A 57,671-nucleotide genomic window follows, 5' to 3' on the forward strand; every position below is an offset into this window, starting at 1 on the left:
CGGTGCTCGACGGCACCGACGCCGTCATGCTGTCCGGCGAGACCTCCGTCGGCAAGTTCGTCATGGAGACGGTGCGCACGATGGCACGCATCGTGGAGACCGTCGAGATGGAGGGCGACGCGGTTCCAGCGCTCACCCATACTCCGCGCACCAAGCGCGGCGTCATCTCCTACGCGGCTCGCGACATCGGAGAGCGGCTCGACGCACGCGCTCTCGTCGCCTTCACGCAGTCCGGTGACACCGTGCGGCGCATGGCGCGTCTGCATTCGCGGCTGCCGCTGCTGGCCTTCACGTCCATCCCCGAGGTGCGCAGTCAGCTCGCTCTGACCTGGGGCACCGAGACGTTCCTGGTGCCGTTCGTCGACACCACCGACGGCATGGTGCGTGAGGTCGACAAGTCGTTGCTCGAGCTCGACCGTTATCACCGCGGCGACCAGGTCGTGATCGTCGCCGGTGCGCCTCCCGGCACTGTAGGCTCCACCAACTTGATCCACGTGCACCGAATCGGAGAAGAGGACCGGTAAGTGACCGAACTGGGGGGAACGGTCGACAGACCGGAATCGGCGCGTCGGGGGGACGCGCCGATCGCCACGGCGGGGCGCTCACGCGATCTCGACGTGTTGCTGGACATCCTCGACCTCACGGAGGTCGACGAGAACACCTACGTCGGCCGGCACCCGGCAGAGGTCGGGAGCAGAACGTTCGGCGGACAGCTGGTCGCCCAGGCGCTGGTCGCGGCCGGCCGCACCGTCAGCGGGGCGAGGCCGATCCACGCCATCAACGCACACTTCATTCGCGGCGGAGATGTCAAGCGAGACATCACTTTCCGCGTGGAGCGTCATCGCGACGGCCGCGCCTTCGCCAACCGTCAGGTGACGGCTTACCAGGGTGACGAGGAGCTGTTCGTCATGCTCGCCGCCTACCAGGACTCGCGCGGCGGCCTCGAGCACAGCGTCGAGTGGCCCGAGGTGGAGTACCCGGAATCGCTGCCGCCGCTGGGCAACCACTTCGACGGGTACGAGGACCGTCTGAAGATGTTCGTGGACGCGCTGAAGCCGATCGACATGCGGTACGCCAATGATCCGGCCTGGATCATGAAGGGCACCGGAGAACGGTCGAACCACAACAGGGTATGGATGAAGTCCGACGGACCGTTGCCCGACGATCCCGCTCTGCACGTCGCCACGATGGGATACGCGTCGGACACGACGGTGCTCGACTCGATCATCACCACACACGGTCTGTCCTGGGGTTTCGACCGCATCGTGGCCGCGACAGTGAACCATTCCATCTGGTTCCACCGTCCGTTCCGCTTCGACGAGTGGATGCTCTACGCCACCGAGTCGCCGGTCGCCGCGGGGTCCCGCGGACTGGCCACCGGCCGATTCTTCTCGCGCGGAGGAGAATTGGTGGCGACCGTGGTGCAGGAAGGGCTCATCCGCCATTTCCCGGCACGATGACGCGGTCGTCGGTCACCACGAAGACGTCGTCGAAGCGGTCGGTCCCGAACTCCGAGAGCAGGCCGGCGATGAATTTCGTTCCGGGCGCGCACTTCCCGCTGAGAATGCGGGAGACCGTGGCCGGGTCGACCCCGATGCGTTCGGCCAGTTGCCCGTCGGTCGTGATGTGAGCGAAGCGCCGTAGTCGTTCCAGCCCGTCGCGGTCCAGCTCGAGATTCGCCATCGATTCCCCCCGATGATCGATCGTGTCGCGCTCGTTGCGCGCACGAGACGAAAGGTACACATGCACTGGCGGGCGGGCAATCGACACACTGCGCGTGAACTTGCGTCCGTGTCAGTAGTGTTCGCGCCATGGATCAGACGTCCGGGGTGGGGGAGACGTGGTGGGAGTATCTGAACCGCGTCACAGACAGAGCATCACAAGTGGAGATCGCGCGGGCTGCAGGGGTGGACCCCGCGTCGGTCTCGAGATGGAAACTGGGGAAGAACACGCCGAGTGCGGATCGCGTGATCGCGGTCGCACGGCACTTCGGTCGGAATCCGGTGGAGGCGCTCGTCGTCGCGCGCTACCTCGAGCCTCGAGAAGTCGACGCGTCGATCGAGTTGGCCGCCAGCGCCGCCGCGCTGACGGACGACGAGTTGATCACGGCCGTCCGACGTCGACTCGAGCTGGCGCGGGGCATGGTCGCATCGGGGTCACCGGTGAGCCACGACTGACCGGGGTGTTCAGGGCGTGCGCTCGTCGATGACGAAGATCGCGAGCGTCGCCGCCAACACTGCGGCCGGTATCCACGCGGCGCGGACGCCGACGGACCCGGTCGCGGCGGCGCCGGCCAGTGCGCCGAGGACGAACACGGCGATCACGGCGCTGTAGACACCGAACGCCCGTCGGCCGGCGGAGTCGCGGTCGACGATCGCAGCGAAGCCGGCCTCGGTCACGCGCATCAGATTTCCGGTCATCGCGATCGCGATGTAGTTGAGATCGCCGATGTTCCGGAACAGGGCGATCTGCAGCGCGGCGATGAACGAGATCGGCACGGTGACCAGCGCATTCGGCACCGTGGCGGGTACGAAGCCCACCACGGCGAGGATGGCTGCCTGCGCCGCGATGGACCACCGGATCGGCCGGTGCACTCGGCGTTCGGCGCGTCCCGTCTTGATGACGTTGGCGATCGAGACACCGACCACGAACGCGAGGATCGGCCAGAGGTGTTGGGCCGCGTCCCGCCAGTGCGTCCGCGACACCTCGATCGCCAGGAAGATGACGTTGCCCGTCTGCGCGTTGGCGAAGACGCCGCCTCGGCTGACGTAGGTGTAGGCATCGAGGAACCCGCTCGCAGCGGTGACGAGGAGCGCGAAGCGCAGACTCGAGGCCGTCGCGGTCACCGGTCGTCCCTCGCGACGATGCGCCAGGCGTCGACCTTCGCCGCCGTGCTCAGGGCGGCATGGGCAGGGCTGGTGGACGGCAGACGGAACGTCTCGACGGGCCGGGACAGCGCCACGTGGCGAGCGAACAGCCGCGCCGCCGCGGCGCCGTTGAACACGATGCGGTCCAGGGTGGGGTGGGCCGTGAGCAGCGCGTCGATGTCGTTCGGCACCACCGTGTCGCTCTCGATGGCCGAGTCGAGACTGCCCTCGCGAGTGCACAGTTCGAGAACGTCCCACACCGCGACGCCCGCGGCCGTGAGTGCGCGCACGCGCTCCGCGTAACCGGCATCCCCGGGTAGGTGGAAGAGGTGAGTCATGATGGGCCAGAACGCATTCCGCGGATGGGCGTAGTACTGCTCGGCCGTCAGCGACGCGACCCCCGGCATGGAACCGAGCACCAGCGTGTGCGGCGAGTCGCCGACGAGCGGGGCGAAGCCGTGCACCACCGTCATGCTGCGACACCGGCGACGACGAACAGCACCGACGCACCCAGTCCTGCGACCACGCGGACGTGGTTCCACCGGGTCCACCGAGTGAGGTACTCGGGCCACACGTCCTCCGCGGCAGCGAGCCGATCGTTGAGCGGCACGTTGACGGCGACGGTCACGCCGAGGCAGCCCGCGACGTAGAGCGCCGCCGCCGCTGCGACGAGAACGGCGGGTGTGCCAGGCTCGAGGAACGCGGTGACGGCGGCGAGGACCGATGCCGCCGCGGTACCGAACAGCAGGACCATGAAGACGGGAGCGACGATGACCACGTTCACGCGCGTCATCACCGCCGTGGCGGCGGACGCGGGCTGTACGCCCAGCGCCGGCATCACGGCGATGGAGAAGGCCAGCAGGACGCCGGCCACCGCAGCGGAACCGACACCCGCCGCGACGACGGCGGCGGAGAGCAGAACGGACACGACGGAGCCTTTCGATGATGCGGCGGTTCTGTCGTCCCATCAGATCACGGTGCCCACCGCCGGGGTCGTCCGATGATCGTCACGAGTGCCTTCTTCGCCGACTACGCGCGCCAGTCGGACCAGAAGCTCGACGTGCTCGGCGGCATCTGGGACTGGTGTGTGGTCCCGTCCCTCGCGCAGCCCGTCGAGGCCTACCTGGTGGTCCTGCTGCAGCGTGGCCCCGACGACGTGTCGGGTGAGCGGGTACGGGTGGAGATCACGGACGGCGAGGACGAGCCTCTGCACGTGTTCGAACTGCCCGTCGCCGGTCACCTCGAGGGGGAGCAGCAGGCTGTGGCGTTCCCGATCTCCTTCGCATGCCGACGGGTGGGGCGCCACGTGCTGCGCCTGACGACGGGGGCGGCCGATCCGGGATTCGCGCTCTCGCTGGACGTTCGATCGATGGCCTGAGCGGCTGCGGGGGAGATGTACTGGTGCCCTCGGTGAGACTCGAACTCACACTGCACGGGTTTTGAATCCGTTTCCTCTGCCAATTGGGATACGAGGGCGAACCGCTCGCGGGGCGAGCTGGTGCGGTCACCGAGTGTAGAAGATCGGTGCCGGATGCGGTGCACCGGTACCCTGACGACGGCCCGGGCGCAGCGTCGAGAACGGCGCCGCCGCGGGGGAGCAGTGCATCGAGGGAGGGCGAGTCAGCGTGAACACACCGGCACCGTCGCAGCCACGTCGTGTGGTGGTCGCGGAGGACGAGTCACTCATTCGGCTGGACCTCGTGGAGATGTTGCGCGAGGAGGGGTACGACGTCGTCGGCGAGGCCGCGGACGGTCAGGAAGCGGTGGACCTCGTCCGCGCCCTGGTTCCGGATCTGGTGATCATGGACGTGAAGATGCCGCGTCGAGACGGTATCGACGCGGCCTCCGAGATCGCCGCGGCTCGGTTGGCTCCGGTCGTGATCCTGACGGCCTTCAGTCAGCGCGAGCTCGTCGAGAGGGCCCGCGACGCCGGCGCCATGGCGTATCTGGTGAAGCCCTTCACGAAGGCGGACCTCGTGCCCGCCGTGGAATTGGCCGCCAGCCGGTTCACCGAGATCTCCGCGCTGGAGACCGAGATCGCGGATCTCCACGACCGCCTCGACACGCGCAAACTCATCGAGCGCGCCAAGGGTCTGCTGATGACGTCCCAGTCGCTCTCCGAGCCGGAGGCCTTCACGTGGATCCAGCGGGCCGCGATGGACCGCCGCACCACCATGAAAGCGGTCGCCTCCGTCGTCATCGAGACGCTCGGAGACGCCCCCGTCGCGTGACACCGAGTGCCGTGATCCGGCCTCGAAGACTGTGCCAGGCTACGGCCGCGTTAAAACTGGCTGCGTAGACGTCACAGTAAGGTCACAGGGCTTGTTCCACGGGTCGCGAACCGTCGGGGAGCGATAGGTTCTCCTTCACGAGCGTCACGGTATCGGGTGCGTGACGCACATATTTCTAGGAGACGACAGATGGCAAGACGAACCATCGTTCGGACGGCTGCGGTGGTGAGCGTCGCTTCGCTCGCCCTGTTCGGCTGTTCCTCGAGCGACGATTCGAGTTCCGGCAGCGAAACCAGCGCTGCCGGCGGCTCTTCCGCAGCTGCGGAGGCCACCGTGGACACCGACTGCACACCCGAGCAGGCAACTGCCGGCGCGACGCCGGTGACCACTCCGCTCAAGCTCGGCACACTGCTTCCCGAGACCGGTAGCCTCGCCTTCCTCGGCCCGCCCGAGGTCGCCGGCGTGCAGCTCGCCGTCAACGACGTCAACGGCGCCGGTGGCGTTCTCGACCAGCCGATGGAGCTCATCCCCGGCGACTCGGGCGACACCACCACGGACACCGCGAACAGCACCGTCGACCGCGAGCTCGCGGCCGGCGTCAGTGTCATCCTGGGTGCGGCGTCGTCCTCGGTGTCGCTCAAGGTCATCGACAAGATCGCCAGCGCCGGCGTCGTGCAGATCTCGCCGGCCAACACCTCCGACCAGTTCGTCTGCTACGCGGACAAGGGCCAGTACTTCCGCACGGCACCGACCGATGTGCTTCAGGCACAGGCGCTCTCGCAGCTCATCGCCGAGGACGGCGGCCAGCGCGTCTCCATCCTCGCGCTCAACGACCCGTACGGTACGGGCCTGGCGAGCAACACTGTCACCAACCTCGAGGACGCCGGCATCGCGTCCGACCAGATCCAGAAGATCATCTACGACCCCAACGCGCAGTCGTTCAACGCCGAGGTGGACCAGGTGAAGAACTTCAACCCGGACGCCGTCGCCATCATCGGCTTCGAGGAGTCGGCGAAGATCATCACCCGTATGCACGAGATCGGCATCGGACCGTCGGACGGCACCGCCGTCTACGGCGTCGACGGCAACATGGGCAACGCCCTCGGCGAGTCGGTCGGACCCGGCCTGCTCGACACCATGCGTGGCACCACGCCGCTCACCGACGTGGGCGCCGGTTTCCAGGACCGTCTCAAGGCCGTCAACCCGGCTCTGGTCGACTTCAACTACGCCGGTGAGTCCTACGACGCCGTCGTGATCTCCGCCCTGGCCGCGGAGCAGGCGAAGTCCACCGCGGGTGTCGACATCGCGGCGAACATCAACTCCGTCACCAAGGACGGAACGAAGTGCACCACGTTCCAGGAGTGCCTGCCGCTGGTGAAGGCCGGAACCGACATCGACTACGACGGTGTCACCGGTGAGCTCGCGTTCACCGACGGCGGTGAGCCGTCCGTCGGCTCGTACGGCAAGCTGGTCTTCGGACCGGACAACAAGCTCACCACCGAGGACTACATCGTCGTCGGCGGCTGATCTGCAGTAGCCCGGAACGGGCCCGACTCCACTGGAGTCGGGCCCGTTCTGCTGTCGTGCTCGGGGCTCCCCGTCCGCGAGTACGTCGACAGTGTTGTGAATACGGCTCGTTGCACGGCACTTCGGACGTACTCGCCGAGGGTGAGGGGCCGCAGACAGCGAGAAGGGCGCCCCGAGCGAACTCGGAGCGCCCCTGTCGGTGTGCGCGGGTACTACTTCTTCTCTTTGCTCCCCGCCAACGTGCCGAGGTACAGCTCGATGACCTTGGGGTCGTTCATCAGGTTCGTGCCGGTGTCGGTGTACGCATTCTTGCCCTGATCCAGCACGTAGCCGCGGTCACAGATCTGGAGGCACCGGCGAGCATTCTGCTCCACCATGATGATGGAGACGCCCGCCGCGTTGATCTTCTTGCAGCGGATGAAGACCTCGTCCTGGAACATCGGAGACAGTCCGGCCGACGGCTCGTCGAGCAGCAGCACGGACGGTTCCATCATCAGCGCGCGGCCCATGGCGACCATCTGCCGCTCGCCACCGGACAGTGCGCCCGCCTTGATCTTGCGACGCTCCGACAGCAGCGGGAAAAGCTCGCTCACGAAGTCGAACCGTTCCTGGAACTTCCTCGGCCGCAGGTAGATCCCCATCTCGAGGTTCTCCTCGATGGTGAGCGAGGGAAACACGTTCTGGGTCTGCGGAACGTAGCCGACACCCTTGGTCACCAGCACGTGCGCCTCGGCGGACGTGATGGTGTCGCCGCGCAGCGTGACGGATCCGCTGCGGATCGGGATGAGACCGAAGAGTGCCTTGAGCAACGTCGACTTGCCGGCACCGTTGGGGCCGATGATGCCGACGATCTCGCCGTCGTTCAGATAGAAGTTGCAGTCCTTCAGGATGTTCACGCCGGGGATGTATCCGGCCACCAGGTCGTCGGCACGCACGAGCGCGTCGGTGGCCAGGCGGCGGTGTTCGTCCGGTGTCGCCGCGAATTCTGCTGCGGTGAGCCCGGTTCCCTCGGATGTGGTCGCTCCGGATTCGGTCATGTCGTGGTCCTCTTGTCCGTCCCGATCTCGGGTTCGGCCGCGGAGAGATCTCCGCCCGACTCGAGTGTCTCGACCTCGGCCTGCTCGAGCGCCTCGGCCAGTTCTGCCGTGGCGCCCACAGGATTTCCGTCGGCGTCGAACTCGAGCGCCTGATCGTGGTGGCTTCCCAGGTACGCGTCGACGACGGCCTCGTTGTCCGCCAACTGCGCGGGCGCGGACTCGGCGATGACGCTGCCCTGAGCCATGACCACGACCCAGTCACTGATGTCGCGGATCACGTCCATGTCGTGCTCGACGAAGACGACGGTCATGCCGTCGTCGCGCAGCGACTTGATGTGGCCCAGAAGGCTCTGCGTCAGTGCGGGATTGACGCCGGCCATGGGCTCGTCGAGCATGACGACGGCGGGATCGGTCATGAGCGCTCGCGCCATCTCGAGCAGCTTGCGCTGTCCGCCGGAGAGGGATCCCGCGAGGTCCTCGGACTTCGCGTCGAGTTTGAATCGCGCGAGCAGTTCCCGCGCACGCTCGGTCACCTCCCGCTCCTGCGCCTTCCACGTCCATGGCATGAGCGTGTTGAAGATCCGCTCACCCTTCTGTCCCGTGGCACCGAGCCGGACGTTGTCCAGCACGGTCAGCTTCGACAGTGCCTTCGTCAGCTGGAATGTCCGCACCACACCGTGGCGCGCCACCTGGTGCGGCGTCATCCTGCCCAGCGACTTGCCGTCCATCGACCAGGACCCGGTGTCCGGCTGGTCGAACCCGGTGAGCAGGTTGAACAAGGTCGTCTTGCCGGCGCCGTTCGGGCCGATCAGGCCGGTGATGCAGCCACGCTGGATCTCGAGGTGTGCCACGTCGACGGCCTTGAGGCCACCGAAGGTCCGGGACACGCCGTCGACCACCATGGTCGGGTCGGGCTTGGCGACGCCGGGGGTGTTCGCGACGTCGGCGAACAACGCCGCGCGCACCTCGGCGCTGAGCGGCTTGCGTGCCGCGATGGTGTTACTTGGCATCGAGCTGTACCTCCCGCTTGTTGCCCAGCAGTCCCTGCGGGCGGAAGATCATCAGCACCGCGATGAGGATACCGAGGAGGACGAATCGTGTGGCGCCGACCTGCTGTTCGGTCATCGGAATGAGCGGGTCGTCGCCGGCGGCGGCCTGACGCAGCAGCACGTCGGGGATCGACAGGAAGAACCAGAAGAGCATGGCTCCGACGACCGGACCGAAGACCGTGGCCGCACCGCCGAGGATCAGTGCGCCGAAGGCGAAGAAGGTCTGCGCCGTCGAGTAGAAGTCGGGGTTGATCGACTTGGTCTGCAGAGCGTTGAACACGCCGCCCATACCGCCGATGACGCCACCGAGGACGAGGGCCTGCATCTTGTAGACGAAGACGTTCTTGCCCAGCGAGCGGGCGGCGTCCTCGTCCTCGCGCACCGCCTTGAGGACGCGTCCCCAGGGGCTGTGCGTGAGCAGGTACACGAGTCCGCACAGGATCAGCACCAGTGACCATCCGACCACCATGGCCCACAGGTCGTCGCCGTAGAACTTCACGCCGACGAACGAGTACTGCTTGCCCGAGTCGAACGGGCTGAGGTTGGTGAACGGATCGGCGAAACCGAAGAGGCCGTTGGTCGATCCGGTGACACCGTTCGACGCGGTGGACCGGAAGACCAGTCGCAGGATCTCCGACGCCGCGATGGTGACGATGGCGAGATAGTCCGCCCGCAGTCGCAGGGTGGGGATACCGAGCACGAGCGCGAGGAGACCGGCTGCCGCGAGTCCGACGAGGATGCCGAGCCACAGCGGCTGTTCGTACGTGATGGTCATGATGCCGACGCCGTATCCGCCCAGCAGGGCGAAGCCGATCTGACCGAAGTTGAGCAGTCCTGCGTAGCCGAAGTGCAGGTTCAGTCCGATGGCGAGAAGTGCGTAGAAGATCGCGGAGGGCCCGACGAGCTGGGCCAGCGATACCTGGATTGCTCCGATGATGTCCATGGTCAGCCGATCCTTTGCCGCGAGCCCAGGATGCCTTGCGGCCGGACGATGAGGATGACGATCAAGACGAGCAATCCTCCGATGTATTTGAGGTCGGGGTTGATCACGAGCGTCGACCACTGCACCAGCAGACCGACGATGACACAGCCGAGCAGGGCGCCGTACGCCGTACCGAGGCCACCGAGGGTGATGCCGGCGAACATGAGCAGGAGGAGCTTGAAGCCCATCTCCCACTGGACGCGTCCGCCGAGCTCGGAGAGCCCGAACAGCACGCCGCCCAGAGCGGCGAGACCGCCGCCCATGCACCAGACGAAGGTCACGACGCGCTCGACGTTGATGCCGGACGACGCGGCGAGATCGCGGTTGTCGGCGACGGCGCGCATGGCCTTGCCGATACGGGTCTTCTGCAGCATGAGCGCGACGAGCACGAGCACCACGACGCTGATGACGATGCAGGCGAGGTTGACGTCGGTGATGGCGAACGGCCCCCACTCACGCTGCACCTGCGCCTGATAGTCCTTGTAGGGCTCGGCGCGGTCGGAGAAGAAGATGAGGATCAGGTACCGCAGGGCGATCGCGAGACCGATCGAGACGACGAGTTGGCCGATGAGGCCGGTCTTGCGTCTGCGCAGCGGTCTCCAGAGTCCGGCGTTGTTCGCCCAGCCGACCGCCACACCGACGATCACCGCCAGGACGGTCGCCGGGATCAGCTGGATCCCGAGCTTCTGGTTGAAGACCCATGCCGCGACGGCGCCGAGCGTGACCAACTCGCCGTGGGCGAAGTTGGTGAGCCCGGTGGTGCCGAAGATGAGGCTCAGACCGATCGCGGCGAGCGCGATGACCAGGCCGAAGCGCAGCCCGTCGATGGTGGTGCGCAGGAACTTCTCGTAGAACGGGACGACCGTGGCGCTGCGTTCCTCACCGAAACTGAAGATGACGGTGTTGGCGCGACCTGCCTCCACGGTGCGTTCGACGTCGCCCTGCACGGAGACACCGTCGGGCAGGGTCTCGGGGTCGACGCGGAACGTGTAACTGCCGGGTGAGACCGGAAGTGTCCATCGCCCACCGGTTTCCGACGTGGTGCGAGCCACCTCGGACTCTCCGGAGTCGAGGGCCACGACGTCGACGCCGACGAGGCGTTCACCGGCGTTGTTCAGGCTGCCGCTGACGTTCACCGCGTCGGCGGGTGGAGCGGAGTCGGACTCGGAGCCGCTCGCGGGTGGGGAGCTCGAGCTCGGAGTGGGGGACGGAGTGGGTTCCTGGGCCAGGGCCGTTCCACCGAAGGTGGCTGCGGCGATGAGGCCGAGGAGTACGACGACGAGCGCGCGGACGAGGGCGGCGGTGGCCGTCGTTCGTCCGGGCCGTCGAGGACTCGAGGGGGGCACGGGGGTCCTCTCGGACGGTCGACTAACGCCGAGGAATCTCGGCTCTGCTTGCAATTGTCGGACTCTATCGGGCTCCGGGTATCGAGAACGGCCGCTTCGATTTCTTCGATGTTTCAGTCTTGTTTCGAAGCGGTCGACCGCCGACCACGCCCGTGTCGGTACGCCTCCCTAGACTGACCTGCGTGAGTCCAGTAACCGAGTCCTCGCCCCTCCTGATGCTGATCGACGGTCACTCGGTGGCGTACCGCGCCTTCTACGCCCTGCCCGCCGAGAACTTCAAGACCACCAGCGGGCAGACCACCAACGCGGTGTACGGGTTCACCTCCATGCTCATCAATCTGCTGCGGGACGAGTCGCCCACGCACGTCGGCGCGGCCTTCGACGTCTCTCGCCAGACCTTCCGGGCGGACAAGTTCCCGGAGTACAAGGCCAATCGCATCAAGACCCCCGACGAGTTCGCGGGCCAGATCGACATCACCAAGGACGTCCTCGGAGCACTGGGCATCCCGGTGATGGCGGAGCCGGGCTTCGAGGCGGACGACATCATCGCCACCCTCACCACGCAGGCGGTCGCGGCGGGGTACCGGGTGCTGGTGGTCACCGGCGACCGGGACTCGCTGCAGTTGGTCAACGACCAGGTGACCGTCCTCTACCCGCGCAAGGGCGTCTCCGACCTGACGCGGTTCACGCCGGCGGAGGTCGAGAGCAAGTACGGACTCACCCCGGCCCAGTATCCGGACTTCGCGGCGCTGCGCGGAGACCCCAGCGACAATCTTCCCGGCATCCCGGGGGTGGGGGAGAAGACCGCCACCAAGTGGATCCGGGAGTACGGCAGCCTCGAGGACCTGGTCGACAAGGTCGACACCGTGCGCGGCAAGGTCGGCGACGCGCTGCGCGCCAATCTCTCCAGCGTCGTCCTCAATCGCCAGCTCACCGAGATGGTGCGCGACGTCCCTCTGCCGTACACACCGGATCAACTGCAGCTGGCGCCGTGGGACCGCGAGCGGGTGCACGCGCTGTTCGACGATCTCGAGTTCCGTGTGTTGCGCGATCGGCTTTTCGCCACCCTCTCGTCGACCGAGCCGGAGGCGGAGGAGGGCTTCGAGGTGCGGGGCCGCGCGCTCGAACCGGGCGAGCTCGCCGAGTGGCTCGAGGCGCACACGCAGGACGGTGTCCGCACCGGGCTCTCCGTCGTGGGGACGCGGTCCCCGTTCGATGGTGACGCGTCGGCCGTCGCGTTCGCGTCGGCGGACGGGGAGGGCGCCTACGTCGAGACCATCGGGCTCACCGCCGAGGACGAGCAGGCACTCGCGGCCTGGTTCGCGAACGAGTCGCGGCCCAAGGCTCTCCACGAGGCCAAGTGGGCGTTGCATGCGCTGCGCGGTCGCGGATGGCCCGTCGCGGGGCTGACCAGCGACACCGCACTCGCGGCCTACCTGGTCCGACCGGGGCAGCGGAGCTTCGCGCTCGACGACCTGTCGCTGCGGTACCTCAAGCGCGAGTTGCGCATCGAGGACGCCGGCGACGCCCAGCTGTCCCTGCTCGACAGCGAGGACGAGACGCAGGCAGCGGTGGCCGAGGGGGAGATCCTGCGAGCGCAGGCGGTGCTGGATCTCGCGGACGCGCTGGACCGTGAGCTCGACGAGATCGAGTCCGCGCCGCTGCTCTCGGACATGGAGCTGCCGCTGCTCGGCGTGCTCGCCACCGTCGAGAACACCGGTATCGCGATCGATCTCGATCATCTGCACGACCTGCAGAGCCAGTTCGCCGGGGAGGTGAGCGTCGCCGCCGAGGCGGCCTACGCGGTGATCGGCAAGCAGATCAACCTCGGGTCACCCAAGCAGTTGCAGGTGGTCCTGTTCGACGAGCTCGACATGCCCAAGACCAAGCGCACCAAGACCGGCTACACCACCGATGCCGAAGCGCTGCAGTCGATGTTCGAGAAGACCGAGCATCCCTTCCTCCGGCACCTACTCGATCACCGGGACGCCACGCGGCTCAAGGTGACGGTCGACGGTCTGCTCAAGTCGGTCAGCGACGACGGGCGCATCCACACCACGTTCAACCAGACCATCGCCGCGACGGGTCGGCTGTCCTCCACCGAGCCCAACCTGCAGAACATTCCGGTCAAGACGTCCGCGGGCCGTCGCATCAGGGAGGGCTTCGTCGTCGGCGAGGGTTACGACTCGCTGATGACGGCGGACTACAGCCAGATCGAGATGCGGATCATGGCGCACGTCTCCAAGGACGAGGGGCTCATCGAGGCATTCAACACCGGCGAGGATCTGCACAGCTTCGTCGGGTCGCGCGCTTTCGGGGTGCCCATCGACGAGGTGACGCCGGAGTTGCGCCGCCGGGTCAAGGCGATGTCGTACGGACTGGCGTACGGGCTCAGTGCCTACGGCCTCTCCCAGCAGCTCAAGATCTCCACCGAGGAGGCCAAGGAGCAGATGGAGGCGTACTTCTCCCGGTTCGGTGGGGTGCGCGACTATCTGCACGAGGTCGTGGAGGCGGCGCGCAAGGTCGGCTACACCTCGACTCTCTACGGACGTCGCCGCTACCTGCCGGATCTGACGAGCGACAATCGTCAGCGCCGCGAGGTCGCCGAGCGCGCGGCCCTCAACGCCCCCATCCAGGGCACCGCGGCCGACATCATCAAGGTCGCGATGATCGACGTCCAGCTCGGACTGGTCGAGGCCGGGCTCACCTCGCGGATGCTCCTCCAGGTGCACGACGAACTGGTGCTCGAGGTCGTCGAGTCCGAACGCGCCGAGGTCGAGGCGTTGGTCCGAGACAAGATGGCGCACGCCATCGAGCTGTCGGTGCCGCTCGACGTCTCCGTGGGAACGGGTCGCACCTGGGACGACGCCGCACACTGAGGCGACCACACGACGACGACGGCGGGCGACGGAATCTCTTCCGTCGCCCGCCGTCGTGGTGCGGGTGTCAGCCCGCGGTGGTCACTCGGCCGCGGCCTGCTGCTCCGCGATCTGCTTGCGGACGTCGTCCATGTCCAGGCCCTTGATCTGGCCGACCAGGTCCTCGAGCGCCGCCTGCGGAAGTGCGCCGGGCTGCGCGAAGACGAGGACGCCCTCGCGGAACGCCATGAGCGTGGGAATCGAGCGGATGTTCGCGGCGGCGGCGAGTCCCTGCTCCGCCTCGGTGTCGACCTTGCCGAACACGACGTCGGGGTGCTGCTCCGAGGACTTCTCGAACGTCGGGGCGAACTGCTTGCACGGTCCGCACCAGTCGGCCCAGAAGTCGACCAGAACGACGTCGTTACCGGTGACGGTCTCGTCGAAGTTCTGCTGGGTGAGGGTCTGCGTTGCCACGAGGATCCTTTCGTCGTGAGTGCCGACCCACCTCGTGTGGGCTCCGGCATGGTGTTCTGTCCACCGTCAACAGGCGGACCCGCGCCGTCATTCCCGAATTCGATCAGACCGAGACGGGCGCCGCCCGGAAGGTGCGCCGGTAGGACTGCGGTGTGGTGCGGCGCAGCCGCAGGAAGTGCTGGCGCAACACCGCCGCGGAACCGAATCCCACGGTGTCCGCGACGGCGTCCACCGACAGGTCACTTGACTCGAGGAGTCGCTGCGCCTCGAGAACGCGCTGATCGCTGATCCAGCGTGCCGGGGTCGTGCCCGTCTCCGCCTGGAATCGGCGAGCGAAGGTGCGGGGCGACATCGAGACGCGTGCTGCCAGGACGTCCACGGTGAGGTCCTCGCGCAGGTTCTCGGCGATCCAGTCGATGAGCGGGGCGAGGGTGTCCGAGTCGCAGGTGGGGACGGGCACCGCGACGTACTGGGCCTGGCCGCCGTCACGGTGCGGGGGCACCACCATGCGTCGTGCGATGCCGTTGGCCACCGCGGCGCCCTGTGTGGACCGCACGATGTGCAGGCACAGGTCGATCCCGGCAGCGGTTCCCGCGCTGGTGTAGACGTTGCCGTCCTGGACGTAGAGCACGTTCGAGTCGACCGTGGCGCCGGGAAAGCGCTCGGCCAGGCGCGCCGCATGGCGCCAGTGGGTCGTGCACCGACGTCCGTCCAGCAGTCCCGCCTCGCCGAGAACGAAGGCGCCGGTGCACAGGCTCGCGACGCGCGCGCCTCTCGCCACGGCAGCGCGCAACTTCTCGGCCAGCGGCTCGAGGTCGTGGCCGTCACCGGTGCCGCAGGCGAACGTGCCGTCCGGCGCCGTCGCGGTACCACCCGCGGACATGATGATCAGATCCGCGTCGTCGAGTCGATCGAGGTCGTACGGGACGTCGATGGAGTAGCCGAACCGAGTGCGGATCGGGTCGGGGACGGCCGCGATCAGCGAGAAGTCGTAGACCGGCAGTCCGTCATCCGACCGGTCGAATCCGAAGACCTCGCACGCGACACCCAGTTCGAACGCCTCGGTCAACGGCAGGAGCGGGACGACCACCTTCGTCAACATGTCGCCCAGTATGGCAGGAAAACGACGAAATATGTCATTACTGCCACTGTTGGTGGAATCCGCTGCGACGGAGTATTTCTCGCATGACCTTCTTCCTCGTTCTCGCGACAGTCCTGCTCCTCCTCACTGTCCTGGCCGCCCTCGCACTCGCGGATCGGACACCCGACACCCATGCCGAGGTGACCCGCCACGGCGACTACCGTTTCTGATCGTGCTCGTACTGCAGTTCCTGGCCACCGCAGCGGTGTGGGGCGCGAGCTTCCTGTTCATGAAGGTGGGCCTCGAGGGGCTGAGCTTCGTCCAGGTGGTGCTGGCGCGACTCGTCCTCGGTGCGGCCACACTGCTGATCCTGTTGCGTCCCATGCATGTTCGACTCCCGCGGCGAGGAGTCGTGTGGCTCCACTCGACGTTCCTCGCGGTGGTGCAGTGCATCCTCCCGTGGCTGCTGTTCGCGTGGGCGGAGCAGGAGATCGACTCGGCCACGGCATCCATCGTCAACGCGACGACGCCGCTCATGACGACGGTGCTGGCCTTCGCCGTTCTTCCCGCCGAACGGCCGACTCTGCTGCGCGCCGCGGGCCTCCTGATCGGCTTCGCCGGCATCGTCGTGGTGTTCGCGCCGTGGGAGAGCGGTCTGAGTGGCAGCCCGCGTGCGCAGCTGGCGTGCCTCGGCGCCACCGCGTCCTACGGTGTCGCGCTGGTGTACCTGCGTCGGTTCGTCATCCCGCTGGGTGTGCCGTCGTTGGCGGTGGCGACGATGCAGATCGGTCTCGCCGCGATGATGATGCTGGTCGCGGCACCCGTGGTGGCGAGCGACGCGGTGCGTCTCGACGTGCCCGTCGTCGCGTCGATGCTCGCGCTCGGCTGTGCCGGCACCGGGCTGGCCTTCCTGTGGAACACCAACGTCGTGACGGGATGGGGACCGTCCGCCGCGTCGACCGTGACGTACCTCAGTCCCGTCGTCGGCATCGCGCTCGGCGCCCTCGTGCTCGACGAGTCGGTCACCGCGAACGCGGTGCTCGGTACCGCGCTCATCATCGTCGGGGTGGTGGTCACGACGAGGCGCCGAGCCGCCTCGGTGGCCGCGCCGCCTGTCACCCGATGAGCCAGTCGGCTCTCGCGTCGCCGTCCCAGCGACGGACGGCCGACACCTCGGCGTCGACGTCCTGAATATCGGTCACGAGATGCGATGCCGCGGAACCGATGTCCTCGGGACGTGCGCGCATCGCCAGGGTCACGTGCGGAGTCCAGTGCCCGGGTTCGAGATGCGGGGGAATGCCGGGCGAGTCGGCGAGCGCCTCGTACACCCGCGCGTGCAGATCCAGGAGAGCCGCGGTCGGCACGACGGAGCGGGCCAGGACCGCCCGCGATCCGCCGAAGACCACCAACCCGCCGAGGCGTACCGACTCGGGGAACCGCCACGACCCGGCGTCTCGTCCGTCGGCGATCAGAGCGGCGAGCCGGCGCTCGGCGACATCGTCGATCCTCGACGCGACCGCGATGGTGACGTGCGGACGGTTGGACGCCCCCGCGTGGCGAGCCTGACTCGGCAGGCCCAGCTCGGCGAGGTAGTTCCACTCGCGCCGGATCGCATCGTCGCTGCGCTCGTCCAGGAGGAGTTCCACCGACTGCACCATGATGGGTAATGATGGCGGCCATGACGAGTGCAGCGCATCCCGGGGCCTCACAGTCCGACGACTCCGGTGCCGGTTCGCGCCGCGCACCGCACCGCATCGGTGTCCTGCACGGCGACGGCATCGGCACCGAGATCGTGCCCGGGACCGTACAGATCGTCGATGCGGCCGTGCAGGCCCTGGGTGCCACGCCCGTCGAGTGGGTGGAGCTGCCCTTCGGTCGTGCGGCACTCGACGAGTTCGGCGACGCGGTACCGCCGCGCACCCTGAGCGCGTTGGCAGAGTTGGACGCCTGGGTCCTCGGACCGCACGACAGCGCGTCCTACCCCGAGGAGACGCGGGGGCAGCTGACGCCGGGTGGTCGCATCCGCAAGGAGTTCGATCTGTACGCGAACATCCGGCCGGCACGCGCGTTGCCGGGCGTGCGGGCGACGAGTCCGGACATGGACCTGGTCGTCGTCCGGGAGAACACCGAGGGCTTCTACGCCGACCGCAACATGGCCGTCGGATCCGGGGAGTTCATGCCCACTCCCGACGTCGCCCTGGCCGTGGCGGTGTTCACCCGTCGAGCGTGCGAACGCATCGCCGAGCAGGCGTTCGCCCTCGCGGAGACTCGTCGGCGTCACGTGACCGTGGTGCACAAGACGAACGTGTTGCGATTGACGACGGGGCTGTTCAAGGACGTGTGCATGGAGGTGGCCGAGCGGCACCCGGACGTCGAGGTGGACCACGAGCACATCGACGCCCTCACGGCGAAGCTCGTGCGGTCGGGGGAGACCTTCGACGTCCTGGTGGCCGAGAACATGTTCGGAGACATTTTGTCCGACCTCACCGGCGAGTTGGCGGGGTCGCTCGGGACGGCACCGTCGATCAATGCCTCGGACACCAAGGTGATGGCTCAGGCCGCCCACGGCGCGGCCCCCGACATCGCGGGCCGCAACCGCGCCAACCCGACGGCGCTGCTGCTGTCGGTGGCCGCGATGCTCGAGCACCTCGCGGCGGGACCCGTGCCCGCCGATCACGCACGGGTGGGTGAGCGGATCCGCGCGGCGGTCGAGGCGACGATCGCCTCGGGAGTCGGTACCGCGGACATCGGGGGACTCGCGTCCACGAGCGAGTTCCTCGAGACGGTCGACGCCCACGTGGTGCGTGGTCTCTGACAGGTCAGGCGGTGCAGCAGAAGATCGCGGTGCCGGGGAAGAGCACTCCACGCAACGGCGACCACTGACCCCACTCGCGATCGAGCCACTCCGGCCAGTCGGGTTCGACGATGTCGACCAGAGTCAGCCCGGCGGCGACGATCTCGCGAACGCGGTCGCCCACCGTGCGATGGTGTTCGACGTAGGTGGCGGTGCCGTCAGGATCGAACTCGGCGTACGGCGTGCGGTCGAAGTAGGGGATGGTGGCGGTCAGCCCGGCCGGGCCCGGATCGTCCGGGAAGATCCACCGCATCGGGTGGTTGACCGAGAACACCCACCGTCCGCCGGGGCGCAACACGCGCCGGACCTCACGCATGACTCCGGCGGAGTCGGCGACGAACGGGATCGCGCCGAAGGCCGAGCACACCACGTCGAAGGACGCGTCGGCGAACGGCAGGTTCTCCGCGGAGGCCTGGATCAGTGCGGGTGACGCACTGCCGGGGGACGATGCCTCGCGGGCCGCGATCGCCGCAGCGCCGTGCGCCAGCATTCCGGCCGAGATGTCGAGGCCCGTCGCGCGGGCACCGTGACTGGCCAACCAGCGCGAGCAGGGTGCGGATCCGCATCCGATCTCGAGCACGTCGCGCCCCTCGACGTCACCGAGCAGGTGCACGTCACCCTCGTGCAGACCCTCGGGGCACCACACGAACTCGCCGGCCTCGCTCGTCACGCCGAGGAAGTCGCCGTGGGTGCGGTGGTACTCGTCGGAATCCTGGTCCCACCAGGACCGGGACGCCCGCTCGGAGGATCGGGAGTCGACGCGGCGGCGACCGGGCAGCGGCTCCGCGGGGGCCGCGTCGGCAGCGGGAGCGTGGCCGGGCGTGGACCCGGTCGGACGTGCCGGAACACCGAGATCGCCGGGGGTTTCTGTGGACACGCGCAACACGGTAACCGGGTTTGCTCGGTGCGCGGGGCACCGAGTAGTCTTCGATATGCGAATGTCTGTCTTCGCGTGCACGTGGTCGGACTCCCGCTCGTCGGCGAGGGTCCGTGGCGTGTCCGGGGGGACTGCGTCGTGTCTCGTCTCCCAGCGCTCAAGATACGGCAGCACGCGTGTCCTGTCCGCAGGAAGAACGAGTCTGTCCGACCGAACATCCATCCACCGACCCCAACCCGTCCGGAGCAACTCACCACATGGCCTCATCCACCGTCACCTCGCCGCAGGTAGCCGTCAACGACATCGGCTCCGCCGAGGATTTTCTCGCCGCGATCGACGCGACGATCAAGTACTTCAACGATGGCGACATCGTCGAGGGCACGATCGTCAAGGTCGACCGTGACGAGGTCCTGCTCGACATCGGTTACAAGACCGAAGGCGTCATCCCCTCTCGCGAGCTCTCCATCAAGCACGACGTCGACCCCAACGAGGTCGTCTCCGTGGGCGATGAGGTCGAAGCTCTCGTCCTCACCAAGGAGGACAAAGAGGGTCGTCTGATCCTGTCGAAGAAGCGCGCACAGTACGAGCGCGCCTGGGGCACCATCGAGGAGCTCAAGGAGAAGGACGAGGCCGTCAAGGGCACCGTCATCGAGGTCGTCAAGGGTGGACTCATCCTCGACATCGGTCTCCGTGGCTTCCTTCCCGCGTCGCTCGTCGAGATGCGTCGTGTCCGCGATCTCCAGCCGTACGTCGGCAAGGAGATCGAGGCCAAGATCATCGAGCTCGACAAGAACCGCAACAACGTCGTCCTCTCGCGCCGTGCATGGCTCGAGCAGACGCAGTCCGAGGTGCGCAGCGAGTTCCTGCACCAGCTCCAGAAGGGCCAGGTCCGCAAGGGCGTCGTGTCCTCCATCGTCAACTTCGGCGCGTTCGTCGATCTCGGCGGAGTCGACGGCCTGGTCCACGTGTCCGAGCTGTCCTGGAAGCACATCGACCACCCGTCCGAGGTCGTCGAGGTCGGCACCGAGGTCACGGTCGAGGTTCTCGACGTCGACCTGGACCGCGAACGTGTCTCCCTGTCGCTCAAGGCGACGCAGGAAGACCCGTGGCGTCAGTTCGCCCGTACCCACGCGATCGGTCAGATCGTCCCGGGCAAGGTCACCAAGCTGGTTCCCTTCGGTGCGTTCGTGCGCGTCGAAGAGGGCATCGAGGGCCTGGTCCACATCTCCGAGCTGGCCGAGCGCCACGTGGAGGTCCCGGACCAGGTCGTCACCGTGGGCGACGACGCGCTCGTCAAGGTCATCGACATCGACCTCGAGCGTCGCCGCATCTCGCTGTCGCTGAAGCAGGCCAACGAGGACTACAGCGCCGAGTTCGATCCGTCCAAGTACGGCATGGCCGACTCGTACGACGAGCAGGGCAACTACGTCTTCCCCGAGGGCTTCGATCCCGAGACCAACGAATGGCTCGAGGGCTTCGACAAGCAGCGCGAGGAGTGGGAAGGCCGCTACGCCGAGGCGGAGCGTCGCCACAAGATGCACACCGCGCAGATGGAGAAGACCGCAGCCGACGAGGCGCAGGAAGCTGCCAACGCAGCGGCCGGCTACTCCTCGGAGACCGGTACCCCGTCCGCACAGGGTGCACCGGCGGCAGCAGCTCCCGAGTCCACCGGCGGATCGCTCGCCAGTGACGCTCAGCTCGCCGCTCTGCGCGAGAAGCTGTCCGGCGGAGCCTGATTCGCCGACCCGGCGGAGCCTGATTCGCCGACCCGGCGGAGCATGATCCGCTGATCGACCGCTGAACGAGAGAAGCCCCGAACCGCACAGGTTCGGGGCTTCTCCCGTTCGTGGCACCGGCACCCGACCGGCTCCACACACGAGAGAAGGCCCGATCCGCGCAGGATCGGGCCTTCTCTCGTGTGGTCGGTGGTGCGGTGGGTCAGCTCGCTGCGGCTGCACTCCAGCCGGTGCCCATCTGCACGCCGCGCTTGCGCATGGACGCGAAGCTGTGGCGGGCAGGGCTGATGAGCGAGGTGAACCAGTTGCGGCGATGTTCCGCCAGCGCATCGGCGACCTGAGGGATCAGGATGCAGTGGACGCCGTCGGACATGCCCAGGCGGTGCCGTCCGGACTGCATCCGACCGACTCCCTCTCCCGCAATGGTGTTCATGCCCGTCCTTTACCTGTCGAGTACCGTCTCGCGGAGCCTTCCGGAGAAAATACGAAAGCCTGTTGTGCGCCTCGAAGATAACCGACAGGTTGGGAAACATGGTGCATTTGAGACTGGTGATTCGCGGCGTGTTGATGCGCTGCGCGCCGGACTCGGCCACACTGGGTGCGTGTTGAGAATCGGATTGACCGGTGGAATGGGCGCGGGGAAGTCGACGGTGTCACGCACCCTCGCCGACCTCGGCGCCGTGGTGGTGGACGCCGACAAGATCGCGCGCGAGGTCGTGGAGCCGGGCACGCCCGGGCTGGCCGCTCTCGTCGAGCGCTTCGGCGGGGACATCCTGGCTGACGACGGCAGCCTGAATCGACCGGCGTTGGCGGCCAAGGCCTTCGGGGACGAGGAATCCCGCCTCGCCCTGAACGGCATCCTGCACCCCTTGATCGGGCAGCGCACGACCGAGCTCGTGAACAGCGCTCCGCCGGACTGCGTCCTGGTGCACGACATCCCGTTGCTCGTCGAATCTCGCACCGCCGCAGCCTTTCACCTCGTCGTGGTCGTCCACGTCGAGGCGGAGGAGAGGGTGCGACGGCTGGTGGCGTCGCGTGGGCTGAACGAGGACGACGCCCGCGCCCGCATCGCAGCCCAGGCGACGGACGAGCAGCGCCGCGCCGCCGCCGACGTGTGGCTCGACAACTCCGGGACACCGGAAGCGTTGGAGGCCACCGTCCGTGAACTCTGGGCCGATCGTCTCGAGCTCTTCGCGGCCAACCTCCGCTCGGAGACCGTGGCCCGGACCGCCCCCCGCGTGGTGCCGGCCGACCCGATGTGGCCCGCCGAGGCACAGCGCGTGATGGATCGTGTGCGTCTCGCCTGCGGCGACCGAGCGCTACGGATCGACCACATCGGATCCACCGCGGTTCCCGACTTCCCGGCGAAGGACGTCCTCGACATCCAGGTGACGGTGGCGGATCTCGCCACCGCGGACGCACTGCGCGATCCGTTGACGGCGGCCACCTTTCCGCGCATCGAACACATCACGGCCGACGACCCGAAGCCGTCGGCGGTGCCGGGGGAAGCCGATCCTGCACTGTGGGAGAAGCGTCTGCACGGCGCAGCTGACCCGGGCAGACCGGTGAACATCCACCTCCGGGTCGACGGGTACCCCGGACAGGTCTTCGCGCTCATGTTCCGAGACCGGCTTCGCGCCGACCCCGCCGCTCGGGAGGCGTACCTCGACGTGAAGACCCGTGCTGCCGCGCGAGCCGCGGAACACGGCGAGTACGTGGACGCTATCGAGGCGTACGTGGGGGAGAAGGCGCCGTACTTCGACAGTGTGTATCCCGAGGTCGTGGAGTGGGCGGCTCGGACGGGGTGGAAAGCCGACTGATCGCTCCTCAGCGATCCGCCCAGTGGGTCGTCATGCCGAGAGCGGCGAGCCATCCGTCGACGTCGTGGTTCGCCGCCGCGATTCCGTCCACGGCGTCGGACGCCCGACGGATGGCGGCCTCCGTCGTCCGCGCGTCGAGCAACCCGGTGCTGTGCGCGACGAGCAATTCGTCGACGTCCAGGAGCTCGGCGTCGCGGCCGGTACGGACGACGATGTCGAGGTAGTGGTCGACCGAGTGCCACACGTCCCCGTCGCGGACGAACTCGCCGATGTCGACGTAGTGGTTCTGGTCGCGGACATGCGTGGGCAGGTAGTGGAAGATCGACGCGCGGATACCCAGGCTGGGGACGATCCACGACTCCAGGTAGTCGAAGGACGGATGGTCCGACGGACGGGCCATGTAGAGCCCCCAGTCGGTCGTCTCGTACACGTCGACCGGGCGGACGACACCTTTCGGATCGGTGTTGGTGCGTCCCGCGACGTCGAACACCTCGACCTTCGGTGGGTGCACGTGTGCCAGACCCGTCATGGTCCGCACCGTACCGCGCACCGTCACGGAGCGGGCGGCGCGAACATGCTGCGCACGCCGTCGAGCGTGTCGGCGTCCGCAGCCACCTTGTCGTCGCGGTAGCGGACCACGCGCGCGAATCGGAGTGCGATGCCGCCCGGATAGCGCGAGGAACGCTGCAGTCCGTCGACCGCGATCTCGACGACCTGCTCGGGCCGCACGTGCACCACGTGCGAGGTCCGTCCCGTCTCGAGAGCCAGGAACCGCTCCGTCTGCCAGGCGAGCATCTCGTCGGTCATGCCCTTGAAGGTCTTGCCCAGCATCACGAACCCGCCGGCAGGATCCACTGCGCCCAGGTGGATGTTGGACAGCAGACCGGACCGGCGACCGGATCCCCACTCGACTGCGAGCACCACCAGGTCGAGCGTGTGCACCGGCTTCACCTTGACCCAGGCGGCGCCGCGCCGTCCCGCGTCGTACGGCGCATCGAGGTTCTTGACGACCACACCCTCGTGACCGGACGCGACCGCCGACGCCGCGAACGAGTCCGCGGCCTCGAGGTCGGCCGTCACCAGCCGCGGCACACGGTTGCCCTCCGGGATCAGAGCGTCGAGAACGGCCAGCCGCTCGTGCAGCGCACGGTCCAGCAGGTCCTCACCGTCCAGGTGCAGGATGTCGAAGAAGAAGGGCGTCACGGCCACACCGGTCGACTGCGCTGTGCGTGACGCCGTCTCCTGGAAGGCCCGCGGACGTCCCTGTTCGTCCAGGGCCAGTGCCTCGCCGTCGAGCACCACGGAGGTGAGCGGCAGGGCGCGCACGTACTCGACGACCTCGGGCAGGCGTGCGGTGATGTCGTCGAGACTGCGGGTGCTGATCGAGACGTCCTCACCGCGACGGTGGACCTGCACACGGATGCCGTCCAGCTTGGTGTCGAGCGCCACGGCGCCGGCTGCGCCACCGGCCGCCTTCGCCACGCCCTCGGCCACGGTGGGGGCGCTGGAGGCCAACATGGGGAGCACCGCTCGGCCCACGGTCAGTCCCAGCTCCGCGAGTGCCGCAGACCCGCCGGTGAACGCGGCCGTCGCGGCCGTCACCGTGGATCCCGACAGCATCGCGGCCCGGCGCACCTCGGGGAGCGGGACGTCGGCCGCGGCCGCCACGGCTTCCTGGACCAGCGCGTCGAGCGCACCCTGGCGGACCTCACCGGTGACCACGCCGCGCAGCCAGGTCTGTTCCGTGTCGGTGGCGCTGCCGAACAGAGCGGACACCGCCGCCGCGCGTGCTGCCTGCGATCCCGGACCCGCCATCGTCGAGACGGCGTCGAACGCCGCGTCGACGGCGGCGACCGTCAGCGTCGGTGCGTCGGCGGCCGGGGGGAGAGTGGCGACGCTGCGCCACCCCAGGCCGGTACGGCGTTGACGCAGAGTGCCGGACGCGTAGAGCGTCACCAGGGCGACCTCCTCGGGAGCGCACTCGGACAGCAGAGCGGCGAGCGCCAGGACCTTGGCCTTGCGGGACCGGGTGGCGGCCACCGTGGCCGAGGTCGCGACGACGCGTGCGAGCAGCATGGGCTCATTGTGACGCGCAGGTCCGACAGCGACGGTCGGTGTACCCGCGGCCGGGTCGTGTGACCCGCCGAACGGCGACTGTGTCGGTGGTCGGGCCTACTCTGGTGGTATGGCTTTTGCAGCTGAACAACCCGTCCTGGCGCACTCCGAGTTCCGTCCCGTGGGCGACATCGAGCGCAGCGATCGTCCCTTCGAGGTGGTCAGCGAGTACAGCCCTGCGGGCGATCAGCCGACGGCCATCGCGGAGCTGACCAAGCGGGTCCAGGCGGGCGAGAAGGACATCGTGCTCCTGGGCGCCACCGGCACCGGAAAGTCGGCCACCACCGCGTGGTTGATCGAGCAGGTGCAACGGCCCACGTTGCTCATGGCGCCCAACAAGACGTTGGCTGCGCAGTTGGCCAACGAACTGCGAGAGATGTTGCCCAACAACTCCGTCGAGTACTTCGTCTCGTACTACGACTACTACCAGCCCGAGGCGTACATCGCGCAGACCGACACCTACATCGAGAAGGACTCGTCGGTCAACGACGACGTCGAGCGGCTCCGTCACTCGGCGACGGCGAATCTGCTGTCCCGTCGCGACGTCGTGGTGGTCGCCTCGGTGTCGTGCATCTACGGTCTCGGCACACCGCAGTCCTACGTGGACCGGTCGGTGCATCTCGAGGTGGGGCAGGAGGTCCCGCGCGACAAGTTCCTCCGGCTGCTCGTCGACGTGCAGTACACCCGCAACGACATGGCGTTCACCCGCGGATCGTTCCGTGTGCGCGGCGACACCGTCGAGATCATCCCGTCCTACGAGGAACTCGCCGTCCGGATCGAGTTCTTCGGCGACGAGATCGAGGCGCTGTACTTCCTCCATCCGCTCACCGGCGACGTGGTGCGCCAGGTCGACAGCGTGCGCATTTTCCCGGCGACCCACTACGTCGCCGGGCCCGAGCGCATGGAGCGTGCGGTGCGGGACATCGAGGCCGAGCTCGAGGAGCGGCTCGCCGATCTGGAGGGCAAGGGCAAGCTGCTCGAGGCCCAGCGGTTGCGCATGCGTACGCAGTACGACCTCGAGATGATCAAGCAGGTCGGCTTCTGCTCCGGCATCGAGAACTACTCGCGCCACATCGACGGGCGACCTGCCGGGACTGCGCCGGCCACACTCATCGACTACTTCCCGGACGACTTCCTGCTCGTCATCGACGAGTCCCACGTGACGGTGCCCCAGATCGGTGCCATGTACGAGGGGGACATGTCGCGCAAGCGCAACCTCGTGGAGTTCGGCTTCCGGCTGCCGTCGGCCACCGACAATCGCCCCCTGACGTGGGAGGAGTTCACGCAGCGCATCGGGCAGACGGTGTACCTGTCGGCCACCCCCGGCAAGTACGAGCTGGGACAGAGCGGCGGTGAGGTCGTCGAGCAGGTCATCCGCCCGACCGGCCTGGTCGACCCCGAGATCGTCGTCAAGCCCACCAAGGGCCAGATCGACGACCTCGTGCACGAGATCCGCCAGCGCACCGAGAAGGACGAGCGCATCCTGGTCACCACGCTGACCAAGAAGATGGCGGAGGATCTCACCGACTACCTCCTCGAGCTCGGTATCCGGGTGCGCTACCTGCACTCCGACATAGACACTCTCCGACGCGTCGAGCTGCTGCGTCAGCTCCGGCTCGGCGAGTACGACGTGCTCATCGGCATCAACCTGCTCCGTGAGGGTCTGGACCTCCCGGAGGTCTCCCTCGTCGCGATCCTGGACGCCGACAAGGAGGGCTTCCTGCGCAGCGGGACCAGCCTGGTGCAGACCATCGGCCGTGCGGCCCGAAACGTGTCCGGCCAGGTGCACATGTACGCCGACAAGATCACCGACTCGATGCAGTACGCCATGGAGGAGACCGAGCGTCGCCGCGCCAAGCAGATCGCCTACAACGAGAAGATGGGTGTGGATCCGCAGCCGCTGCGCAAGAAGATCGCCGACATCCTCGACCAGGTGTACGAGGAGGCGGAGGACACCGAGGCCACCGTGGACATCGGTGGATCGGGCCGCAACGCGAGCCGTGGCCGGCGGGCGCCCGGCGAGGCGGGACGAGCCGGCAGCAGCGGTGTCGTGGAGGGGCGCGACGTCTCGACCATGCCGCGCGCCGAGCTGGCAGACCTGGTCAAGCAGCTCACCGATCAGATGATGAACGCGGCGCGCGAACTTCAGTTCGAGCTGGCAGGCCGTCTGCGCGACGAGATCCAGGACCTCAAGAAGGAGCTGCGCGGGATGGACGCCGCGGGCCTGTCCTGACCCGTCCTCGCACACGAGAAGGCCCGGCACCGACGGACACGGTGCCGGGCCTCGTCGTCAGCTCGTGATGTCCTTCGTCGCGAATCGTCGCCACGCGATGATGCCGAAGATCGTGGCGTACGCGAGCGAGGAGAAGGCGCCGTCGAGCAGGTCGTTCCACGACAGCGTCGGTGACAGCACGCCCGTCCACGACGTCGAGTAGTGGCCGGGCAACAGGTTGCGCAGTGATCCCAGTGCCGTGATCTGATCGAGGATCTGGGCCACGATCGACACCATCACCGTGCCGCCGACCGCGCCCAGGGGCGCGTCGGTAGACACCGACAGGGCGAGTGCCAGCCCGGCCACCCACGTCAGATTGATCGCGATGAAGACGACGCCGATCGCGAGCCTCCCGATCGACAGCCCGAACGACAGGGCATCGCCGAAGGGTGACACCAGCGACCCCAGGCCGTACAGCACGCTGCCCAGGATGAGCGACACCCCCACGAGCGTGAGCAGCGCGGCGAGCGACAGGATCGCCGACACCAGGGCCTTCTGTCGCAGCAGCCGACCTCGCGGAACAGGAACCGCGAGCAGGTAGCGCAGACTCGACCACGATGCCTCGCTGGCGATCGCGTCGCCGAAGAACAGCGCCACCACCACGATCAGCAGGAATCCCACCGACACGAACAGGGCGAAGACGAGAAAGTTCACCCCGCTCTGCGTGCCCAGGTCGATGAGGCTCCCGCTGGCGGTGTCGGAGTCCGACCCGCCCACCGTGAACGCGATGGCCATGATGACGGGCAGCAACGCGAGGAAGCCCAGGGACAACTGGGTTCTCCGCCGCGTGAACTGCCGCGTCAGCTCGGTCCGTAGCGACAGCGTGCCCGCGGGGGTGTACCCCGCGACCCGGCCGTCCGGATGCGCCGCGGTGGTGGTCGTCGGTCGACTGTCGGCGCTCATGTGGTCGTTCCGTTCCCCGAGGATGCTTCCGCCGCATGACGGAGTCGGTCGGTGTCGTCGTGCACGAGGTCGAGGAAGACGTCCTCGAGTCGTGTCGATCGCGACGCGGAGGAGACGCCGATACCGGCGCCCACCAACGTCCGCACCACCATCGCGGGATCGAGCACTCCGAGCTGCGCCTTGATCGCGCCCTCCGGTTCCGCCTCGACGACCTCGCCCATGCCGTCGATGCCTCGCAACACCGAGACGGCATCGGCGGGCCGATCGACACGGAACTCCAGCGGACCGCTCGCGCCGATCAGATCGTCGACCGTCCCGGAGCTGATGACGACGCCCTTGTTCATGACGACGACGTGCGTGCAGGTCTGCTCGACCTCCGCCAGCAGGTGGCTGCTGACCAGGACCGTGCGTCCCGTCTGCGCGTAGCGGATGAGGACGTCGCGCATGGTGCGGATCTGGGGCGGGTCGAGCCCGTTGGTGGGTTCGTCCAGGACCATGAGGTCCGGGAGTCCGAGCATCGCCTGCGCGATGGCGAGCCGTTGCCGCATGCCCTGGCTGTACGACCGGACCTTGCGGTGGATCGCCGTGCCGAGGTCGGCGATCTCGAGTGCCTCCTCGAGATGGGCGTCCTCCGCCGGTCGGCCGGTCGCCTTCCAGTACAGGTCCAGGTTCTCCATCCCCGAGAGATGGGGAAGGAATCCGGACCCCTCGACGAAGGAACCGAGTCGGGACAGGACCGGCGCCCCCGGAGAGACCAGGTGCCCGAAGACCCGGATCTCGCCGCTGGAGGGCGTGATGAGGCCCATCAGCATGCGCAGCGTGGTGGTCTTGCCGGCGCCGTTGGGGCCGAGGAGCCCGAGCACCTGCCCCGCGCCGACGCGGAACGACACGCCGTCCACCGCGCGGAAGCCGTTGGAGTAGCTCTTCGCGAGATCGGTGATCACCAGCGGGACGTCCACCAGCGACTCGTCCACCTCGGCGACGGTGCGACGCCGGGAGATGAACGATGCGAGAGCGACGAGGGCGGCGACCAGCACGGCGAGCCCCGCGATGCCCACGACGGGGACCCACGGGAACGTCGACTCCGCGTTCTCGGCGGGTACCTCGGGCAGCGCGAGCGTGGCGTCGGAGAGCGTGACCGACACCGCCGCGGGCTCGAGCGGGACGGCGTAGGCCTGGTCGGTGGTGGAGAACGCCACCTCGACGCGATTCCCGGCGGCGACCTGGTATGCCATGCCAGGCAACGTGACGCTCACCGTGGAGGGCTGGTCGGACGGGGGGACCCGCACCGCGGACACCAGGCCGTTGGGCAGAGTGCGTCGACCGTCGTCGGACACGTCGTACAGCTTGGCGAAGAGCACGGTGCCGCTCGGCGAGGTGGTCGGACCGACGGTGACGGACACCGACGACGTACCGACGATCGTGTACGACGAGTCGAGCGGCTCCGTGACGAACGACGCGGTCTGTCCCGGGATGTCGCCCGTCAGGAGTGCGCTCGCGGCCCCGCCGAGCCCGGCCGCGGCGCCGCCGAGGACCGAGGCGGAGCCGACCCCGGGCAGAGACGTGAGAGCAGCCGGGGACCCACCGGGCGGCCGGACGACGGTCTGAGTGTCGTTGCCGGTGGCCGAGGTGAGCGGGAAGTCCTGGCGTTCGGTCGGAGTGGCGTCCGAGAGCCCCGGATACGCGGCGGCGGTGAGCTCGCGAGCCCGATCGCCCTGGTCGGTCGGATCGCCCGCCAACGCGTACGTGAACGCCGAATCGGCGCGCGGGGAGTCGGTCCCGTCCCCGATCAGATGCTGCACCAGGAAGTCCGCGACCGCACCGTCCGCGGTGGCGTCGGTCCCGCCGGCATCGTGGCCGCCGTCGAACCACCGCACCTGGACCGAGCCACCGGCCGCCGCGATCTGCCGCGCGGTGGCGTCGGCCTGGTCGAGTCCGAAGAGGGTGTCGCGCTGGCCCTGCACGAGCAGGGTGGGTGCGGTGATCGAGGAGGCGAACGACCGGGGCGAGCGCGCACGCAGCAGTTCGCTGGTGGCCTCGGACGGTTGTCCGCTCACCGCGGACTCCGCGTACGCGAGACACACCTGGAGGGCGAACCGGCCGCATGCTCCAGCGGGGGCGGTCGATGTCGGAGCGTCGCCGGCTCCACCGGGAGCGGGGGCCGCACCGGCGCCGAAGAAGATGCCGGCCCAGCCGCGCTTCAGGACGCCGGCGTCGCTGCCCTCGGACACGGCGGGTGTCGGTGCCTGCGACGACGGCTCGGCCACCGAGTAGTTGGGAAAGAGGGACTGGTTCAGGTCGTTCCACGTGATCGAGGCGGCGTCCGCGTCGATGCGAGGATCGGTTCCGGCCGCCATGAGCGCGAGCGCGCCGCCGTAGGAACCACCGGCGACGCCGACCCGAGGGTCACCCGGGGAATCGAGTTGCACCTCGGGGCGAGTGGCCAGGTAGTCGATCAGCCCGCGAGCGTCGGCCACCTCACGATCGGGATCGTTGAGGCCGATGCTGCCGGTGCTGAGGCCGAAGCCGCGCGCGCTGTACGCGAGGACGACGAGCCCTCGCGACGCGAGATCCCGTGCCTGGGCGGCCACCGAGTTCTTGTCGCCGCCGAAGCCGTGGGCCAACAACACCGCCGGTACGGGCCCGTCCGTGTCCGGCAGGTACAGCGTCGTGTCGATGTCGACGGTGGCACTGCTGCCCGGACTCTCCGGAAGTGTGCGGACGGCGTCCTCGGTCCGCACCGACGACGCGGAACCGTTCGAGTCGCGCAGAAGTGCGAACGACGCCACGGCGAGGGCGAGGACGACGAGCACCGCGACGACGACGATCACCGGTCGTCCGAGCGTCGAGGCGCGTCCGGGCAACCGGAATCGGGGTCGTGGCATTACTTCAATGTATGCGAGGGGAGAGACACGTGCTTTCGACCGGAAGCCGCGTCGGGCGGTCGCCGCTGCGACTAATGTCTCGAATCGACACTCGATGATCGTCGGGACATGACCACTGGAGGAATGTATGAGCGCTTACCGCAACGTCGTCGTCGGAACCGATGGCTCCGATTCGTCACTGCGGGCCGTGGAGAAGGCGGCAGCGCTGTCGGGCGATTCCGCCGCGACGCTCTACATCGCGTGTGCGTACTACCCGGCGGACTCGAAGGCGTCCTCGCAGGACGCGGACGCACTGAAGGACGACGCGTACCAGATCACGGGATCCGCTCCGACACAGGAGATTCTGCGTGTCGCGCGAGAGCGTGCGGTGGCGGCCGGCGCCTCGTCGATCGAGGAGCGTCCCGTGGTGGGCAACCCCGTCGACTCGCTGCTCGAGCTCGTCGGCGAGGTGAAGGCGGATCTGCTCGTGGTGGGAAACCGTGGACTGAACTCGCTCACCGGCCGCCTGCTCGGCTCGGTTCCGTCCGATGCGGCTCGCAAGGCGCGCTGCGACGTGTTGATCGTGCACACCACGCACTGACGCTCGAACCACCGCTGGATGCCGTCACGGCACGATCCGTTCGTGCCGTGACGGCATCACTGCGTCACGGGGGCGATGGGTCCCATCACGTCCGGTAGCGGCGATGTGTGGACGATTCCCAGCCGCTGTGTCGCGCGCGTGAGCGCGACGTACAGATCGTTCAGGCCGCGGGCCGAGTCGTCCACGATCCGTGCGGGTTCCACGATGAGCACCGAGTCGAACTCGAGTCCCTTCGCGTCGCGCACCGTGCACACCCGGACGTCGTCGGCCCCCAGGTGTGCGAGCCGCGCGGCGATGTCCGCGGGTGCCAGCACCGCCGACATCCCCGGGCGCGGATGCGCGGCGACGTGGCGTTCGACCGCCGACACCAGATCGTCCTCCGTGACTCGATGCGCCCACGGCGTCTCACCGTTGTCCCGCACCGACCGCGGGATCGATGCGGCCGGGTCGAGCGTCGAGAGAACTCGCCGGGCGATCTCCATGATCGCCGCGGGGGTGCGGTAGTTCACGGTGAGTTCGGTCAGCTTCCACCGTTGCGCCACATAGGGGCCCAGGACGTCCTGCCAGGACGAGGCACCCGCCGTGTCGCCCGTCTGGGCCACGTCGCCCACGAGGGTCATCCATCGATTGGGTATGCGGCGCATGACCATCCGCCACGCCATCTGCGAGAGTTCCTGCGCCTCGTCGACGATGACGTGGCCGTAGGTCCACGTGCGGTCGCCGGCCGCGCGTTCGGCCGCCGTCAACCGGCGTCCGTGCCCCTGACGCTGGGCGAGTCTGTCGGCGTCGATGAGGTCGTACGCCATGAGGATCTCCGGATCGAGTTCGTCCTCGAGATCCTGCGGTGCCGATCCGGTCAGGATGTCGAGAGCGCCCTGGGCGTCCTCGATCTGGGCGCGCCAGCGACGCTGTTCCCGTTCGCGTTCCGCGGCGTCGTCGATACCCAGGAGCTCGGCGAGCTCGTCGAGCAGGGGAGCGTCGGCACCGCTGAAGCGTCCGTCGTCCGACCGTTCGAGGGCGGCACGGTCCTCGGGGTCCCACCCCGGTGCGGCCGTCCGCAGCCGTTCGGCCGAGGCCAGCAGCCCGGCGAGAACGTCCTGGGCGGACAGCTCCGGCCACAGTGCGCCGATCGCACCCATCAGTTCGGGGCTCTCCCGCATCTCGTCGCGGATATCGGCTATGTCGTCACGGCTCAGCAGATTCGACCCGTCGAGCACGTCACCGCCCACGATGGCGGCGAACTGGTCGGCGAGCAGATCGATCATGGTGGACACGAAGATCGGTCGAGCGAGGTTGTGGGGTCGACGCGAGGACCGCGCTCGTCCCCGTGCGCGCGTGACCATCTTGCGGTCGATCCGCAATGTGTAGGTGTCGAAGTCGACCGACACCGGCTCCGACGGAAGTTCCTGACGGTCGCGCACGGCGGCGATCAGGACGTCGACGATGTCGAGGGAGCCCTTGAGTTCCGCCGCGCGCGCGGAGTCCTCGCGGCTCGCGTCGACACCCGGGTACAGATCCCCGATGGTCGACAGCAGCACCCCCGTCTCGCCCAGGGAGGGCAGCACCTGGCCGATGTAGTCCAGGAAGGTGCTGTTCGGTCCGATGATCAGCACGCCGCTCTTGTCCAGCTGCTTGCGGTACGTGTACAGCAGGTAGGCGGCGCGATGCAGGGCCACCGCCGTCTTGCCGGTGCCGGGACCACCCTGCACCACCAGGACGCTGCGATGCGTGGACCGGATGATGTCGTCCTGCTCGCGCTGGATGGTCTCGACGATGTCGTTCATCTGTCTCGTGCGTGCGGCGTTGAGCGCGGACAGCAGAGCACTCTCACCGGCGACACCGTCCGATCCGGTGGCGACGCCGGCGTCCTGCGCCGTCCGGAGGTCCAGGTACTCGTCCGCCACCCCGGTGACGCGTCGACTGCGCGTCCGGATGTGGCGACGGCGTACGACGCCCTCGGGGGCGGCGGGCGTGGCGAGATAGAACGGGCGGGCCAGCGGGGCGCGCCAGTCGTAGAGCAACGACTGGTAGTCGTCGTCCTCGTCGAGGATGCCGACACGGCCGATGTAGCGCGGCGCGTCGTCCTCGACGTCGATCCGGCCGAAGCACAGACCGTTCTCGGACGCGTCGTACTTCGCGATGTCGTCGTTGTAGAGAGCCGAGTAGGACTCGCGTTCGCTGCGCGCCTGCGGTGTCCCGCCCGTCTGGAGCAGGACGGCGCTCAGCCGGGACCGTGCATAGGTCCGCAGAGCGTCGAGGCGGTCGTAGAGCAGGGTGACGCGCTGTTGTTCCTGATCGAGGTCGGCGTCGTGCAGATCTGTCGGGGTGCCCTGATCCGGCACATGGTCTCCTGTACGCGAGTGGGGCGGGGTGACGAGGGCGTCGTGCACCTCTCGGCGGCGCACGGAAGCGCCAGAAAAGTCTACGGGCTCCCGACGGCAACGGCCGGTGCCCCCGATCTCTCGGGAACACCGGCCGTGTGCTGCGGGGAAAAGATCAGAGGTACTGGTGCACCGTGCCCTCGACGCGGGCCCGTGCCTCCTTGGCGCGCTTCTCGGCGTCCTTGAGCGAGGCCTGCAGCTGCTTCTGCGCGTCCTTGCTGGTGGACTTGTACTGCTTCTTGTACTCCTTGCGCGCTGCGTCGAACTGCTTGCGCGCGTCCTTGCCGGACTTCTTGGCCTGCTTGCGGGCCTTCTTGCCGTACTTCTCCGCCAGATCGCTGCCGTCGGCCTTGGCCTTCTCGGCCAGCTCGGCACCGCGGGACGCGGCGATCTCGGCGTACTTGCTGCCGCGATCCTGGGCGACGTCGGCGAACTCGGATGCGCGTGCCGCGGCCAGATCGGCCCACTTGGCACTGCGCTCCTTCGCCAGCTCGGCGAGCTTGCCGCCGCGATCCTGGGCGACGTCCGCCAGCTCGGCGCCACGCTGCGAGGCGATCTCGACGAGCGGCTGTGCGCGCTCGGCGGCGACGCCCGCGAGCTCCTTGGCGCGCTCGCCGGCGTGGGCGAGCGTGTCGGAGCTGTCCGAGGAGGACACCAGCGGGAGGGCGCCGGCGACGGCGACCTTGGCCGACTTGGCCGCCTTGCGACCGCGCCAGGCGACGGACGGCTTGCCCTCGGTGTCGACGGCGGCGATGAGCAGGCCGCCGAGGAGGCTGACGTTCTTGATGAACTGGGTGCGCTGCAGCGCCTTCGCCTGCGGGTCCGTCTCTTTCCAGAAAGAGTGACCCGCAAGGGTCGTCGGGACGAGGCTGCCCGCGAGCACGGTGGACGCGAGGCGCGGCGCCCGACCGGTCGCGAGAAGGAATCCGCCGCCGATCTGCACCGCGGCGTTGATCTTGACCAGCGTCTCGGGGTCGGAGGGAACGTTCTGCGTCACCTCGTCGGGAAGGGCGTCCTGGCTCTTCTCGATCAGAGGCTTCGCGGCCTGAGCCCTTCCGGCGGGGTTGCGCAGCGCATCCACGCCTCCTGCGATGAAGATGGATGCGAGCATCGGTCGGGCGATCCGGCGGACAATCACTGAGCCTCCTGCGTTGCGGCTGTGGTGTGGGGGACTGCTCTGGCTGCACGAGTGCGGTTGTTCACGCCCATGACATGCATGTGACGCTCTCGAACTGTATCCATACCCCCCGCCCCGGCGATTGAATCGCGGGGCGGGCGGGGGACCGGATCGTGGTGACGGATCACCAGCCGCGGGTCCGCCATTCGTGAAGGTGAGGACGTTCCGAGCCCAGCGTCGTGTCCTTGCCGTGGCCCGGGTAGACGACCGTTCGATCGTCGTAGCGACCGAAGATCCGCGATTCCACGTCGTCCAGCAGCGACACGAAGTTCGCCTCTCCGTCGGTCTTGCCGACGCCGCCGGGGAAGAGCGAGTCGCCGGTGAACAGGTGCACGACGCCGCTCTCGGGGTCCGTGAGCGCCAGCGCGATCGACCCGGGAGTGTGGCCGCGGAGGTGGATCACGTCGAGGGTGACGTCGCCGACCTGCACGGAGTCGCCGTCGTCGAGCAGGCGGGTGGGGGCGACGGGGAGCGGTTCCGCATCGAGCGGATGTGCCGCCGACGGGGCGCCCGTCGCCGATGCGACGTCCTCGAGTGCCTGCCAGTGGTCGAAGTGCTGGTGCGTCGTGACGATCAGCGAGACCTCGGGTGCCACGTGGTCGACGACGGCGCGCAGCGTCGGAGCGTCGTTCGCGGCGTCGACGAGCAGCGATCGGCCCGTCCGGGAACAGATGACGAGGTAGGCGTTGTTGTCCATCGGGCCCACCGAGGTCTTCACGATCGTGGCGTGCGACAGGGTCCGGCGCTGCGAGCCCGTCCCCACGGACACCTCGCCGGTGTAGTCGTCGGAGATCGTCGGTGCATTCTCGGTCATGAGCGTGAGATTACCCACGATGACCGGTCGTGAGCCGGGCGCGGAGCCCGTCGGCCGGTCGAGTCTGTCGGACCTCGGGCATATGGTCGTCGAAGCCTGTCGTGTCCGAACACGACATGTCCGACGAAGAGTGGGCAGTTCACGCGGTCGACGAGAGAGTCGACGCAGCACGTTGCACGGCCGTGGGCCGTGACGAAGGAGAGGACAACCGTGGCGGATCGCCTGGTAGTGCAGGGCGCACGCGAACACAATCTCAAGGGCGTCGACATCGATCTGCCCCGGGACAGTCTCATCGTGTTCACCGGTCTGTCCGGGTCGGGCAAGTCGAGCCTGGCGTTCGACACCATCTTCGCCGAGGGTCAGCGCCGCTACGTCGAGTCGCTCTCGGCCTACGCGCGCCAGTTCCTGGGCCAGATGGACAAGCCGGACGTCGACTTCATCGAGGGCCTCTCGCCCGCGGTCTCGATCGATCAGAAGTCGACCAACCGCAACCCGCGGTCCACGGTCGGCACCATCACCGAGGTCTACGACTACCTGCGCCTGCTCTACGCACGCGCCGGCACGGCGCACTGCCCGCAGTGCGGTGAGCGCGTCGCCAAGCAGTCGCCCCAGCAGATCGTCGACCAGGTGCTCGCGATGGAGGAGGGCCTGCGTTTCCAGGTGCTCGCTCCTGTCGTGCGCACCCGCAAGGGCGAGTTCGTCGATCTCTTCGAGCAGCTCAACACGCAGGGTTACTCGCGTATCCGCGTCGACGGCACCGTGCACCAGCTCACCGATCCGCCCAAGCTGAAGAAGCAGGACAAGCACGACATCGAGGTGGTGGTCGACCGCCTGACCGTCAAGGCGTCGTCCAAGCAGCGGCTCACCGACTCGGTGGAGACCGCGCTGCGCCTCGCCGACGGCATCCTGGTGCTCGACTTCGTCGACCGCGAGGAGAACGCCGCCGACCGTGAGCGCCGGTTCTCCGAGCGTCTGGCGTGCCCCAACGGGCACCCGCTGTCCGTCGACGAACTCGAACCCCGCGCGTTCTCGTTCAACTCGCCCTACGGCGCGTGCCCCGAGTGTGCGGGACTCGGCATCCGCAAGGAGGTCGACCCCGAACTGGTGGTTCCGGACCCCGATCTGAGCCTGGCGGACGGCGCCATCGCGCCGTGGTCCATGGGCCAGACGTCCGAGTACTTCGGCCGGCTGCTGTCCGGGCTCGCCGACGCCATGGGCTTCGACATCGACACCCCGTGGCGGAAGCTGCCGGCCAAGGTGAAGCGTGCCGTCCTCGAGGGCAGCGAGCATCAGGTGCACGTCCGCTACAAGAACCGGTACGGACGCACCCGGTCCTACTACGCCGAGTTCGAGGGCGTCATGCCCTTCCTGCACCGTCGGATGGATCAGACCGAGTCGGAGCAGATGAAAGAGCGCTACGACGGCTACATGCGGGAGGTCGACTGCCCGGTGTGCGAGGGTGCCCGCCTGCGCCCCGAGATCCTGTCCGTGACCATCGCCGCGGGCGATTTCGGGGACAAGTCCATCGCCGACGTGTGTGCACTGTCCATCTCGGAGTGCTCGAACTTCCTCAACACGCTGACGCTCGGTCCGCGTGAGGAGGCCATCGCCGGCCAGGTGCTCAAGGAGATCCAGGCCCGCCTCGGCTTCCTGCTGGACGTGGGACTCGAGTACCTCACACTGTCGCGCGCGGCAGGAACGCTGTCGGGCGGCGAGGCGCAGCGCATCCGCCTGGCGACGCAGATCGGCAGTGGTCTCGTCGGAGTCCTGTACGTGCTGGACGAGCCGTCCATCGGCCTCCACCAGCGGGACAACCGCCGGCTCATCGACACGCTCACGCGGCTGCGCAACCTCGGCAACACGCTCATCGTCGTCGAGCACGACGAGGACACCATTCGCACGTCCGACTGGGTCGTCGACATCGGCCCGCTCGCCGGTGAGCGCGGCGGACGTGTCGTGCACAGCGGAACCTACGAGACGCTTCTCACCAACGCGGAGAGCCTCACCGGGGCGTACCTCTCGGGTCGCTCGGCCATCGATGTCCCGGCGGTACGTCGCCCGATCGATCCCAAGCGCAAGATCTCCGTGATCGGTGCCCGGGAGCACAACCTGCAGGACATCGACGTCAGCTTCCCGCTGGGAGTGCTCACCTCCGTGACGGGCGTGTCGGGATCGGGCAAGTCCACGCTGGTCAACGACATCCTGGCGACGGTGATGGCGAACAAGCTCAACGGCGCTCGTCAGGTACCCGGTCGGCACACCCGCGTCAACGGCCTCGACCAGCTGGACAAGCTGGTCCGGGTCGACCAGTCACCCATCGGCCGTACGCCGCGGTCCAACGCGGCCACCTACACCGGGGTGTTCGACAAGATCAGGACACTGTTCGCCGCGACGACCGAGGCCAAGATCCGTGGCTACCAGCCGGGTCGGTTCTCCTTCAACGTGAAGGGCGGCCGGTGCGAGGCGTGCTCGGGTGACGGCACCCTGAAGATCGAGATGAACTTCCTGCCGGACGTCTACGTGCCGTGCGAGGTGTGCCACGGTGCCCGGTACAACCGGGAGACGCTCGAGGTCCACTACAAGGGCAAGACCATCGCCGAGGTGCTGAACATGCCCATCGAGGAGGCGGCCGACTTCTTCGAACCGATCACCTCGATCCACCGGTACCTCAAGACGCTGAACGAGGTGGGCCTGGGCTATGTCCGTCTGGGGCAGCCGGCCACCACGCTGTCCGGCGGCGAGGCGCAGCGTGTGAAGCTGGCCGCAGAGCTGCAGAAGCGCTCCATGGGACGCACGGTGTACATCCTCGACGAGCCGACCACGGGTCTGCACTTCGAGGACATCCGCAAGCTGTTGCTGGTGATCAACGGTCTGGTGGACAAGGGCAACACCGTCATCGTCATCGAGCACAACCTGGACGTCATCAAGACGTCCGACTGGGTCATCGACATGGGACCCGAGGGCGGATCCGGCGGCGGAACGATGGTGGCCGAGGGCACTCCCGAGCAGATCGCCGCCGTGCCCGAGAGCTACACCGGCAAGTTCCTGCAGGAGTCTCTCGACGCCGCCTCGACCCCACCGGTCCCGGTCAAGCGGACCCGCAAGCGCAAGCCTGTCGCGGTCTCCTGACCGGGCCGTCGCGTGACGGTCAGTGGACGGGCCCGGTGTACTTCTCGCCGGGCCCGGCGCCGGGCGCGTCCGGGTGCGCCGACTGCTCGCGGAACGCCTTCTGCAGTGCCTGCAGCCCTTCGCGGATGGGGCCGGCGTGCGGCCCCAGGTACTCCACGGAGGCCGTGACCAGTCCGGCGAGTGCGGTGATGACGCGTCGCGCCTCGTCGAGGTCGAGGTGGGGGCTGTCGGACGGATCCGCGTCGGAGAGTCCCAGCTTCTCGGCGGCGGAGCTCATGAGCATCACCGCGGCGCGGCTGATGACCTCGATCGCAGGGACGTCGGCCAGTTCACGCACGTCCGGCTCGAGCTGCGGCGCATCGCCCTCCGCCTGTGGAGCACCGGCCTGAACGGCATCATCGGGGGTCGTCATGACATCAGACGATGCCACGATGCGCCGACACCGACGTCCCCGCCCGGTGCGTGACCGGACGGATTCGATCCGCGGGGGCACCTGATGTTATTCTTTTTTCCACGACCGCCTTCAGGTGTGTCCGTGTCGGCGCGTGAGTGCCGGGCACGGATACGGAACCCGAAGGCAGCAAGTGGAGTCCGACTCCCACCACCGCACGGTTCGCCGGGCAGTGGTTCCGGTCCTTCCCAGCCACATCGGGAAGTGGTGCGCTTCGTCGACGAGACGGGGTGGCCCGCGGATGGTGACATCCGTCGACCGGTCGGTACCGGACCCCGCTGCTCGCGATCTCGATCGTGAGCGACGGGGTTTTCGTCGTTCGGAAGGTTCCCGCGGGAACAAATCGGGTGGCCACGGTGTCGAGGTAGACGGAGAGCACGAGCGCCGGTGTGGAGCGCGTAGGACGGCGCACCGCATCGGGTCGAGCACCACCATCCGTCACCGCACTACCGAGGAGGCCCCATCAGCACTGAGACCCGCATCAACGATCGCATCCGAGTTCCCGAAGTCCGACTCGTCGGACCTGGCGGTGAACAGGTGGGGATCGTGCGTGTTGAAGATGCACTCCGCCTGGCTGTCGAAGCCGATCTCGACCTCGTCGAGGTCGCACCCGACGCCCGTCCGCCGGTCTGCAAGATCATGGACTACGGCAAGTTCAAGTACGAAGCCGCGCAGAAGGCTCGTGAGTCGCGCAAGAACCAGACGCTCACGGTCATCAAGGAGCAGAAGCTTCGTCCCAAGATCGACGACCACGACTACGAGACGAAGAAGGGCCATGTCGTCCGCTTCCTCGAGGCCGGGTCCAAGGTCAAGGTGACCATCATGTTCCGTGGACGCGAGCAGTCGCGGCCCGAACTCGGTTACCGCCTCCTGCAGCGCCTGGGCGCCGACGTCGCCGAGCACGGCTTCGTCGAGACCTCGGCCAAGCAGGACGGCCGCAACATGACGATGGTCCTGGCTCCGCACAAGGGCGCCAAGACCAGGGCGAAGGCAGCGGAGGCGTCCAACGCACCGCGCGCCACCGTGCCGCCGCCGGCCTCCGCGCCGACTGCTGCACCCGCCGCCGAGGCGACACCGCCGGCACCCGCTGCTCCGCAGACGCCGGCGACGCCGCAGGCACCAGCCACACCGAGCGCCTGAGCGTTCGGATCCACCAGCACCACCGACCGAAGTAACAGAACTGAGGACTCATGCCCAAGTCGAAGACTCACAGCGGCACCGCGAAGCGATTCAAGGTGTCCGGTAGCGGAAAGATCCTGCGCCAGAAGGCCGGCCGCCGCCACCTGCTCGAGCACAAGTCCTCGCGCGTGACGCGTCGCCTCGACGGCAAGGCCGTCGTCAGCCCCAACGACGTTCCCCGCGTCAAGCGGCTTCTCGGTCTCTGATCTCTTTCCCACCCGGGCCCTAGGCCCCTCTACGACAGGATTCACCAGTGGCACGCGTGAAAAGGGCGGTCAACGCCCAGAAGAAGCGTCGTTCGATTCTCGAGGCGTCCAGCGGATACCGCGGGCAGCGTTCGCGTCTCTACACCAAGGCGAAGGAGCAGCAGCTCCACTCGCTCACCTACGCGTACCGCGATCGCCGCGCTCGCAAGGGTGACTTCCGCAAGCTGTGGATCACGCGTATCAACGCGGCAGCTCGGGCGAACGACATCACGTACAACCGTTTCGTGCAGGGTCTGAAGATCGCCGAGGTCGAGGTCGACCGCAAGATCCTCGCCGAGCTCGCGGTCTCCGACGCTGCGGCGTTCACCGCACTCGTCGAGATCGCCAAGGCGGCACTGCCTGCCGACATCAACGCACCGGCCGGAGAAGCAGCCTGATCAGGCGCTTCGACGACACTCCGTCACGACCCGCGGCGCCGCTCACCGAGCGGACTCCGCGGGTCGTTTCGGCTGTCAAGCTGCAGCGCGGCGTCGAACGTCGGCGAACCGGCCTCTTCCTCGCGGAGGGAGAGAACGCGGTGACCGAGGCGGTCGCCGCCGGTGTCGTGCGCGAGGTGTTCGCCACCGAGCGCTGGTTCGACGAGCACCGCGGACTGCTCGAGGCGTCGGCCGCGGCCGGTGCGCAGCCGCAGCTGATGACCGAGCGCGCGGCGAAATCGCTGTCGGACACCGTGACGCCGCCGGGAATCGTGGCCGTGTGCACGTCCGTCGTCGTCTCCCTGGCCGAGGCGTTGGCCGCGAACCCGTCACTCGTGACGGTCGTCGTCGACATCTCCGAGCCGGGCAACGCGGGCACCATCCTGCGCGTCTCGGACGCCGCCGGCGCCGGCGCGGTGATCTTCGCCGGGGACAGTGTCGATCCGCTGAACGGCAAGAGCGTCCGCGCGTCCGCCGGAAGTCTCTTCCATCTCCCCGTCGCACGGGAGCGTTCGGTGACGGCGGTACTCGACGCGGTCCGTGCGACCGGCGCCAGTCTGCTGGCGACGACCGTCGACGGTGAACTGGACCTCGACGACGCCGACGACGCGCTGGCCGGGCCCACCGCCTGGGTGTTCGGCAACGAGGCGCACGGGCTGTCCCGCGAGGTCGCGGCTGCTGCGGATCACCGGGTGCGCATTCCCATCCACGGCCGCGCCGAGAGTCTCAACCTCGCCACCGCGGCCGCCGTGTGTCTGTACGCCGGTGCGCGGGTGCAGCGCCGCGGGGGCACCGCCTAGGCTTTCCCCGCCGGGTTCTGCCCGGCGACCGTGAGGAGCACCGCGACAGAGGTGCTCGCCGATCGAGACGATGGAGTGTGTGGACGTGGAGCGCAACGAGGGTGAAGCGCAGGCCGATCAGGCCGTTGCCGACGCGGAGGCGCTGACCGACGCGGCGCTGGACGCAGCCGTCACCGAGGCCGAGTCCGCCTTCGCCGCCGCGTCCGACATCGACGCTCTGTCCGAGGCCAAGATCCACCACATCGGGAACAAGGCGCCCCTCGCGCTCGCACAGCGCGCGTTGGGCTCGCTGCCGAAGACCGAGCGGGCCGACGCCGGCAAGCGGGTCAAGGTGGCGCGTGACCGCGTGCGGATCGCGTTCGACGATCGTCGTGAGGTGCTGCTCGCCGAACGTGACGCGGCCGTGCTCGTCGCCGAGGCGATCGACGTGACCCTGCCGTCCGTCCGCCGCCCGGTGGGTGCCCGCCATCCCATCACCGTCATCGCCGATCAGGTCGCCGACGTCTTCGTGGCGATGGGGTGGGAGGTGGCCGAGGGCCCGGAGGTGGAGACCGAGCACTTCAACTTCGACGCGCTCAACTTCCTGCCCGACCATCCCGCGCGGACGATGCAGGACACGTTCCACGTCGCGCCCGAGGGGTCTCGTCAGGTGCTGCGCACGCACACCTCGCCGGTGCAGGTGCGGTCGATGCTCGAGCGCGACCTGCCGATCTACGTGGTGTGCCCCGGGCGCACGTTCCGTACGGACGAACTCGACGCGACGCACACGCCCGTCTTCCATCAGGTCGAGGGACTCGCCGTGGACAAGGGGCTCACGCTCGCCAATCTCCGCGGCACGCTCGACGCGTTCGCGCGTGCGTTGTTCGGCCCGGAGACGCGGACCCGGATGCGCCCCAACTACTTCCCGTTCACCGAGCCGTCCGCGGAGGTGGACGTGTGGTTCCCCCGCAAGAAGGGTGGAGCGGGCTGGGTCGAATGGGGTGGCTGCGGCATGGTGAATCCGAACGTGCTGCGCGCCTGTGGCGTCGACCCGGAGATCTACAGCGGGTTCGCCTTCGGTATGGGCCTCGAGCGAACGCTGCAGTTCCGCAACGACATTCCCGACATGCGCGACATCGTCGAGGGCGACGTGCGGTTCAGCCTGCCCTTCGGCGTGGCCGGCTGACGCTCGGCCCCTGCAGACAAGCATTCAGACAGAGAGAGTGGAGAAGTCGTGCGAGTGCCCCAGTCCTGGTTGACCGAGGTCGTCCGGAAGGCCGCTCCCGAGTGGAGCGTCACTGCTGACGAGCTCGACGCGGGGTTCGTGTCCGTCGGCTTCGAGATCGAGGACGTCATCCCCCTTCCGGAGATCACGGGCCCGTTGGTCGTCGGCCGTGTGCAGTCCATCGAGGAGTTGACCGAGTTCAAGAAGCCGATCCGCTTCTGCCTGGTCGAGGTGGGCGAGGCGGAGCCCCGCGGAATCGTGTGCGGTGCACGGAACTTCGCGGAGGGCGACCTCATCGTGGCCGCACTTCCCGGCAGTGTTCTGCCCGGCGGGTTCGCCATCGCCGCGCGGTCCACGTACGGGCGCACGTCCGACGGCATGATCTGCTCGGTGTCCGAGCTCGGTATCGGTTCGGATCACTCCGGCATTCTCGTGCTGCCTGCCGGCACGGCCGTGCCCGGCGACGACGCACTCGCCGTTCTGGGCATGGACGACACCGTGTTCGACGTCAACGTGACGCCCGATCGCGGATACGCCCTGAGCGTGCGCGGTCTCGGCCGCGAACTGGCGTGCGGTTTCGACCTGGACTTCGTCGATCCCGCCGACGCCCCGCAGCCCGTCGTGTCCGCGGCCGCCTCCGAGGGCGAGGCGTGGCCCGTCGACGTCCGTTCCGAGTCGGGTGCCACCCGTTTCGCCGCGCGCCGCGTCGTGGGCATCGATCCGGCCGCGGTGACCCCCTGGACGATCCAGCGGCGGCTGCTGCTGTCCGGGGTGCGACCCATCTCGCCCGCGGTCGACGTCACCAACTACGTCATGCTCGAACTGGGCCAACCGCTCCACGCGTTCGACGCCTCCGCGCTGTCGGGCGGGTTGGTGGTCCGCCGGGCCGAGGCGGGGGAGACGCTCCGCACCCTCGACGACACCGTGCGCACCCTCGACCCGGAGGACGTCGTCATCGCGGACGGGTCCGGCGTGGTGTCGTTGGCCGGTGTCATGGGTGGCGCGTCCACCGAGGTGGGCGACGAGACCACCGACATCCTGCTCGAGGCGGCCATCTGGAGCCCGCTCGCCGTGTTCCGCACCGCGCGCCGTCACCGGCTGCCCAGTGAGGCGAGCCGTCGCTACGAACGAGTGGTGGACTCTGCTCTCCCGGTGCGCGCGCTCGACCGTGCCGCCGCACTGCTGGCCTCGATCGCGGGCGGCCGGGTGGAGCCCCTGCTCACCGACATCGGTGCACCGACGGTGTCCGACACCGTGACCATGGATCTCGACCTGCCGGACCGGGTCGCGGGTGTGACCTATCCGAGCGGAACCGCGGTGCGCCGCCTCACCCAGGTCGGGTGCGAGGTCGTCGTGGACGTGTCCGAGGCCGGGCGCGGGGTGGCCGTCGTGACGCCGCCGACGTGGCGTCCCGACCTCCGTCAGGCCGCCGACCTGGTCGAGGAGGTGCTGCGACTCGAGGGACTGGAGTCCATTCCGTCCGTCCTGCCGCACGCTCCCGCGGGCCGCGGACTCACCGCCGCCCAGCGTCGTCGCCGGGCGGTGGGTCGGGCACTGGCCTACACGGGGCACGTCGAGGTCCTCGCGCCCGTGTTCCTGCCGGCCGGGGTCTTCGACGTCTGGGGACTCGACGCGGACGATCCGCGCCGGGTGACCACGCGGGTGCTCAATCCGTTGGAGGCGGACCGACCCGAACTGGCGACCACTCTCGTCCCCGGTCTCCTGGAGATCGCCCAGCGCAACGTCTCGCGCGGACAGCGGGATCTGGCGCTGTTCGCCGTCGCGCAGGTCGTCGAACCGGGCGAGGGCACGCGCCCGATCGATGCGCTCGCCGTCGACCGTCGTCCCACCGAGGACGAGATCGACGCTCTGAAGCAGTCGTTGCCGGTGCAGCCGCTGCACGCCGCCGTCGTCCTGACCGGTGCGGTGACGGCACCCGGGCCGTGGGGCGTCGGCCGTCCTGCCGACGCCACCGATGCCTTCAGCGCAGCGAGGACGATCGCGAGCGCGTCCGGTGTCGAGGTGGAACTCCGGTCCGCCCAGTACCTTCCGTGGCATCCGGGCAGGTGTGCCGAAGTCGTTGTCGACGGTGTCGTGGTCGGGCACGCGGGTGAGCTGCATCCCGGTGTCCTCGAGCGCGCCGGTCTGCCGCCGCGGACCTGCGCGGTGGAGATCGACCTCGATCTCGTTCCCACCCGCGAGCCGCTGCCGTCGCCGTCCATCTCGCCGTTCCCCGCCGTGCTGCAGGACGTCGCGGTCGTCGTCGACGAGTCCGTCCCGGCCGCCGCCGTGCAGTCGGCTCTGATGTCGGGGGCGGGCCCACTCCTCGAGGACATTCGTGTCTTCGACGTGTTCTCCGGCGATCAGGTCGGTGCCGGCCGGAAGTCGCTGGCTTTCGCCCTGCGGTTCCGAGCGGCCGACCGTACGTTGACCGAGGACGAGGCGAGTGCCGCTCGCGATGCCGCCGTCGCGGCAGCGGCGACGGCGGTGGGAGCCGAACTCCGACACTGACGGTGCGCCGCTTTTGAATGAGCTTGCACCGTCATGCATAATCATCGTATGGACAGTGCATCGACATCGACGGGCACCCGGGTGGCCGTCGCGGGCGCCAGTGGCTACGCGGGTGGCGAGATCCTGCGTCTGCTGCTCGGACACCCGGCAGTGCTCGACGGCCGGATGACCATCGGCGCCCTGACGGCCGGTGGAAACGCCGGAACCACGCTGGGGCAACACCATCCGCATCTCGTTCCGCTCGCGGACCGCGTGCTGGTGGACACGGACGCCGCGGCCCTGGAGGGGCACGACGTCGTATTCCTCGGGCTCCCGCACGGGAAGTCAGCCGCCCTCGCCGAACAGCTGTCGGACTCCACGCTGATCATCGACTGCGGTGCCGACTTCCGGTTGACCGACGCCGCCGCCTGGGATCGCTGGTACGGCGGGGAACACGCCGGACACTGGCCGTACGGCATGCCCGAGTTGCCCGGTGGTCGGGACGCCCTGGTCGGAGCGACGCGCATCGCGGTCCCGGGGTGCTATCCCACGGCCTCGTCGCTGGCTCTGGCGCCCGCGTTTGCTGCCGGCATGGTCGAGCCCCGCGTGACCGTGGTGGCCGTGAGCGGCACCTCCGGCGCCGGTCGCGCGGCGAAGCCGGACCTGTTGGGTTCCGAGGTCATGGGGTCGGTCCGTGCCTACGGCATCGCCGGCGCGCATCGCCACACGCCGGAGATCACGCAGAACTTGTCCGCCATCGCCGGCACCGAGGTGATCGTGTCGTTCACTCCTGTGCTGGCTCCGATGCCGCGCGGCATCCTGGCGACGTGCACCGCTCCGACGACAGTGTCGGCCTCCGAGGCGCGTGCGGTCTACGAGAAGTACTGCGCCGACGAACCTTTCCTCCACCTTCTCCCGGAGGGGCAGCTGCCGCAGACGGGGTCGGTGCTCGGGTCCAACGCGGTCCACCTGCAGGTGGCGGTCGACGAGGACGCGGGCTTGCTGGTGGTCCTCGCCGCCATCGACAATCTGACGAAGGGCACCGCCGGTGCCGCGGTGCAGTCGATGAACATCGCTCTCGGACTCCCCGAGAGCGCCGGACTCTCCACGGTGGGAACAGCACCATGACCGACCACAGCCAGTCCTCTCCCGGCACCCCTACGCGCGCTCCCGGGGTTCTCGTCCGCACACAGGGTGTGACGTCGGCAGCGGGATTCCGGGCCGCCGGGGTCGAGGCCGGTCTCCGGGCCAAGGGGGGCCTCGACGTCGCCCTCGTGGTCAACGAGGGCCCCGATCTGGCAGCGGCCGGTGTCTTCACCCTGAACAAGATCAAGGCTGCGCCCGTCCTGTGGTCGCAGCAGGTGCTGACCTCCGGTCGGCTCCGCGCCGTCGTCCTGAACTCGGGCGGCGCCAACGCCTGCACCGGTGCGCCCGGATTCCAGGACACGCACCGTACCGCCGAGCACCTCGCATCGACCCTCAGCGACTGGGGAACCGAGACGGGCGCCGGCGAGATCGCCGTGTGTTCGACCGGACTGATCGGCGACCGGTTGCCCATGGACAAGGTGCTCGGCGGTGTCACCGAGGTGGTGCACGAGCTCGCCGGAGGCATTTCGGGCGGCACCGATGCGGCCTACGCGATCATGACGACCGACACCCGGCCGAAGCAGGCCGCGATCCACCACGAGAACGGCTGGAACGTGGGCGGCATGGCCAAGGGCGCCGGCATGCTGGCGCCCTCGCTGGCGACGATGCTGTGTGTCGTCACCACGGACGCCGTGGCGAGCGCCGATCAGCTCGATCGCGCCCTCCGGCACGCGACGGCACAGTCCTTCGACCGACTCGACGTGGACGGCGCGACCTCCACGAACGACACGGTGCTGCTCCTCGCGTCCGGTGCCAGCGGCATCGAGGCGACACAGGAGGAACTCGACGCCGCTGTCCTCGCGGTGTGCGACGACCTCGCGGATCAGCTGATGGCCGATGCGGAGGGCGTGACCAAGCGGATCATCGTCAGGGTCGATGGTGCCGAGTCCGAACAGGACGCACTCGTGGCGGCGCGAACCATCGCACGCGATTCCCTCGTCAAGACGGCGCTGTTCGGCTCCGATCCCAACTGGGGCCGCGTTCTCGCCGCTGTGGGCATCGCGCCGGTCGCGCTCGATCCCGATCGCATCGTCGTGTCGTTCAACGGCAATCCCGTGTGCGTCGACAGCATGGGTGTGCCCGGCGCTCGTGAGGTCGATCTCTCGGCCGTCGACATCACGGTCGAGGTGGACCTCGGTGTCGGCTCCGCGTCGGCGTCGATCAGGACCACGGATCTGTCGCACGCCTACGTCGAAGAGAACTCGGCGTACTCGTCATGACGTCGTCCGAGCCCGTGTCCGCACACGACACCGCACGCATCCTCGCCGGCGCCCTCCCGTGGCTCCAGCAGTGGACGGGCAAGGTCGTCGTGGTCAAGTACGGCGGCAACGCCATGATCGACGATCGACTCAAGGCCGCGTTCGCGGCCGACATGGCGTTCCTGCGCACCGTCGGTATCCACCCGGTGGTCGTGCACGGCGGCGGTCCCCAGATCACCGCCATGCTCACTCGACTCGGACTGGTGGGGGAGTTCCGCGGCGGCTTCCGCGTGACGACGCCCGAGGTGATGGACGTCGTGCGCATGGTCCTGTTCGGGCAGGTCGGTCGCGAGCTGGTCGGACTGATCAACGCGCACGGCCCCTACGCTGTCGGCATCTCCGGCGAGGACGCGCACCTGTTCACGGCGACTCGACGCACCGTGACCGTCGACGGTGTCGCCACCGACATCGGTCTGGTGGGCGACGTGACGACGGTGAATCCCGCTGCGGTGCACGACCTCATCGAGGCCGGGCGCATCCCGGTCGTCTCGACCATCGCTCCCGACGCGGACGGCGTCGTGCACAACATCAACGCGGACACCGCGGCCGCGGCCCTCGCGGAGGCGCTCGGCGCGCAGAAGCTCGTCGTCCTCACCGACGTCGAGGGGCTCTACACGAACTGGCCGGACCGCGGGTCGCTCGTCTCGGAGATCGAGGCGGACGTCCTCGCCGAACTGCTGCCCGGCCTGGACGCCGGCATGGTCCCCAAGATGGAGGCGTGTCTGCGCGCGGTGCGCGGGGGAGTTCCCAGCGCCCATGTCATCGACGGTCGACTCGAGCACTCCGTGCTCCTGGAACTGTTCACCGGCGAGGGCATCGGCACGATGGTGCACGACGGCAGTACGAGAGGACGGGCATGACCAGCACGGAGCAACTGCAGCAACGCTTCTCGAATGCGCTGATGAACAACTACGGCGTGCCGCGCGTGGCGCTGGTCGGCGGTTCGGGAGCCGTGGTGACGGACGCCGACGGCAAGGAGTACCTCGATCTCCTCGCCGGGATCGCGGTCAACATCCTCGGCCACGGACATCCTGCCGTCGTCGAGGCGGTCTCCGCCCAGCTGACGACGCTGGGCCACACGTCCAACCTCTACGCGGCGCCGCCGTCGATCGAACTGGCGGAGCACCTCCTCGAGCACCTCGGTCACGCTGCCGGCGGCGATGCTCGGGTGTTCCTCTGCAACTCCGGCACCGAGGCCAACGAGGCCGCCTTCAAGATCGCGCGTCTCACGGGTCGACCGAACATCATCGCGGCGGAGAACGCGTTCCACGGTCGGACCATGGGAGCCCTCGCGCTCACGGGGCAGGCGGACAAGCGGGCTCCGTTCGAGCCCATGCCCGCCGGTGTGTCGCACGTTCCCTACGGCGACATCGCCGCGCTCGAGGCGGCGGTCGACGAGAACACGGCCGCCGTCTTCCTCGAACCGATCATGGGTGAGGGCGGAGTCGTCGTCCCGCCGGAGGGCTATCTGCCCGCAGCGCGCGAGATCACCGCGCGCCACGGCGCCCTGCTGATCCTCGACGAGGTCCAGACGGGCATCGGTCGTACGGGGTGGTTCTACGCCCATCAGCGGTTCGGCATCGTCCCGGACGTCATCACCCTCGCGAAGGGGCTGGGCGGGGGACTGCCCATCGGCGCCTGCATCGGCATCGGCCCGGCAGCCGCCATGCTCACCCCGGGCAAGCACGGGACCACATTCGGTGGCAACCCGGTGTGTTCGGCGGCGGCCCTGGCCGTGCTGCGCACTCTCGCGTCCGAGGATCTGCTCTCGCACGCCGACCGGCTGGGCAAGATCCTGCGACACGACATCGAGGCGCTCGGACATCCCCTCGTCGATCACGTACGGGGTGCGGGCCTTCTGCTGGGCATCGTCCTCACCGAGCCGGTGGCGGCCGATGTCGAGACCGCGGCCCGCCACGCAGGCTTCCTGGTGAACGCGGCGCAGGCGAACGTCCTGCGTCTGGCGCCGCCCCTGATCATCACGGACGAGCAGGCAGCATCGTTCGTCCGTGCACTTCCCGCGGTCCTCGACGAGGCGCGGCCGACAGCAGAGGCGACCTCGTGACACTGCGGCACTTCCTTCGAGACGACGATCTCTCCCACGAGGAGCAGGCCGAGATCCTCGCTCTCGCAGCCGAACTCAAGAAGGCGCCGTTCTCGCGGCGCCCGTTGGAGGGTCCGCGCGGCGTCGGCGTCATCTTCGAGAAGAACTCGACGCGCACCCGCTTCTCGTTCGAGATGGGCATCGCGCAGCTCGGCGGCCACGCAGTGGTCGTCGACGGCCGCAGCACGCAGCTCGGACGCGAGGAGACGCTGCAGGACACCGGGCGCGTGCTGTCCCGCTACGTCGACGCCGTCGTGTGGCGCACGTTCGGGCAGAAGCGCCTCGAGCAGATGGCGACGGGGGCGAGCGTGCCCATCGTCAACGCCCTGTCCGACGATTTCCACCCCTGCCAGGTGCTGGCCGATCTCCAGACGCTCGCCGAGCGCAAGGGATCGTTGAGAGGTCTGCGTCTCTCGTACTTCGGCGACGGTGCCAACAACATGGCGCACTCCCTCATGCTCGGCGCCGTCACCGCCGGCGTCGACGTCACGATCGCCGCCCCGGAGGGCTTCGTGCCGGACCCGTCGGTGCTGGCGGCCACGCAGGAGCGCGGTGAGCGGACGGGAGCGAGCGTGACCGTCACGAACGATCCGATCGCCGCCGCGACCGGAGCCGACGTGCTGGTCACCGACACGTGGACGTCGATGGGACAGGAGAACGACGGCCTGGACCGCGTCGGACCCCTCCGCCCGTTCCAGATCAACGAGTCGCTGCTCGACCGTGCCGACTCGGAGGCACTCGTCCTGCACTGCCTCCCGGCCCACCGCGGCGAGGAGATCAGCGACACGGTGCTCGACGGCCCTCGCAGCGTCGTGTGGGACGAAGCCGAGAACCGGTTGCACGCACAGAAGGCCGTCCTGGTGTGGCTGCTCGAGCAGGCGGCATCGGGACGACGGACGCCGTGACCGCCGAGTCGCAGGGCCCGGTGACGTCGTCGACGCGCGCCGGGCGCCAGGCGCGCGTCGTGGCCCTGCTCTCCACCCACCAGGTCCGATCGCAGCAGGAACTCCAGTCGCTGCTCGCGGCGGAGGGGATCGAGGCCACCCAGGCCACTCTCTCCCGCGATCTCGACGAGTTGGGCGCCGTCAAACTTCGCGCCGCCGACGGCGGTGCGGGCGTCTACGTCGTTCCCGAGGACGGCAGCCCGGTCCGAGGGGTCGCGGGCGGCACCGATCGGCTCTCCCGGCTGCTCGGCGAGTTGCTCGTCTCCACCGACGCCAGCTCCACGATGGCTGTTCTCCGCACGCCGCCCGGAGCTGCGCACTATCTCGCCAGTGCACTGGACCGCGCGGCACTGCCCGAGATTGTGGGAACGGTCGCGGGGGATGACACCATCTTCGTGATCGCCCGCGATCCGCTGTCCGGACGCGAGCTCGCCGACCGCATCGAGAATCTCGCGCGCTGAACCACCAGTCCGAATCCCAGAACGTCCGAATCACACGAAGGAGCACACACCCCATGGCCGAACGCGTCATCCTCGCCTACTCCGGCGGTCTCGACACCTCTGTCGCCATCAGCTGGATCGGCCGCGAGACCGGCAAGGAGGTGGTCGCCGTGGCGATCGACCTCGGCCAGGGTGGCGAGGACATGGAGGTCATCCGGCAGCGCGCACTCGACTGCGGCGCCGTCGAAGCCGTCGTCGTCGACGCTCGGGACGAGTTCGCGGACGAGTACTGCCTGCCGACCATCCAGTCGAACGCCCTCTACATGGACCGCTACCCGCTGGTGTCGGCCATCAGCCGTCCCCTCATCGTCAAGCACCTCGTCGAGAACGCGCGCTCGCACGGCGGCACCGTCGTCGCTCACGGCTGCACCGGCAAGGGCAACGACCAGGTGCGCTTCGAGGTCGGTTTCAACACGCTCGCGCCCGAGCTCGAGGTGCTGGCCCCCGTGCGCGACTACGCCTGGACCCGCGAGAAGGCCATCGCCTTCGCCGAGGAGAACAGCATCCCCATCAACGTCACCAAGAAGTCGCCGTTCTCGATCGACCAGAACGTGTGGGGTCGCGCCGTGGAGACCGGGTTCCTCGAGGATCTGTGGAACGCCCCGACCAAGGACGTCTACGACTACACCGAGGATCCGACGGCCAACTTCAACGCGCCGGACGAGCTGGTCATCACGTTCGACAAGGGACGCCCGATCGCCATCGACGGCCGCCCGGTGTCGGTGCTGCAGGCGATCCAGGAACTGAACACCCGTGCGGGCAAGCAGGGTGTCGGCCGCCTCGACGTGGTCGAGGACCGGCTCGTCGGCATCAAGAGCCGCGAGGTCTACGAGGCTCCCGGCGCCATGGTCCTGATCCGTGCCCACGAGGAGCTCGAGCACGTCACCCTCGAACGCGAGCTCGGCCGCTACAAGCGGCACACGGACCAGAAGTGGGCCGAGCAGGTCTACGACGGCCTGTGGTTCTCGCCGCTCAAGGGTGCACTCGACACCTTCGTCCAGCACACCCAGGAGCACGTGTCCGGCGAGATCCGCCTGGTGCTGCACGCCGGCACCGTCGTCGTGAACGGTCGTCGCAGCGGGGAGTCGCTGTACGACTTCAACCTCGCGACCTACGACGCGGGCGACACCTTCGATCAGTCGTCGGCCAAGGGCTTCGTGCAGCTGCACGGCCTGTCGTCCAAGATCGCCGCCAGCCGTGACCGTGGCGCGGTGGCGGCGCAGGGACAGTCGGACCTGTGACGTCACCCGCTCACGGCACCAACGCGGGCGCTCTGTGGGGTGGGCGCTTCGCGTCGGGTCCCGCGGAAGCCATGGCGGCGCTGAGCAAGTCGACCCACTTCGACTGGGTGCTCGCCCCGTACGACGTCCGTGCCTCCAAGGCTCACGCACGTGTGCTCAACTCGGCCGGCCTGCTGACGGCGGGCGATCTCGAGGCGATGCTCACCGGCCTCGATCAGCTCGCCGCCGACGTCGACTCGGGTGCGTTCGGTCCCGCAGAGTCCGACGAGGACGTGCACGGCGCACTCGAGCGCGGGCTGATCGACCGGGTCGGTCCCGAGCTCGGCGGCAGGTTGCGTGCCGGCAGGTCGCGCAACGACCAGGTCGCGACCCTGTTCCGGATGTGGCTGCGGGACGCGGTGCGGCGGGTGTCGGCGGGCGTGCTGGACGTGGTCGAGGCCCTCACCGCGCAGGCGCAGGCACATCCCGACGCGGCGATGCCGGGCAAGACGCACTCGCAGGCCGCGCAGCCGGTCCTGCTCGCGCATCATCTGCTCGCACACACCCATCCGCTGCTGCGGGACGTGCAGCGCTTCCGGGACTTCGACGGCCGCGCCGCGGTGTCGCCCTACGGTTCGGGCGCCCTGGCGGGCTCGTCGCTCGGACTCGACCCGGAGAAGATCGCCGCGGAGCTCGGGTTCGACGGTTCCGCGGAGAACTCGATCGACGCGACGAGTTCGCGCGACTTCGCCGCCGAGGCGGCGTTCGTCCTGGCCATGACTGCCGTGGACCTGTCGCGTCTCGCCGAGGAGATCGTGTCGTGGAGCACCCCGGAGTACGGCTACGTGACACTCGCCGACGCATGGTCGACGGGCAGTTCGATCATGCCGCAGAAGAAGAACCCGGACGTCGCGGAGCTCACGCGCGGCAAGACCGGGCGACTGATCGGCAATCTCACCGGTCTGCTCGCGACGCTCAAGGCTCAGCCCCTCGCGTACAACCGTGATCTGCAGGAGGACAAGGAGCCCGTCTTCGACTCGGTGCTTCAGCTCGAGATGCTTCTGCCCGCCCTGACCGGGTTGGTGTCCACCCTCACCTTCCACACCGACCGGTTGCGCGAGCTGGCGCCGGCGGGATTCACGCTGGCGACGGACATCGCCGAGTGGCTCGTCCGCAACGGTGTGCCGTTCCGGCACGCCCACGAGGTGGCAGGCGACTGCGTGCGACGTGCGGAGTCGCGCGGTGTGGGTCTGGACGAACTGACCGACGAGGAGTTCGCGACGATCGACCCGGCGCTCACACCGGAGGTCCGCTCGGTGCTCACCGTCGACGGATCCATCGGCTCGCGGGACAGCCGCGGCGGTACCGCGCCCGCGCGGGTGGCGGAGCAGATCATTGTGGTCCAACGCACCGCGGGCGAGCTCAGGACGTGGATCACGGCCTGACGGGACGACCCGATCCGAGCGGTCGGAGTGGTGTGAGACGCTGTGTCCTCATCGGTCGACGAGTCGTGGACCACACCGACCGAATCGATGCCGCCTTCGAGGAGTGCAGTTGCTGGGAATCGACACCGGGTCGGTCGCGACGTCGTTGCGGCGTGTGGTCGCCACGGCGCAGAACGGGCTCGAGGTCATCCGTCTCGGGGGACTCGAGACGGATGCCGTTCCGTCTCCCTTCTCGGTGGTCGCGCGCGATCGTATGTACCGGCTGCGTCGGTACTTCCCGGAGTCCGAGCAGACGGGTCCGCCCGTCGTGCTCGTACCGCCGATGATGATGTCGGCCGACGTCTACGACGTCACCCGCGACCAGGGCGGCGTCGGTATCCTGCACGAGGCGGGGATGGACCCCTGGGTGGTCGATTTCGGTTCGCCGGCCACCGAGGAGGGCGGGTGGAACCGGACGCTGGCGGACCACATCGTCGCGATCAGCGAGATCATCGACATCGTCGCCGAGCGGACGGGTCGCGAGGTCCACCTCGGTGGGTACTCGCAGGGCGGCATGTTCTGTTACCAGGCCGCCGCGTACCGCTCGAGTCGCGACATCGCCAGCATCATCACGTTCGGCAGTCCGGTGGACACCCTCGCGGCGCTCCCTCTCGGGATCCCGGCGAACGTGGCCACCAAGGGTGCCGAGTTCCTCGCCGAGCACGTGTTCACACGTCTCGCGGTGACCGACTGGATGGCCCGCACCGGGTTCCAGTTGCTCGACCCGGCCAAGACCGTCAAGTCGCGCATCGACTTCCTGCTCCAGCTCCACGACCGGGACGCGCTCCTGCCCCGCGAGTCCCAGCGCCGGTTCCTCGCGATGGACGGGTGGGTCGCCTGGTCGGGCCCGGCGGTCGCGGAACTGTTGACGCAGTTCGTCGTGCACAACCGCATGATGACGGGTGGGTTCTCCATCCGCGGCAAGGTCGTCTCGCTCGCGGAACTGACCATGCCGATCCTCGCGTTCGTGGGGGAGGTCGACGACATCGGCCAACCGCTCGCGGTGCGCGGCATCCGCAAGGCGGCTCCGCGGGCCAAGGTGTACGAAGCAGGGCTCCGCGCCGGGCACTTCGGACTGGTGGTGGGGAGCACCGCGGCCACGCAGACGTGGCCGAGCACGGCGGGGTGGATCCGGTGGCGCGAGGGCCTGGGGCCGCGGCCGGTCGAGGTGCACGCCATGGGGTACGACGAGCACCCGGCCTCGGAGAGCGGCGTGTCGGTGGGAAATCGTCTCGTCCACACCGCGGCCACCATCGCCGAGGTCGGCCTGGGTCTCGGTCGCGGCATCGCCTCGGCGGCGGCCGGGGCCGTGAAGGGGTCTCGTGAGATCTCGTCCGAGGCCGCTCGCACACTGCCCCGTCTCGCCAGACTCGGCCAGCTGCAACCTCATTCGCAGGTCTCCCTCGGTCGTCTGCTCGGTGAGCAGGCTCGGCGCGCGAGTGCCGGTGAGTGCTTCGTGTTCGACGACCGTGTGTACTCCTACGCCGCCGTGGACCAGCGCATCGACAACGTGGTGCGCGGCCTGATCGTCAACGGTGTACGCCCCGCGATGCACGTCGGAGTGCTGATGGAGACACGTCCGAGCGCACTCGCCGCCGTCGCCGCACTGTCCCGCATCGGTGCGGTGGCCGTCATGCTGCAGCCCACCAGCGATCTCTCGGCGTCGCTGCGACTCGGGCGCGTCGAACTGCTGATCGTCGACCCCGACAATCTGGCCGGATCCGTCGACCACGGACTGGACGTGCTGGTCCTGGGCGGCGGCGAGTCCCGCTCGCTCGACATCGAGGACTCCGACCTGGTCGTGGATCTCGAGCAGGTCGACCCGTCGACGGTGGAGTTGCCGGGGTGGTACGTCCCCAACCCCGGGCGCGCACGGGAACTCGCCTTCGTGCTGTTCAGCGGGAACGACGACACCCTGGATGCCAAGTTCATCACCAACTACCGCTGGGCTCTGTCGGCCTTCGGTACGGCCAGCTCCGCAGGTCTGTCCCGCGGCGACACCGTGTACTGCCTGGCGCCGCTGCACCATTCGGCCGGACTGCTCGTGGCGGTGGGCGGCGCGTTGGCGGGCGGGTCCCGCATCGCGCTGTCGCGCGGTGTCGAGCCCGAGCGCTTCGCGGACGAGGTGCAGCGCTACGGCGTCACGGTCGTGTCCTACACGTGGACCATGATGCGGGACATCCTGACGTCGGAGTCCCTTCCGCACCGAGGACAGCACGCCGTACGGCTCCTCATCGGATCGGGCATGCCCACCAACCTGTGGCGGCACACGCTCGAACGACTGGCACCTGCGCGGGTACTCGAGTTCTACGCGTCCACCGAGGGCGACGTCGTCCTCGCGAACGTGGCGGGAACGAAGATCGGGGCAAAGGGTCGCCCGCTGCCGGGCAGTGCACGGGTGGAACTCGCGGCATACGACGCCGTCTCGGGTCGGTACCTCGTGGACGAGCAGGGATTCGTCCGACACTGTGAGACCGGCGAACCCGGCCTGTTGCTCGGCCGCCCCGGACTGGACGACTCCAGCGGCGCGTTCATGCGTGGTGTCTTCAGTGCCGGCGACGTGTGGACTCCGACCAACCTGCTGTTCCGCCGGGACGAGGGCGGTGACTACTGGTTGCTCGGGCACAAGCGCTCGGTGATCACCACCGCACGCGGACCCGTCTACCCGCAGCCGATAGCCGACGCGATCGGCGAGGCGGAGCCGGTGGACCTGGCCGTGGCGTACGGCATCGGGGAGCACGGTGACCAGTGGTCGGTGTGCGCGGTGACCGTGCGGGCGGGTCAGAACCTCACGGCATCGATGGTGTCGGACGCGCTGCTGGTGTTGGATCCGGCCGAGCGACCCGACGTCGTGCACGTGGTCGCGGACATCCCGCTGAGCCGCGCGTTCCGACCACTCGACGACACGCTGCGCGCTGCCGGACTGCCCGGTCCGGGGGTCAAGACCTGGTATCTGGCGTCGACGTCCGGTGAGTACAAGCGCATGACGAAGGCAGTGGCGGCGGAGCGCTTCACCGCGCATCAGTAGGGTGAGACCGCGTCGGAAGACCGACGCGACGACGGAACGAGGAGTCCTCTTGAGCGTCGATGCTCGCTTGCACAGCATTCTCGCCTGCCCGCAGGACAAGGGTCCGCTTCTGCTGATCCAGGACGAGCTGCTCTACAACCCCCGGCTGCGCCGTGTCTACCCCATCGAGAACGGCATTCCGGTGC

The 57,671-nt window shown here is 68.5% G+C and carries 52 protein-coding genes and 1 tRNA gene (2 of these 53 cut by a window edge); 31 read left to right on the forward strand and 22 right to left on the reverse strand.

What is annotated here, in order from left to right:
* Together pyk and ASG69_RS14760 are read left to right on the forward strand one after the other, a co-directional pair.
* Positions 1 to 524, forward strand: the final stretch of a protein-coding gene (gene pyk / locus ASG69_RS14755; RefSeq protein WP_027506780.1) for a pyruvate kinase. It extends 895 nt beyond the left edge of the window; only the last 524 of its 1,419 coding nucleotides appear in the window; its start codon lies off the left edge, out of view; it ends in the stop codon at positions 522 to 524.
* A 60-nt stretch (positions 525 to 584) separates the two neighbouring features.
* Positions 585 to 1,460 (forward strand): acyl-CoA thioesterase, encoded by an 876-nt coding sequence (locus ASG69_RS14760; protein ID WP_027506779.1) that lies wholly within the window; start codon positions 585 to 587, stop codon positions 1,458 to 1,460.
* Here ASG69_RS14760 and ASG69_RS14765 read toward each other — a convergent pair.
* Positions 1,435 to 1,683: a helix-turn-helix transcriptional regulator gene (locus tag ASG69_RS14765; RefSeq protein ID WP_027506778.1), complete on the reverse strand. Its 249-nt coding sequence runs from the start codon at positions 1,681 to 1,683 to the stop codon at positions 1,435 to 1,437. The two genes, ASG69_RS14760 and ASG69_RS14765, sit on opposite strands and share 26 nt — an antisense overlap.
* A gap of 128 nt (positions 1,684 to 1,811) precedes the next feature.
* Between ASG69_RS14765 and ASG69_RS14770 the strand changes: the two genes are divergently transcribed.
* Entirely contained in the window at positions 1,812 to 2,177 is a 366-nt protein-coding gene (locus tag ASG69_RS14770) for a helix-turn-helix domain-containing protein (RefSeq protein WP_082544652.1), read from the forward strand.
* Positions 2,178 to 2,186: 9 nt separating this feature from the next.
* Here the strand turns inward: ASG69_RS14770 and ASG69_RS14775 are convergent, their stop codons facing one another.
* The 3 genes from ASG69_RS14775 to ASG69_RS14785 are packed head-to-tail and all read right to left on the reverse strand — an operon-like array spanning position 2,187 to position 3,795.
* On the reverse strand, positions 2,187 to 2,846 hold the full coding sequence (locus ASG69_RS14775) for a YoaK family protein (RefSeq protein WP_056447941.1): 660 nt from the start codon (positions 2,844 to 2,846) through the stop codon (positions 2,187 to 2,189).
* Positions 2,843 to 3,340, reverse strand: a complete 498-nt coding sequence (locus ASG69_RS14780; protein ID WP_027506776.1) for a DNA-deoxyinosine glycosylase — start codon at positions 3,338 to 3,340, stop codon at positions 2,843 to 2,845. Before ASG69_RS14780 ends, ASG69_RS14775 begins: the two co-directional genes overlap by 4 nt.
* Complete coding sequence (locus ASG69_RS14785; protein WP_037186651.1) at positions 3,337 to 3,795, reverse strand: anthrone oxygenase family protein; 459 nt, start codon at positions 3,793 to 3,795, stop codon at positions 3,337 to 3,339. The genes ASG69_RS14780 and ASG69_RS14785 overlap by 4 nt, the downstream gene beginning before the upstream one ends.
* Positions 3,796 to 3,867: 72 nt before the next feature.
* Here ASG69_RS14785 and ASG69_RS14790 point away from each other — a divergent pair, with 72 nt between their 5' ends.
* Positions 3,868 to 4,245, forward strand: coding sequence for a hypothetical protein (locus tag ASG69_RS14790; protein WP_056447944.1), 378 nt, complete (start codon positions 3,868 to 3,870; stop codon positions 4,243 to 4,245).
* Positions 4,246 to 4,266: 21 nt separating this feature from the next.
* Here ASG69_RS14790 and ASG69_RS14795 read toward each other — a convergent pair.
* Positions 4,267 to 4,343: transfer RNA gene (locus ASG69_RS14795), tRNA-Leu, on the reverse strand.
* Positions 4,344 to 4,492: 149 nt separating this feature from the next.
* On the opposite strand from ASG69_RS14795, the gene ASG69_RS14800 reads away from it, so the two are divergent.
* Together ASG69_RS14800 and ASG69_RS14805 are read left to right on the forward strand one after the other, a co-directional pair.
* Positions 4,493 to 5,098 (forward strand): ANTAR domain-containing response regulator, encoded by a 606-nt coding sequence (locus tag ASG69_RS14800; RefSeq protein ID WP_027506773.1) that lies wholly within the window; start codon positions 4,493 to 4,495, stop codon positions 5,096 to 5,098.
* A gap of 189 nt (positions 5,099 to 5,287) precedes the next feature.
* On the forward strand, positions 5,288 to 6,625 hold the full coding sequence (locus tag ASG69_RS14805) for an ABC transporter substrate-binding protein (RefSeq protein ID WP_027506772.1): 1,338 nt from the start codon (positions 5,288 to 5,290) through the stop codon (positions 6,623 to 6,625).
* Between the two features lie 212 nt (positions 6,626 to 6,837).
* Here ASG69_RS14805 and ASG69_RS14810 read toward each other — a convergent pair whose 3' ends face one another.
* The 4 genes from ASG69_RS14810 to ASG69_RS14825 are packed head-to-tail and all read right to left on the reverse strand — an operon-like array spanning position 6,838 to position 11,039.
* Entirely contained in the window at positions 6,838 to 7,662 is an 825-nt protein-coding gene (locus ASG69_RS14810; protein WP_056447947.1) for an ABC transporter ATP-binding protein, read from the reverse strand.
* Positions 7,659 to 8,672: an ABC transporter ATP-binding protein gene (locus ASG69_RS14815; RefSeq protein ID WP_027506770.1), complete on the reverse strand. Its 1,014-nt coding sequence runs from the start codon at positions 8,670 to 8,672 to the stop codon at positions 7,659 to 7,661. The genes ASG69_RS14810 and ASG69_RS14815 overlap by 4 nt, the downstream gene beginning before the upstream one ends.
* Positions 8,662 to 9,654 carry a branched-chain amino acid ABC transporter permease gene (locus ASG69_RS14820; RefSeq protein WP_027506769.1) on the reverse strand — a complete coding sequence of 331 codons (993 nt, stop codon included), beginning with the start codon at positions 9,652 to 9,654 and terminating at the stop codon, positions 8,662 to 8,664. The genes ASG69_RS14815 and ASG69_RS14820 overlap by 11 nt, the downstream gene beginning before the upstream one ends.
* Before the next feature lie 2 nt (positions 9,655 to 9,656).
* Entirely contained in the window at positions 9,657 to 11,039 is a 1,383-nt protein-coding gene (locus ASG69_RS14825; RefSeq protein ID WP_027506768.1) for a branched-chain amino acid ABC transporter permease, read from the reverse strand.
* Between the two features lie 215 nt (positions 11,040 to 11,254).
* On the opposite strand from ASG69_RS14825, the gene polA reads away from it, so the two are divergent.
* A complete protein-coding gene (polA, locus tag ASG69_RS14830) occupies positions 11,255 to 13,918 on the forward strand; it encodes a DNA polymerase I (protein WP_056447950.1) in 2,664 nt (887 codons plus the stop codon).
* A gap of 81 nt (positions 13,919 to 13,999) precedes the next feature.
* On the opposite strand, the gene trxA is transcribed toward polA, so the two are convergent.
* The gene (gene trxA / locus ASG69_RS14835; protein WP_027506766.1) at positions 14,000 to 14,371 is read right to left on the reverse strand and encodes a thioredoxin; all 372 of its coding nucleotides are present in this window, start codon (positions 14,369 to 14,371) and stop codon (positions 14,000 to 14,002) included.
* A 103-nt stretch (positions 14,372 to 14,474) separates the two neighbouring features.
* On the reverse strand, positions 14,475 to 15,473 hold the full coding sequence (locus ASG69_RS14840) for a GlxA family transcriptional regulator (RefSeq protein WP_027506765.1): 999 nt from the start codon (positions 15,471 to 15,473) through the stop codon (positions 14,475 to 14,477).
* Positions 15,474 to 15,556: 83 nt separating this feature from the next.
* On the opposite strand from ASG69_RS14840, the gene ASG69_RS23275 reads away from it, so the two are divergent.
* Both ASG69_RS23275 and ASG69_RS14845 read left to right on the forward strand, forming a co-directional pair.
* The gene (locus tag ASG69_RS23275; RefSeq protein WP_261769712.1) at positions 15,557 to 15,682 is read left to right on the forward strand and encodes a hypothetical protein; all 126 of its coding nucleotides are present in this window, start codon (positions 15,557 to 15,559) and stop codon (positions 15,680 to 15,682) included.
* A gap of 2 nt (positions 15,683 to 15,684) precedes the next feature.
* Entirely contained in the window at positions 15,685 to 16,578 is an 894-nt protein-coding gene (locus ASG69_RS14845; protein ID WP_268788575.1) for a DMT family transporter, read from the forward strand.
* On the opposite strand, the gene ASG69_RS14850 is transcribed toward ASG69_RS14845, so the two are convergent.
* On the reverse strand, positions 16,568 to 17,110 hold the full coding sequence (locus tag ASG69_RS14850) for a 2'-5' RNA ligase family protein (protein WP_056447953.1): 543 nt from the start codon (positions 17,108 to 17,110) through the stop codon (positions 16,568 to 16,570). The two genes, ASG69_RS14845 and ASG69_RS14850, sit on opposite strands and share 11 nt — an antisense overlap.
* 20 nt (positions 17,111 to 17,130) lie before the next feature.
* On the opposite strand from ASG69_RS14850, the gene ASG69_RS14855 reads away from it, so the two are divergent.
* On the forward strand, positions 17,131 to 18,267 hold the full coding sequence (locus ASG69_RS14855) for an isocitrate/isopropylmalate dehydrogenase family protein (protein ID WP_082544661.1): 1,137 nt from the start codon (positions 17,131 to 17,133) through the stop codon (positions 18,265 to 18,267).
* A gap of 4 nt (positions 18,268 to 18,271) precedes the next feature.
* Here ASG69_RS14855 and ASG69_RS14860 read toward each other — a convergent pair whose 3' ends face one another.
* The gene (locus ASG69_RS14860) at positions 18,272 to 19,084 is read right to left on the reverse strand and encodes a class I SAM-dependent methyltransferase (RefSeq protein WP_056448095.1); all 813 of its coding nucleotides are present in this window, start codon (positions 19,082 to 19,084) and stop codon (positions 18,272 to 18,274) included.
* A gap of 356 nt (positions 19,085 to 19,440) precedes the next feature.
* Here ASG69_RS14860 and rpsA point away from each other — a divergent pair, with 356 nt between their 5' ends.
* A complete protein-coding gene (rpsA, locus tag ASG69_RS14865) occupies positions 19,441 to 20,919 on the forward strand; it encodes a 30S ribosomal protein S1 (RefSeq protein WP_027506761.1) in 1,479 nt (492 codons plus the stop codon).
* A 202-nt stretch (positions 20,920 to 21,121) separates the two neighbouring features.
* On the opposite strand, the gene ASG69_RS14870 is transcribed toward rpsA, so the two are convergent.
* Positions 21,122 to 21,352, reverse strand: a complete 231-nt coding sequence (locus tag ASG69_RS14870) for a hypothetical protein (protein ID WP_081821417.1) — start codon at positions 21,350 to 21,352, stop codon at positions 21,122 to 21,124.
* Between the two features lie 169 nt (positions 21,353 to 21,521).
* On the opposite strand from ASG69_RS14870, the gene coaE reads away from it, so the two are divergent.
* Complete coding sequence (coaE, locus tag ASG69_RS14875; RefSeq protein ID WP_056447955.1) at positions 21,522 to 22,739, forward strand: dephospho-CoA kinase; 1,218 nt, start codon at positions 21,522 to 21,524, stop codon at positions 22,737 to 22,739.
* Positions 22,740 to 22,746: 7 nt separating this feature from the next.
* Here the strand turns inward: coaE and ASG69_RS14880 are convergent, their stop codons facing one another.
* Both ASG69_RS14880 and ASG69_RS14885 read right to left on the reverse strand, forming a co-directional pair.
* Positions 22,747 to 23,268, reverse strand: a complete 522-nt coding sequence (locus tag ASG69_RS14880; RefSeq protein ID WP_056448098.1) for a DUF402 domain-containing protein — start codon at positions 23,266 to 23,268, stop codon at positions 22,747 to 22,749.
* 23 nt (positions 23,269 to 23,291) lie between these two features.
* Positions 23,292 to 24,815, reverse strand: a complete 1,524-nt coding sequence (locus ASG69_RS14885) for an ATP-dependent DNA ligase (RefSeq protein ID WP_056447957.1) — start codon at positions 24,813 to 24,815, stop codon at positions 23,292 to 23,294.
* A gap of 109 nt (positions 24,816 to 24,924) precedes the next feature.
* On the opposite strand from ASG69_RS14885, the gene uvrB reads away from it, so the two are divergent.
* Positions 24,925 to 27,087 carry an excinuclease ABC subunit UvrB gene (uvrB, locus tag ASG69_RS14890; RefSeq protein WP_027506756.1) on the forward strand — a complete coding sequence of 721 codons (2,163 nt, stop codon included), beginning with the start codon at positions 24,925 to 24,927 and terminating at the stop codon, positions 27,085 to 27,087.
* A 57-nt stretch (positions 27,088 to 27,144) separates the two neighbouring features.
* Here uvrB and ASG69_RS14895 read toward each other — a convergent pair whose 3' ends face one another.
* Positions 27,145 to 28,029 (reverse strand): ABC transporter permease, encoded by an 885-nt coding sequence (locus tag ASG69_RS14895; protein ID WP_027506755.1) that lies wholly within the window; start codon positions 28,027 to 28,029, stop codon positions 27,145 to 27,147.
* Positions 28,026 to 30,914: an alpha/beta fold hydrolase gene (locus tag ASG69_RS14900; RefSeq protein ID WP_082544653.1), complete on the reverse strand. Its 2,889-nt coding sequence runs from the start codon at positions 30,912 to 30,914 to the stop codon at positions 28,026 to 28,028. Before ASG69_RS14900 ends, ASG69_RS14895 begins: the two co-directional genes overlap by 4 nt.
* Before the next feature lie 127 nt (positions 30,915 to 31,041).
* Between ASG69_RS14900 and ASG69_RS14905 the strand changes: the two genes are divergently transcribed.
* The gene (locus tag ASG69_RS14905) at positions 31,042 to 31,494 is read left to right on the forward strand and encodes a universal stress protein (protein ID WP_027506754.1); all 453 of its coding nucleotides are present in this window, start codon (positions 31,042 to 31,044) and stop codon (positions 31,492 to 31,494) included.
* A gap of 56 nt (positions 31,495 to 31,550) precedes the next feature.
* Here the strand turns inward: ASG69_RS14905 and ASG69_RS14910 are convergent, their stop codons facing one another.
* The 3 genes from ASG69_RS14910 to ASG69_RS14920 all read right to left on the reverse strand — a co-directional run bounded on the left by ASG69_RS14910 (position 31,551) and on the right by ASG69_RS14920 (position 35,866).
* Entirely contained in the window at positions 31,551 to 33,836 is a 2,286-nt protein-coding gene (locus tag ASG69_RS14910; RefSeq protein WP_056447960.1) for a HelD family protein, read from the reverse strand.
* Positions 33,837 to 33,990: 154 nt separating this feature from the next.
* Entirely contained in the window at positions 33,991 to 35,013 is a 1,023-nt protein-coding gene (locus tag ASG69_RS14915; protein ID WP_056447962.1) for a DoxX family protein, read from the reverse strand.
* A 163-nt stretch (positions 35,014 to 35,176) separates the two neighbouring features.
* On the reverse strand, positions 35,177 to 35,866 hold the full coding sequence (locus ASG69_RS14920) for an MBL fold metallo-hydrolase (RefSeq protein ID WP_056447965.1): 690 nt from the start codon (positions 35,864 to 35,866) through the stop codon (positions 35,177 to 35,179).
* A 210-nt stretch (positions 35,867 to 36,076) separates the two neighbouring features.
* Here ASG69_RS14920 and uvrA point away from each other — a divergent pair, with 210 nt between their 5' ends.
* Entirely contained in the window at positions 36,077 to 38,995 is a 2,919-nt protein-coding gene (gene uvrA / locus ASG69_RS14925; RefSeq protein WP_056448104.1) for an excinuclease ABC subunit UvrA, read from the forward strand.
* 19 nt (positions 38,996 to 39,014) lie between these two features.
* Here the strand turns inward: uvrA and ASG69_RS14930 are convergent, their stop codons facing one another.
* A complete protein-coding gene (locus ASG69_RS14930) occupies positions 39,015 to 39,407 on the reverse strand; it encodes a DUF1844 domain-containing protein (RefSeq protein ID WP_056447967.1) in 393 nt (130 codons plus the stop codon).
* Positions 39,408 to 39,908: 501 nt separating this feature from the next.
* Between ASG69_RS14930 and infC the strand changes: the two genes are divergently transcribed.
* The 16 genes from infC to ASG69_RS15010 all read left to right on the forward strand — a co-directional run.
* A complete protein-coding gene (infC, locus tag ASG69_RS14935) occupies positions 39,909 to 40,586 on the forward strand; it encodes a translation initiation factor IF-3 (RefSeq protein WP_082544654.1) in 678 nt (225 codons plus the stop codon).
* 50 nt (positions 40,587 to 40,636) lie between these two features.
* The gene (rpmI, locus tag ASG69_RS14940; RefSeq protein ID WP_027506747.1) at positions 40,637 to 40,831 is read left to right on the forward strand and encodes a 50S ribosomal protein L35; all 195 of its coding nucleotides are present in this window, start codon (positions 40,637 to 40,639) and stop codon (positions 40,829 to 40,831) included.
* Between the two features lie 47 nt (positions 40,832 to 40,878).
* Positions 40,879 to 41,268, forward strand: coding sequence for a 50S ribosomal protein L20 (rplT, locus tag ASG69_RS14945; RefSeq protein ID WP_027506746.1), 390 nt, complete (start codon positions 40,879 to 40,881; stop codon positions 41,266 to 41,268).
* Positions 41,268 to 42,107 (forward strand): TrmH family RNA methyltransferase, encoded by an 840-nt coding sequence (locus ASG69_RS14950; protein WP_037186780.1) that lies wholly within the window; start codon positions 41,268 to 41,270, stop codon positions 42,105 to 42,107. Before rplT ends, ASG69_RS14950 begins: the two co-directional genes overlap by 1 nt.
* A gap of 85 nt (positions 42,108 to 42,192) precedes the next feature.
* Positions 42,193 to 43,272 (forward strand): phenylalanine--tRNA ligase subunit alpha, encoded by a 1,080-nt coding sequence (gene pheS, locus ASG69_RS14955; protein WP_235578964.1) that lies wholly within the window; start codon positions 42,193 to 42,195, stop codon positions 43,270 to 43,272.
* Between the two features lie 48 nt (positions 43,273 to 43,320).
* Entirely contained in the window at positions 43,321 to 45,822 is a 2,502-nt protein-coding gene (pheT, locus tag ASG69_RS14960) for a phenylalanine--tRNA ligase subunit beta (RefSeq protein WP_056447973.1), read from the forward strand.
* Between the two features lie 48 nt (positions 45,823 to 45,870).
* Positions 45,871 to 46,929 (forward strand): N-acetyl-gamma-glutamyl-phosphate reductase, encoded by a 1,059-nt coding sequence (gene argC, locus ASG69_RS14965; protein WP_156380537.1) that lies wholly within the window; start codon positions 45,871 to 45,873, stop codon positions 46,927 to 46,929.
* Positions 46,926 to 48,167 (forward strand): bifunctional glutamate N-acetyltransferase/amino-acid acetyltransferase ArgJ, encoded by a 1,242-nt coding sequence (gene argJ, locus ASG69_RS14970; RefSeq protein WP_056447979.1) that lies wholly within the window; start codon positions 46,926 to 46,928, stop codon positions 48,165 to 48,167. The genes argC and argJ overlap by 4 nt, the downstream gene beginning before the upstream one ends.
* Positions 48,164 to 49,066 carry an acetylglutamate kinase gene (argB, locus tag ASG69_RS14975; RefSeq protein WP_027506740.1) on the forward strand — a complete coding sequence of 301 codons (903 nt, stop codon included), beginning with the start codon at positions 48,164 to 48,166 and terminating at the stop codon, positions 49,064 to 49,066. The genes argJ and argB overlap by 4 nt, the downstream gene beginning before the upstream one ends.
* Positions 49,063 to 50,271: an acetylornithine transaminase gene (locus tag ASG69_RS14980; RefSeq protein WP_056447982.1), complete on the forward strand. Its 1,209-nt coding sequence runs from the start codon at positions 49,063 to 49,065 to the stop codon at positions 50,269 to 50,271. The genes argB and ASG69_RS14980 overlap by 4 nt, the downstream gene beginning before the upstream one ends.
* Positions 50,268 to 51,215, forward strand: a complete 948-nt coding sequence (argF, locus tag ASG69_RS14985; RefSeq protein ID WP_056447985.1) for an ornithine carbamoyltransferase — start codon at positions 50,268 to 50,270, stop codon at positions 51,213 to 51,215. The genes ASG69_RS14980 and argF overlap by 4 nt, the downstream gene beginning before the upstream one ends.
* A complete protein-coding gene (locus tag ASG69_RS14990) occupies positions 51,194 to 51,715 on the forward strand; it encodes an arginine repressor (RefSeq protein WP_197027837.1) in 522 nt (173 codons plus the stop codon). The genes argF and ASG69_RS14990 overlap by 22 nt, the downstream gene beginning before the upstream one ends.
* A gap of 53 nt (positions 51,716 to 51,768) precedes the next feature.
* Positions 51,769 to 52,995, forward strand: a complete 1,227-nt coding sequence (locus tag ASG69_RS14995) for an argininosuccinate synthase (RefSeq protein WP_056447988.1) — start codon at positions 51,769 to 51,771, stop codon at positions 52,993 to 52,995.
* Positions 52,992 to 54,419, forward strand: a complete 1,428-nt coding sequence (argH, locus tag ASG69_RS15000) for an argininosuccinate lyase (RefSeq protein ID WP_027506735.1) — start codon at positions 52,992 to 52,994, stop codon at positions 54,417 to 54,419. Before ASG69_RS14995 ends, argH begins: the two co-directional genes overlap by 4 nt.
* A gap of 109 nt (positions 54,420 to 54,528) precedes the next feature.
* A complete protein-coding gene (locus ASG69_RS15005; RefSeq protein WP_056448110.1) occupies positions 54,529 to 57,486 on the forward strand; it encodes an AMP-binding protein in 2,958 nt (985 codons plus the stop codon).
* A gap of 49 nt (positions 57,487 to 57,535) precedes the next feature.
* On the forward strand, positions 57,536 to 57,671 hold the 5' portion of the coding sequence (locus ASG69_RS15010; protein ID WP_027506733.1) for a Trm112 family protein. It continues 89 nt past the right edge of the window; only the first 136 of its 225 coding nucleotides appear in the window; its start codon is at positions 57,536 to 57,538; the stop codon falls past the right edge of the window.

The sequence above is a fragment of the Rhodococcus sp. Leaf225 genome (genome assembly GCF_001426145.1).
In the GTDB taxonomy this organism is placed as follows: domain Bacteria; phylum Actinomycetota; class Actinomycetes; order Mycobacteriales; family Mycobacteriaceae; genus Rhodococcoides.

Bases quoted from the DNA above. Each gene is read 5' to 3' on its own strand.
- ASG69_RS14765 (WP_027506778.1), bottom strand. From the start codon at position 1,683: ATGGCGAATCTCGAGCTGGACCGCGACGGGCTGGAACGACTACGGCGC.
- ASG69_RS14770 (WP_082544652.1), top strand. From the start codon at position 1,812: ATGGATCAGACGTCCGGGGTGGGGGAGACGTGGTGGGAGTATCTGAAC.
- ASG69_RS14780 (WP_027506776.1), bottom strand. From the start codon at position 3,340: ATGACGGTGGTGCACGGCTTCGCCCCGCTCGTCGGCGACTCGCCGCAC.
- ASG69_RS14790 (WP_056447944.1), top strand. From the start codon at position 3,868: ATGATCGTCACGAGTGCCTTCTTCGCCGACTACGCGCGCCAGTCGGAC.
- ASG69_RS14805 (WP_027506772.1), top strand. From the start codon at position 5,288: ATGGCAAGACGAACCATCGTTCGGACGGCTGCGGTGGTGAGCGTCGCT.
- ASG69_RS14810 (WP_056447947.1), bottom strand. From the start codon at position 7,662: ATGACCGAATCCGGAGCGACCACATCCGAGGGAACCGGGCTCACCGCA.
- ASG69_RS14815 (WP_027506770.1), bottom strand. From the start codon at position 8,672: ATGCCAAGTAACACCATCGCGGCACGCAAGCCGCTCAGCGCCGAGGTG.
- ASG69_RS14820 (WP_027506769.1), bottom strand. From the start codon at position 9,654: ATGGACATCATCGGAGCAATCCAGGTATCGCTGGCCCAGCTCGTCGGG.
- polA (WP_056447950.1), top strand. From the start codon at position 11,255: ATGCTGATCGACGGTCACTCGGTGGCGTACCGCGCCTTCTACGCCCTG.
- ASG69_RS14840 (WP_027506765.1), bottom strand. From the start codon at position 15,473: ATGTTGACGAAGGTGGTCGTCCCGCTCCTGCCGTTGACCGAGGCGTTC.
- ASG69_RS23275 (WP_261769712.1), top strand. From the start codon at position 15,557: ATGACCTTCTTCCTCGTTCTCGCGACAGTCCTGCTCCTCCTCACTGTC.
- ASG69_RS14850 (WP_056447953.1), bottom strand. From the start codon at position 17,110: ATGGTGCAGTCGGTGGAACTCCTCCTGGACGAGCGCAGCGACGATGCG.
- ASG69_RS14855 (WP_082544661.1), top strand. From the start codon at position 17,131: ATGACGAGTGCAGCGCATCCCGGGGCCTCACAGTCCGACGACTCCGGT.
- rpsA (WP_027506761.1), top strand. From the start codon at position 19,441: ATGGCCTCATCCACCGTCACCTCGCCGCAGGTAGCCGTCAACGACATC.
- ASG69_RS14870 (WP_081821417.1), bottom strand. From the start codon at position 21,352: ATGAACACCATTGCGGGAGAGGGAGTCGGTCGGATGCAGTCCGGACGG.
- ASG69_RS14880 (WP_056448098.1), bottom strand. From the start codon at position 23,268: ATGACGGGTCTGGCACACGTGCACCCACCGAAGGTCGAGGTGTTCGAC.
- ASG69_RS14885 (WP_056447957.1), bottom strand. From the start codon at position 24,815: ATGCTGCTCGCACGCGTCGTCGCGACCTCGGCCACGGTGGCCGCCACC.
- uvrB (WP_027506756.1), top strand. From the start codon at position 24,925: ATGGCTTTTGCAGCTGAACAACCCGTCCTGGCGCACTCCGAGTTCCGT.
- ASG69_RS14895 (WP_027506755.1), bottom strand. From the start codon at position 28,029: ATGAGCGCCGACAGTCGACCGACGACCACCACCGCGGCGCATCCGGAC.
- ASG69_RS14900 (WP_082544653.1), bottom strand. From the start codon at position 30,914: ATGCCACGACCCCGATTCCGGTTGCCCGGACGCGCCTCGACGCTCGGA.
- ASG69_RS14905 (WP_027506754.1), top strand. From the start codon at position 31,042: ATGAGCGCTTACCGCAACGTCGTCGTCGGAACCGATGGCTCCGATTCG.
- ASG69_RS14920 (WP_056447965.1), bottom strand. From the start codon at position 35,866: ATGACCGAGAATGCACCGACGATCTCCGACGACTACACCGGCGAGGTG.
- ASG69_RS14930 (WP_056447967.1), bottom strand. From the start codon at position 39,407: ATGACGACCCCCGATGATGCCGTTCAGGCCGGTGCTCCACAGGCGGAG.
- rpmI (WP_027506747.1), top strand. From the start codon at position 40,637: ATGCCCAAGTCGAAGACTCACAGCGGCACCGCGAAGCGATTCAAGGTG.
- argC (WP_156380537.1), top strand. From the start codon at position 45,871: ATGGACAGTGCATCGACATCGACGGGCACCCGGGTGGCCGTCGCGGGC.
- argJ (WP_056447979.1), top strand. From the start codon at position 46,926: ATGACCGACCACAGCCAGTCCTCTCCCGGCACCCCTACGCGCGCTCCC.
- argB (WP_027506740.1), top strand. From the start codon at position 48,164: ATGACGTCGTCCGAGCCCGTGTCCGCACACGACACCGCACGCATCCTC.
- ASG69_RS14980 (WP_056447982.1), top strand. From the start codon at position 49,063: ATGACCAGCACGGAGCAACTGCAGCAACGCTTCTCGAATGCGCTGATG.
- ASG69_RS14995 (WP_056447988.1), top strand. From the start codon at position 51,769: ATGGCCGAACGCGTCATCCTCGCCTACTCCGGCGGTCTCGACACCTCT.